The sequence below is a fragment of the Micromonospora sp. LOL_021 genome, assembly GCF_048060215.1.
Classification (GTDB): domain Bacteria; phylum Actinomycetota; class Actinomycetes; order Mycobacteriales; family Micromonosporaceae; genus Micromonospora_E.
In genome coordinates, this window is record NZ_JBHMIN010000040.1 from 1 (window position 1) to 57,353 (window position 57,353).

Annotated in this window: 51 protein-coding genes (1 of these 51 running past the window's edge); 11 read left to right on the forward strand and 40 right to left on the reverse strand. The window is 71.7% G+C overall.

What is annotated here, in order from left to right:
* The 5 genes from ACFHWT_RS22585 to fdxA form a co-directional block, all read right to left on the reverse strand.
* The coding region (locus ACFHWT_RS22585; RefSeq protein ID WP_416596659.1) for an aldolase/citrate lyase family protein at nucleotides 1-507 on the reverse strand (507 nt) is incomplete at its 3' end.
* Nucleotides 508-516: 9 nt separating this feature from the next.
* Entirely contained in the window at nucleotides 517-1,704 is a 1,188-nt protein-coding gene (locus ACFHWT_RS22590; protein ID WP_416596660.1) for a hypothetical protein, read from the reverse strand.
* Nucleotides 1,704-2,612 carry a fumarylacetoacetate hydrolase family protein gene (locus tag ACFHWT_RS22595; RefSeq protein WP_416596661.1) on the reverse strand — a complete coding sequence of 303 codons (909 nt, stop codon included), beginning with the start codon at nucleotides 2,610-2,612 and terminating at the stop codon, nucleotides 1,704-1,706. The genes ACFHWT_RS22590 and ACFHWT_RS22595 overlap by 1 nt, the downstream gene beginning before the upstream one ends.
* Complete coding sequence (locus ACFHWT_RS22600; RefSeq protein ID WP_416596662.1) at nucleotides 2,609-3,589, reverse strand: NAD(P)/FAD-dependent oxidoreductase; 981 nt, start codon at nucleotides 3,587-3,589, stop codon at nucleotides 2,609-2,611. The genes ACFHWT_RS22595 and ACFHWT_RS22600 overlap by 4 nt, the downstream gene beginning before the upstream one ends.
* On the reverse strand, nucleotides 3,586-3,900 hold the full coding sequence (gene fdxA, locus ACFHWT_RS22605; RefSeq protein WP_416596663.1) for a ferredoxin: 315 nt from the start codon (nucleotides 3,898-3,900) through the stop codon (nucleotides 3,586-3,588). Before fdxA ends, ACFHWT_RS22600 begins: the two co-directional genes overlap by 4 nt.
* Nucleotides 3,901-4,075: 175 nt before the next feature.
* Between fdxA and ACFHWT_RS22610 the strand changes: the two genes are divergently transcribed.
* Nucleotides 4,076-5,416, forward strand: a complete 1,341-nt coding sequence (locus ACFHWT_RS22610) for a hypothetical protein (protein WP_416596664.1) — start codon at nucleotides 4,076-4,078, stop codon at nucleotides 5,414-5,416.
* Nucleotides 5,417-5,516: 100 nt separating this feature from the next.
* Nucleotides 5,517-6,407 (forward strand): IclR family transcriptional regulator, encoded by an 891-nt coding sequence (locus tag ACFHWT_RS22615; protein ID WP_416596665.1) that lies wholly within the window; start codon nucleotides 5,517-5,519, stop codon nucleotides 6,405-6,407.
* On the opposite strand, the gene ACFHWT_RS22620 is transcribed toward ACFHWT_RS22615, so the two are convergent.
* From ACFHWT_RS22620 to ACFHWT_RS22630, 3 genes are read right to left on the reverse strand one after another with little or no spacing between them, the layout of a single operon-like run.
* The gene (locus tag ACFHWT_RS22620) at nucleotides 6,404-7,183 is read right to left on the reverse strand and encodes an IclR family transcriptional regulator (protein ID WP_416596666.1); all 780 of its coding nucleotides are present in this window, start codon (nucleotides 7,181-7,183) and stop codon (nucleotides 6,404-6,406) included. The two genes, ACFHWT_RS22615 and ACFHWT_RS22620, sit on opposite strands and share 4 nt — an antisense overlap.
* Before the next feature lie 54 nt (nucleotides 7,184-7,237).
* Nucleotides 7,238-7,648, reverse strand: coding sequence for a nuclear transport factor 2 family protein (locus ACFHWT_RS22625; protein WP_416596667.1), 411 nt, complete (start codon nucleotides 7,646-7,648; stop codon nucleotides 7,238-7,240).
* Entirely contained in the window at nucleotides 7,636-8,085 is a 450-nt protein-coding gene (locus tag ACFHWT_RS22630) for a VOC family protein (RefSeq protein ID WP_278170800.1), read from the reverse strand. The genes ACFHWT_RS22625 and ACFHWT_RS22630 overlap by 13 nt, the downstream gene beginning before the upstream one ends.
* A gap of 167 nt (nucleotides 8,086-8,252) precedes the next feature.
* On the opposite strand from ACFHWT_RS22630, the gene ACFHWT_RS22635 reads away from it, so the two are divergent.
* On the forward strand, nucleotides 8,253-9,281 hold the full coding sequence (locus ACFHWT_RS22635; protein ID WP_416596668.1) for an aldo/keto reductase: 1,029 nt from the start codon (nucleotides 8,253-8,255) through the stop codon (nucleotides 9,279-9,281).
* Nucleotides 9,282-9,301: 20 nt separating this feature from the next.
* On the opposite strand, the gene ACFHWT_RS22640 is transcribed toward ACFHWT_RS22635, so the two are convergent.
* Nucleotides 9,302-10,339: a sodium:calcium antiporter gene (locus ACFHWT_RS22640; protein ID WP_416596669.1), complete on the reverse strand. Its 1,038-nt coding sequence runs from the start codon at nucleotides 10,337-10,339 to the stop codon at nucleotides 9,302-9,304.
* A gap of 174 nt (nucleotides 10,340-10,513) precedes the next feature.
* Here ACFHWT_RS22640 and ACFHWT_RS22645 point away from each other — a divergent pair, with 174 nt between their 5' ends.
* Complete coding sequence (locus tag ACFHWT_RS22645) at nucleotides 10,514-11,032, forward strand: DUF421 domain-containing protein (RefSeq protein ID WP_416596670.1); 519 nt, start codon at nucleotides 10,514-10,516, stop codon at nucleotides 11,030-11,032.
* Between the two features lie 40 nt (nucleotides 11,033-11,072).
* Here ACFHWT_RS22645 and ACFHWT_RS22650 read toward each other — a convergent pair whose 3' ends face one another.
* From ACFHWT_RS22650 to ACFHWT_RS22685, 8 genes are all read right to left on the reverse strand, one after another.
* Nucleotides 11,073-11,987, reverse strand: a complete 915-nt coding sequence (locus ACFHWT_RS22650; protein ID WP_282231874.1) for an ABC transporter permease — start codon at nucleotides 11,985-11,987, stop codon at nucleotides 11,073-11,075.
* Nucleotides 11,984-13,297, reverse strand: a complete 1,314-nt coding sequence (locus tag ACFHWT_RS22655) for an ABC transporter permease (protein ID WP_416596671.1) — start codon at nucleotides 13,295-13,297, stop codon at nucleotides 11,984-11,986. Before ACFHWT_RS22655 ends, ACFHWT_RS22650 begins: the two co-directional genes overlap by 4 nt.
* A complete protein-coding gene (locus tag ACFHWT_RS22660; RefSeq protein WP_416596672.1) occupies nucleotides 13,297-14,925 on the reverse strand; it encodes an ABC transporter ATP-binding protein in 1,629 nt (542 codons plus the stop codon). The genes ACFHWT_RS22655 and ACFHWT_RS22660 overlap by 1 nt, the downstream gene beginning before the upstream one ends.
* A gap of 50 nt (nucleotides 14,926-14,975) precedes the next feature.
* Nucleotides 14,976-16,043: a BMP family ABC transporter substrate-binding protein gene (locus tag ACFHWT_RS22665; protein ID WP_416596673.1), complete on the reverse strand. Its 1,068-nt coding sequence runs from the start codon at nucleotides 16,041-16,043 to the stop codon at nucleotides 14,976-14,978.
* A 23-nt stretch (nucleotides 16,044-16,066) separates the two neighbouring features.
* The gene (locus ACFHWT_RS22670) at nucleotides 16,067-17,542 is read right to left on the reverse strand and encodes an amidohydrolase family protein (protein ID WP_416596674.1); all 1,476 of its coding nucleotides are present in this window, start codon (nucleotides 17,540-17,542) and stop codon (nucleotides 16,067-16,069) included.
* Entirely contained in the window at nucleotides 17,539-18,558 is a 1,020-nt protein-coding gene (locus tag ACFHWT_RS22675; protein ID WP_416596675.1) for a zinc-binding dehydrogenase, read from the reverse strand. Before ACFHWT_RS22675 ends, ACFHWT_RS22670 begins: the two co-directional genes overlap by 4 nt.
* Nucleotides 18,559-18,748: 190 nt before the next feature.
* A complete protein-coding gene (locus tag ACFHWT_RS22680; RefSeq protein WP_416596676.1) occupies nucleotides 18,749-19,933 on the reverse strand; it encodes a PucR family transcriptional regulator in 1,185 nt (394 codons plus the stop codon).
* Nucleotides 19,930-21,399: an aldehyde dehydrogenase family protein gene (locus tag ACFHWT_RS22685; protein WP_416596677.1), complete on the reverse strand. Its 1,470-nt coding sequence runs from the start codon at nucleotides 21,397-21,399 to the stop codon at nucleotides 19,930-19,932. Before ACFHWT_RS22685 ends, ACFHWT_RS22680 begins: the two co-directional genes overlap by 4 nt.
* Before the next feature lie 75 nt (nucleotides 21,400-21,474).
* On the opposite strand from ACFHWT_RS22685, the gene ACFHWT_RS22690 reads away from it, so the two are divergent.
* Nucleotides 21,475-22,557, forward strand: a complete 1,083-nt coding sequence (locus ACFHWT_RS22690) for an NAD(P)-dependent alcohol dehydrogenase (protein WP_416596678.1) — start codon at nucleotides 21,475-21,477, stop codon at nucleotides 22,555-22,557.
* Between the two features lie 125 nt (nucleotides 22,558-22,682).
* Complete coding sequence (locus ACFHWT_RS22695) at nucleotides 22,683-24,929, forward strand: cytochrome P450 (protein WP_416596679.1); 2,247 nt, start codon at nucleotides 22,683-22,685, stop codon at nucleotides 24,927-24,929.
* 142 nt (nucleotides 24,930-25,071) lie between these two features.
* On the opposite strand, the gene ACFHWT_RS22700 is transcribed toward ACFHWT_RS22695, so the two are convergent.
* The 3 genes from ACFHWT_RS22700 to ACFHWT_RS22710 all read right to left on the reverse strand — a co-directional run bounded on the left by ACFHWT_RS22700 (nucleotide 25,072) and on the right by ACFHWT_RS22710 (nucleotide 27,158).
* On the reverse strand, nucleotides 25,072-26,142 hold the full coding sequence (locus tag ACFHWT_RS22700) for a TauD/TfdA family dioxygenase (protein WP_416596680.1): 1,071 nt from the start codon (nucleotides 26,140-26,142) through the stop codon (nucleotides 25,072-25,074).
* A 168-nt stretch (nucleotides 26,143-26,310) separates the two neighbouring features.
* Nucleotides 26,311-26,436, reverse strand: coding sequence for a hypothetical protein (locus ACFHWT_RS22705; RefSeq protein ID WP_255554102.1), 126 nt, complete (start codon nucleotides 26,434-26,436; stop codon nucleotides 26,311-26,313).
* Between the two features lie 119 nt (nucleotides 26,437-26,555).
* Nucleotides 26,556-27,158: a TetR/AcrR family transcriptional regulator gene (locus ACFHWT_RS22710; protein ID WP_416596681.1), complete on the reverse strand. Its 603-nt coding sequence runs from the start codon at nucleotides 27,156-27,158 to the stop codon at nucleotides 26,556-26,558.
* Nucleotides 27,159-27,263: 105 nt separating this feature from the next.
* Here ACFHWT_RS22710 and ACFHWT_RS22715 point away from each other — a divergent pair, with 105 nt between their 5' ends.
* From ACFHWT_RS22715 to ACFHWT_RS22730, 4 genes are all read left to right on the forward strand, one after another.
* Nucleotides 27,264-28,256, forward strand: a complete 993-nt coding sequence (locus tag ACFHWT_RS22715; protein WP_416596682.1) for an alpha/beta fold hydrolase — start codon at nucleotides 27,264-27,266, stop codon at nucleotides 28,254-28,256.
* Between the two features lie 335 nt (nucleotides 28,257-28,591).
* Nucleotides 28,592-28,783 (forward strand): hypothetical protein, encoded by a 192-nt coding sequence (locus ACFHWT_RS22720; protein WP_278170824.1) that lies wholly within the window; start codon nucleotides 28,592-28,594, stop codon nucleotides 28,781-28,783.
* Nucleotides 28,764-29,738, forward strand: a complete 975-nt coding sequence (locus tag ACFHWT_RS22725; protein ID WP_416596683.1) for a hypothetical protein — start codon at nucleotides 28,764-28,766, stop codon at nucleotides 29,736-29,738. The genes ACFHWT_RS22720 and ACFHWT_RS22725 overlap by 20 nt, the downstream gene beginning before the upstream one ends.
* Before the next feature lie 73 nt (nucleotides 29,739-29,811).
* The gene (locus ACFHWT_RS22730; protein ID WP_416596684.1) at nucleotides 29,812-29,979 is read left to right on the forward strand and encodes an antitoxin VbhA family protein; all 168 of its coding nucleotides are present in this window, start codon (nucleotides 29,812-29,814) and stop codon (nucleotides 29,977-29,979) included.
* Between the two features lie 8 nt (nucleotides 29,980-29,987).
* Here the strand turns inward: ACFHWT_RS22730 and ACFHWT_RS22735 are convergent, their stop codons facing one another.
* From ACFHWT_RS22735 to ACFHWT_RS22800, 14 genes are all read right to left on the reverse strand, one after another.
* Nucleotides 29,988-31,610 (reverse strand): amidohydrolase, encoded by a 1,623-nt coding sequence (locus ACFHWT_RS22735; protein WP_416596685.1) that lies wholly within the window; start codon nucleotides 31,608-31,610, stop codon nucleotides 29,988-29,990.
* Nucleotides 31,607-33,613, reverse strand: a complete 2,007-nt coding sequence (locus ACFHWT_RS22740) for an FAD-dependent oxidoreductase (protein WP_416596686.1) — start codon at nucleotides 33,611-33,613, stop codon at nucleotides 31,607-31,609. The genes ACFHWT_RS22735 and ACFHWT_RS22740 overlap by 4 nt, the downstream gene beginning before the upstream one ends.
* Entirely contained in the window at nucleotides 33,613-35,130 is a 1,518-nt protein-coding gene (locus ACFHWT_RS22745; RefSeq protein WP_416596687.1) for a gamma-glutamyltransferase, read from the reverse strand. The genes ACFHWT_RS22740 and ACFHWT_RS22745 overlap by 1 nt, the downstream gene beginning before the upstream one ends.
* Nucleotides 35,131-35,149: 19 nt before the next feature.
* A complete protein-coding gene (locus tag ACFHWT_RS22750; protein WP_416596688.1) occupies nucleotides 35,150-35,782 on the reverse strand; it encodes a cyclase family protein in 633 nt (210 codons plus the stop codon).
* A 47-nt stretch (nucleotides 35,783-35,829) separates the two neighbouring features.
* Nucleotides 35,830-36,642, reverse strand: a complete 813-nt coding sequence (locus ACFHWT_RS22755) for a creatininase family protein (protein WP_199757680.1) — start codon at nucleotides 36,640-36,642, stop codon at nucleotides 35,830-35,832.
* 62 nt (nucleotides 36,643-36,704) lie between these two features.
* On the reverse strand, nucleotides 36,705-37,160 hold the full coding sequence (locus tag ACFHWT_RS22760) for a hypothetical protein (protein ID WP_416596689.1): 456 nt from the start codon (nucleotides 37,158-37,160) through the stop codon (nucleotides 36,705-36,707).
* Nucleotides 37,157-37,921 carry an amidohydrolase family protein gene (locus ACFHWT_RS22765; protein WP_278170838.1) on the reverse strand — a complete coding sequence of 255 codons (765 nt, stop codon included), beginning with the start codon at nucleotides 37,919-37,921 and terminating at the stop codon, nucleotides 37,157-37,159. Before ACFHWT_RS22765 ends, ACFHWT_RS22760 begins: the two co-directional genes overlap by 4 nt.
* The gene (locus ACFHWT_RS22770; RefSeq protein ID WP_416596690.1) at nucleotides 37,918-38,925 is read right to left on the reverse strand and encodes an ABC transporter ATP-binding protein; all 1,008 of its coding nucleotides are present in this window, start codon (nucleotides 38,923-38,925) and stop codon (nucleotides 37,918-37,920) included. Before ACFHWT_RS22770 ends, ACFHWT_RS22765 begins: the two co-directional genes overlap by 4 nt.
* A complete protein-coding gene (locus ACFHWT_RS22775) occupies nucleotides 38,922-39,965 on the reverse strand; it encodes an ABC transporter ATP-binding protein (protein WP_416596691.1) in 1,044 nt (347 codons plus the stop codon). Before ACFHWT_RS22775 ends, ACFHWT_RS22770 begins: the two co-directional genes overlap by 4 nt.
* Nucleotides 39,962-40,654 carry an alpha/beta fold hydrolase gene (locus tag ACFHWT_RS22780; RefSeq protein ID WP_416596692.1) on the reverse strand — a complete coding sequence of 231 codons (693 nt, stop codon included), beginning with the start codon at nucleotides 40,652-40,654 and terminating at the stop codon, nucleotides 39,962-39,964. Before ACFHWT_RS22780 ends, ACFHWT_RS22775 begins: the two co-directional genes overlap by 4 nt.
* Before the next feature lie 7 nt (nucleotides 40,655-40,661).
* Nucleotides 40,662-41,714, reverse strand: a complete 1,053-nt coding sequence (locus ACFHWT_RS22785) for an ABC transporter permease (protein WP_416596693.1) — start codon at nucleotides 41,712-41,714, stop codon at nucleotides 40,662-40,664.
* Nucleotides 41,711-42,580, reverse strand: a complete 870-nt coding sequence (locus ACFHWT_RS22790) for an ABC transporter permease (protein WP_416596694.1) — start codon at nucleotides 42,578-42,580, stop codon at nucleotides 41,711-41,713. The genes ACFHWT_RS22785 and ACFHWT_RS22790 overlap by 4 nt, the downstream gene beginning before the upstream one ends.
* Before the next feature lie 30 nt (nucleotides 42,581-42,610).
* Nucleotides 42,611-44,257: an ABC transporter substrate-binding protein gene (locus tag ACFHWT_RS22795; protein WP_416596695.1), complete on the reverse strand. Its 1,647-nt coding sequence runs from the start codon at nucleotides 44,255-44,257 to the stop codon at nucleotides 42,611-42,613.
* Nucleotides 44,258-44,438: 181 nt separating this feature from the next.
* A complete protein-coding gene (locus tag ACFHWT_RS22800; RefSeq protein WP_416596696.1) occupies nucleotides 44,439-46,451 on the reverse strand; it encodes a primary-amine oxidase in 2,013 nt (670 codons plus the stop codon).
* 308 nt (nucleotides 46,452-46,759) lie between these two features.
* Here ACFHWT_RS22800 and ACFHWT_RS22805 point away from each other — a divergent pair, with 308 nt between their 5' ends.
* Nucleotides 46,760-47,515, forward strand: a complete 756-nt coding sequence (locus ACFHWT_RS22805; protein ID WP_416596697.1) for a GntR family transcriptional regulator — start codon at nucleotides 46,760-46,762, stop codon at nucleotides 47,513-47,515.
* On the opposite strand, the gene ACFHWT_RS22810 is transcribed toward ACFHWT_RS22805, so the two are convergent.
* The 6 genes from ACFHWT_RS22810 to ACFHWT_RS22835 all read right to left on the reverse strand — a co-directional run.
* Entirely contained in the window at nucleotides 47,451-50,027 is a 2,577-nt protein-coding gene (locus ACFHWT_RS22810; RefSeq protein WP_416596698.1) for an FAD-dependent oxidoreductase, read from the reverse strand. The two genes, ACFHWT_RS22805 and ACFHWT_RS22810, sit on opposite strands and share 65 nt — an antisense overlap.
* 72 nt (nucleotides 50,028-50,099) lie before the next feature.
* Complete coding sequence (locus tag ACFHWT_RS22815) at nucleotides 50,100-51,554, reverse strand: aldehyde dehydrogenase family protein (RefSeq protein ID WP_416596699.1); 1,455 nt, start codon at nucleotides 51,552-51,554, stop codon at nucleotides 50,100-50,102.
* Nucleotides 51,555-51,566: 12 nt separating this feature from the next.
* Nucleotides 51,567-53,099 carry a glutamine synthetase family protein gene (locus ACFHWT_RS22820; RefSeq protein ID WP_416596700.1) on the reverse strand — a complete coding sequence of 511 codons (1,533 nt, stop codon included), beginning with the start codon at nucleotides 53,097-53,099 and terminating at the stop codon, nucleotides 51,567-51,569.
* Nucleotides 53,092-54,429 (reverse strand): Rieske 2Fe-2S domain-containing protein, encoded by a 1,338-nt coding sequence (locus ACFHWT_RS22825; RefSeq protein WP_416596701.1) that lies wholly within the window; start codon nucleotides 54,427-54,429, stop codon nucleotides 53,092-53,094. Before ACFHWT_RS22825 ends, ACFHWT_RS22820 begins: the two co-directional genes overlap by 8 nt.
* Nucleotides 54,430-54,685: 256 nt before the next feature.
* Complete coding sequence (locus tag ACFHWT_RS22830) at nucleotides 54,686-56,947, reverse strand: tetratricopeptide repeat protein (RefSeq protein WP_416596702.1); 2,262 nt, start codon at nucleotides 56,945-56,947, stop codon at nucleotides 54,686-54,688.
* 98 nt (nucleotides 56,948-57,045) lie between these two features.
* A protein-coding gene (locus ACFHWT_RS22835; protein WP_416596703.1) for a TetR-like C-terminal domain-containing protein crosses the window boundary here: on the reverse strand, nucleotides 57,046-57,353 show its 3' portion. The gene runs 13 nt beyond the window's last position; the window shows 308 of its 321 coding nt (coding positions 14-321); its start codon lies beyond the right edge, outside the window; its stop codon occupies nucleotides 57,046-57,048.

The following is a 57,353-nucleotide window of genomic DNA, read 5'->3' on the forward strand; positions in this document are numbered from 1 at the left end:
TCCGCGCTGCCGGCCCAGCACCGCCGCCAGCGAGCTGGCCCGCTGCGCCCACAGGGTCGGGAGAACGTCGGCGGCCAGGTAGGCGTCCAACCCGGCGGACCCGTAGCCGGCGGCGGGGTGGGCGAGGCTGATGCTGCGCCGACCGGCCGGCGCGTACCGGACGGCGGCCTGCAGTGCGGCGAGCTGCGCGCGGGCGCGGACGGTGGACAGCTGCACCCCGGCGGCTCCGGCCTCGAGCAGCCGGTTGACCTGCGCCGGGTCGACCGCCGCCAGCCGGACCAGGGCCGGCAGGCCGAGCAGCGCGGCGTGCCGCAGCTGCCCGGCGGCGGTCCGCTCGTCCAACCCGGAATGCTCCAGGTCGACCACGACGAAGTCGAGGCCGGCCTGGGCGGCCAGCTCGACCGCGTCGGTGCCGGGCAGTTTGAGAAACGTGCCGACCACCCGCCGGCCGCGCCGCAGCCGCTCGCGCAGCGCGGCCCGGCCGGTGTGCACCCCGGTGCGCGTCACGGTCGGTCCTCAGCCGGCCCGGCCGGCGGCACCGGCCTGGTCGGTGGGCAGGCCGCGCCACGGTACGGTCGGCACCCGCTCGCCGGCCAGCAGCACCACCTCCGGCTCCAGCCGGGGCGCGGTGATCTGGTTGCCGGCCGCGTCGGGCAGCACCGCCTCGTCGGCGTCGGCGAGCACGGTGACGTGCGCCGGACCGCCTTCGACGAGGCTGCCGTAGCCCTCGGCGTCCAGGCCGGTCAGCCGGGCCGGGGCGCTGGTCACCCGGGGCACGATCTGCTCCATCGTCATGCCCAGCGCCCGCAGTTTGGCCATGCTGGTGACCAGGTCGAACACCGGGCCGTGCCAGTTGCGGGCCGAGGTGTCCGAGGTGATCACGTCGGGGTAGAAGCCCTGCGCGATCGCCGGTTCGGCCACCTTGAAGCTGAGGTTGCTCTTGCCGTGCGCCGACTCGAACAGCACGCCACGCTCACGGGCGGCGTACACCTCGGGCAGCACGGTGCCGTCGGCCAGAATGCCGTACGGTTTGCCGGTGTAGCAGTGCGCGACGACGTCGCCGGGGCGCAGCATCTCCAGCACGGCCGGCAACGGCTCCGGGGTCTCCCCGATGTGGATCATCAGCGGCAGGCCGGCGTCGGCGGACAGCTCCAGGGAACGCTTGAGCAGCGGCCGCCAGTTGTGCCCGACGACGTCCTCGGAGAGCCGGATCTTGAAGCCGCGGACCCGGTGCGGGTTGGCGGCGGCGACCGCGAGGGCGTCCTCGGGGACCAGCGTGTCCGGGTTCATCAGCTCGCCGAACCGGAAGTCGATCAGCCCGAGCACGCTGACGTTGAGGAAGTTGACCAGCCGCAGCTTCGCCGGGGCGGCGACGTACCGCTCGAAGGCGGCGAAGGTGGAGGCACCGACGGTGCCGGCGTCGCAGGCTGCGACGACGCCCCGGTGCAGGTGCGCCTCGTCCGGCGGGGCACCGACCTTGGACACCTCGGCGAAGATGTGGGTGTGTCCCTCGACCAGGCCGGGCAGCACGTACCGGCCGGCGCAGTCGATCACCTCGCGGGCGTTGGCGGCCAGGCCGGGGGCGATCCGGGCGATCCGGTCGCCGGTCACCGCGACGTCGGCGACCTGGCTGGCGCCGGTGGCGGAGTCGAACACCTCGCCACCGGCCAGCACCAGGTCGTACCGGGGAGCATTCTCAGTCATCAGTCAGCGGACTTTCTGTGCGAAGGAGAGGACGACGGCGCCACCGTGTCGAGAGTTCCGTCGGGGGTTTCGGCGCAGAACCGGGTGCGCAGTGGCAGTACCCCGCCGACCGAGACCTCGACCAGGTCGCCGGGGCACAGGAAGCAGCCCCGGTCCTGGCCGGTGCCGGCCGGGGTGCCGGTGAGCACCACGTCGCCGGGTTCCAGCACCACGTACCGGGTGATCCAGGCGAGCAGCTGCGGCACCGGGAAGATCAGGTCGGCGCTGGTGGCCTGCTGGCGTACCTCGCCGTTGACGGTGGTCCGCACCTCGATGGCGTCGCGGTCGGCGACGGCGGCGATGTCCAGCACCGACGTGCCCAGCGCGCCGAAACCGGGGAAGCTCTTGGCCAGCGTCGGGTTGGCCGAGGCGGCCATCACGTCCCGGGCGGTCAGGTCGTTGGCGGCGGTGATCGCCGCGACGTGCGACCAGGCATGCTCGGCCGGCGTACGGTGCATCCGGGCCCCGATGACCAGCGCGATCTCGCCTTCGTAGTCGGGTTGAGCGCTGATCGAGCTGGGCAGCGCCACGGTGGCGTCCGGGCCGGATCCGGCGCTGGCCGACTTGAGGTAGAGCACCGGTTCGCTGGGGACGGCCCGACCGGCGGCCCGTGCCTTGCAGTGGTAGTTGAGGCCGACCCCCCACACCGCCCGGGTGCTGCCCAGCGGGGCGACCAGCTCGGCGGTGACGCTGTCCAGCGGCAGTCGTTCGCGGGCCGGCGCGTCGGCGGCCGGGGTCAGGCCGGCGCCGGCCCGCAGCAGCTCGGCGACGTCGCGGTACGGCAGGTCGAGCAGTTCGGCGGTGCCGTCGCCGCAGATCCGGGCCAGACCGCGCCGGGTGGCGAGCAGTTGCAGTCCGGGGGCGCTCACGCGGCGTCCGAGGAGTGGCCGGGCACGGTGCTCAGCGCCGGGTTGACCAGCGGTGCCAGGTTGTTGACGGCGGCGGCGGCCTCACCGAAGCCGACCGAGATCAGCCGTACCTTGCCGGGGTAGTCGGTGACGTCACCGGCGGCGTATACCCGGGGCAGGTTGGTCCGCATCGACCGGTCGACGGTGATGTGCCGTTTGGTCATCTCCAGCCCCCACTGCTGCATCGGGCCGAGGTCGGCGATGAAGCCGAGAGCGGCCACCACCGCCTGGGCAGGCAGTTCCTCGCGCCCGTCGCCGCGTACCTCGCTGATCGTCACCGAGGTCAGCTGCGGGTCGCCGGCGATGCCGCTGACCTCGTACGGGGTGACCACCCGCACGGTCGACGCGTGCAGCTGCTCGACGCTGCGTTCGTGGGCGCGGAACTGCGGCCGGCGGTGCACCAGGGTGACGTTGGCGGCGTACGGCTCCAGGGCGAGTGCCCAGTCGACGGCGGAGTCGCCGCCGCCGACCACGACGACCTGCTGGCCGGCGAGTTCCTCCAGCCGGGGCACGAAGTAGCGCAGCCCACGGCCGAGGTAGTCGCTGCCGACCGGCAGTTCGCGCGGGGTGAAGGTGCCGATCCCGGCGGTCAGCAGGACCGCCTTGGCGCGCACCCGGCTGCCGGAGTCGGTGCCGATCAGCACGTGGTCGGCGGCGTTGGTCAGCTCCACGGCGCTCTCACCCAGCAGGAAGGTGGGTTTGGCGGTGGCGGCCTGGGTGAGCAGGTCGTCGACGAGCTGTTGACCTTTGATCGCCGGCAGGCCGGCGATGTCGTAGATGTCCTTCTCCGGGTAGAGGGCAGCGATCTGTCCGCCCGGTTCGGGCAGCGAGTCGATGATCGCCACGGTCATCCCACGGAAGCCGGCGTAGTAGGCGGCGTACAGGCCGGCCGGGCCGGCGCCGATGATGGCCAGGTCGACATCGTGTTCGGCGGTCATGAGCCGGCGCTCCCGGCGACGGCCGGGTGGTCGCGACCGACCCGGCCGATCTTGCGGGCACCGCCGGGGGCGCCGAGTTCGCTGAAGAACTCGGCGTTGATCGGGCCGAAGTGTGCCTGGTCGGCCGGCAGGTCGTCCAGGTGGAAGATCGAGGTGACCGGGCAGACCGGTTCGCACCGGCCGCACTCGACGCACTCGTCGGGGTTGATGTACATCATCCGGTCGCCCTCGTAGATGCAGTCCACGGGGCATTCCTCGACGCAGGAGCGGTCCTGTACGTCCACGCATTCGTCGGTGACCACGTAGGTCATCGGTCCTCCCGCATCAGTGGGCCTCTTCGCCGTCCTGCTCGCGCCTCGCGCCTCTGCGACCTGCGGTTATCTGGTTGGACAGCGGCGTCGTTGATGTGACGTCACGCTAGAGACCCCACCCTGGCTATGTCAACATGCGAGACGTCATCTTGGACGGGAGTGATGGGATGAGGCGATGAGCGAGGACCGGATCGTCGACGCCCTGACGGTGCTGGCCGCTGGGCCGACCCCGTACGGACAGGAGTTGGCCACCGCCGAACGACTGGCCGGCTGGGGCGGCGCCCGCTGGCCGGAGCTGGCCTGGCGGGTCGACCGGCTGCCAGCGACCGCCGAGCTGCCGCGCAGCGCCAACCTCGTGGTCACCGCCGGCCACGACGACGCACCGGAGCTGCTGATCTGCTCCCACCTCGACACATCCCTCACCGGTGACCCGGACTTCGACGAGCCGGTGACCGGCTCGTCCGGTCCAGCGGGTGGACTGCGCCGCTCGCTCGGGCCGGACGGTGACGCCCTGGTAGACGGCCTCGGCCTCGGGGTCGCCCGGGCCGCCGCCGCGACCGCGCTGGTCGGTTTCGTCGCCGCCGCCGAGGCGCTGCGGGCGGCCGACCGGCCGCACCGGCTGACCCTGCTGCTGGCCGCCACCGGAACCCACCGGTACCACCTGTCGCATCCGCCAGATGGTCCCGGTGGGTCGCGACGGCGCGCTGGTGCCGGCGGAGTGACCCGGCAGCAGCCCGGCGGTGTCGCCCGGCACCTGGACCGGCACCCGGCACCCGCCGCGGCGGTGCTGGCCAAGACCAGTCCGCCGGGCGTGCTGACCGCCGAACCGGGCGCCCTCTACCTGCGGGTACGGCTCACCAGCCGGTTCCATCCGGTGCTGGCCCGCGAGCAGGCGGTGCCGCCCGGCGGTCTGATCACCCATCTCGGCGTGGTGATCGAGGCGCTGGAGGATTTCCGGCGGCGGCACCTGGCCGCTCGGGCCGATCCGACCGCTGCGGTCGGCGCCGAGGTCGGCATCGGTGCGGTACGCGCCGGGCAGCCGGCCAAGCCGGATCTGCTGCCGGGCCGGGTGGACCTGCACCTGTACCTGGTGACGGTGCCCGGTGACGATCCGGCGCAGCTCCGCGACGAGGTGCAGGCCACTGTCTCCGCCGCGACCGCCGGTACCCCGCTGGCCGACTGCCCGGTCGCGGTGGACGGGCAACTGGTGCACCCGGCCGCGGCGACGGCACCGGACGCGCCGATCGCCCGGCACGCGCGCGACGCCTGGGCGGCGGCGTACGGTGAACAGCCACGGCCGGTCCTCGGCTGGACCGGTTCCACCGACGGGGTGGTGCTGCGCGGTCGGGGCGTGCCGACGGTACGGCTGGGACCGCCCGGCCGGGGCACCGATCCCGCCGATCCCCGACGGGACCGGTACGCGCTGGCCGATCTGCGGATGTTCGCCGGCATTTATGCGGACATCGCGGTACGGCACACCGGCACCATCGACAGCACAGGGTACCGTATGGCATGATGCTGTCTCACTTTCCGTACGCGTTCCGGCCGCCCGCACCCACCCCGTCCGGTGCGCACGCCCCGCCGCTTCCGCCCAGGAAGCCAGATAAGGAAGCCAGATGGCGGACGACAGCTCTCCCGCCGAGGTGAGCCCCCCGGTGCTCGCCGAACCGAGCACCCCGGCGATCCAGACCGTGCAGCGTGCCGCGGTGATTCTCAACGCGTTCACCGCCGCCCGACCCCGGCTGAGCCTCAACGAGCTCACCGCCAGCCTCGGCACCAGCAAGGCCACCGCGCACCGCTACACCAAGGCGCTGCGGGAGAGCAACCTGCTGCGCTACGACGAACGCGAGGGCCTCTACTCCCTCGGCCCACAGATCCTCACCCTGTCCGCCGCCGCCCGCGCCGCCATGCCGGTGATCAGCATCGCCGGCCCGCACATGCAGCAGCTGGTCCGCGAGGTCGACGAGACCGTGGTGCTCAGCGTCTGGGACGGCGACACGGCGGTGGTGGTCCGCGCCGACGACAACACCGACCGGGTGATCCGGGTCAGCGTCCGCACCGGGTCCCGGCTGTCGCGTACCGAGTCCGCCCAGGGCCGGGTGTTCTGCGCGTTCCTGCCGGCGGATGACGTCCCCGGGCTGGCCGCCGACCTGGCGGCCTCGGCCGAGCTGCGCCACGAGGTCGACAAGATCCGCCGTACCGGCATCTCCGCCAACACGCCGTCGGTCAACGGGGTACGCAGCATCGCCGCGCCGATCTTCCGGGGCCAGACGCTGATCGCCGCCATGGCGATTGTCGGCACCACCACGTCGGTGCCGGAGGGCACCGACAGTCCGCTGGCCGCCGCCCTGCAGCGCGCCGCCGCCGTGGTCACCGCCGAACTGGGCAGCGTCGCCGGTAACGGCCACCAGCCGCCGGGCGACCCCGGGTCCAACGGCCACCACCAGGATGGCAACGGGCGGACCAGCCACCAGCCGGGTGGCAACGGACGGACCAGCCGGCGTTAACCGGCGATCGCCCCCAGCGTCTCGGACAACTCCCCCGCGACCTGCCGCAGCTGGTCAGCCGCTGCAGTCTGCGCCGCTCCGGCCAGCGCCACGCTGGTGCCGAGCACCGCGAGCGCAGCGACCACCTGGGTGCGTTCGAACACCGGGGCGGCGATCACCCGTACCCCGAAATCCTCCGGTGAGTTGACCGCGACGCCGTCGCGGCGGACCTGCGCGACCACCTCCCGCAGCGCGGCGGACAGTCGCAACTGCCGGGCCACCACCGGATACTCGGCGGGCGGCAGGTACGCGCAGAACACCCGACCCTGGGCCGAGCGGGCCAGGTCCAACGGCGAGCCGGTACGCACGCTGAGCCGGACGTCACCGCTGGTGTTGTCCATGCACCGGACCACCGTCGGTGCCTCGCCGTTCCAGATGCTCAGCACCGAGGTCTGGTTGGTGTCGCGGGTCAGCCGGTCGAGGTAGGGCTCGGCGACGGTGACGATCGGCAGTGCGGCACGGGCAGCCGCCTCCATCGCCAGGATCTGCGGCCCCAACGTGTAGGTGGCGGTGGCGAGGTCGAACCGCAGCAGGTTGGCGGCGCGCAGCGCCCGTGCGTACCGGTGCGCGGTGGCCCGGCTGATCGCCAGGTCGGCGGTCAACTCGGCGAGGGTGAGCCGGGGCCGTTCCACGGTGAACGCCCGCAGAATCGTCGCGGCGCGCTGCACCGTCTGGATGGCCGGCCCGTCGCCGGTCACCTCGCTCGCCTCACCTGCCGCCCGACCCGTGACCACCACGACGCCACTCTACCGAGCACCCGCCGACGTGCGGGATCAGCCAGCCGGCGGGGATCAGCCGGCGGCGGCGATCTGCCGGTGCACCTCGGCACTGTCCCAGTAGTCGACCCGGCGGGCGATCAGCCCGTCGGCGTCCACCTGGAAGCGGAACATGCCCCGGATGCGTACCGGCGCGCGGCCGGCCGACACCAGCCGAAACGACATCCGGTACGCCACCGCCGCCCGGTCGCCCTCGACCAGCAGATCCTCGACCTCGTAGTGCAGGTCGGCGAACTCGGCAAGGAAGCCGTCCAGCCGGGCGCGGTACGCGGCCCGGCCGGTGACGGTGCGGCCCAGCGCCGCAGTGTGCTCGTTGACGAACCCGGGACTGACGCAGCCGGCGACCGCGTCGGCGTCCCGGGCGTTGAGCGCGGCCAGGTACCGCTGCACCGCGTCGCGGGTGCGTCCGCCGGTCAGCTCCCCCACAGCCGCCGTACGGTGTCGAACACCTGCTGGTCGTGGGAGATCTCGATGACGTTGCCGTCCGGGTCCTTCAACGCGCAGATGTAGCCGACCGGCGGCGGCATCTGCCGCGGCTCCCAGTGCAGGCAGCCCATCTCCCGGGCCCGCTCGGCGATCTCGTCGACGTCGGACCGGTTCGGCACCTCGATGCCGATGTGCGCGAACGGGTGCAGCAGCCCCAGTTGGCCGCCCTTGTCCTTGTTGAACGAGACCAGCACCAGCACGAACGGTGTCTCGACCTGCTTGTCGTTCGACAGCCAGACGCTCTCGCCGTCGGCGTCGGCGAACCGTTCGACCACCACCAGCGGGGTGAGCGAGGTGTAGAACGAGATGGCCTTGTCGAGGTCGCCGGTGGGCAGTGCCACGTGCGTCCATCGGGCGTGGGTCAGGCCGGTCGCCACAGGAACCTCCAGTTGCCAAATTGTCTGTTGCAGCGCGTCTACCAGGCTATTCGGCACCGTAGCCGGGATCCATGTGCCGGGGACACAAACCCGGCGATCGGCATTCGAGCCGCGGCAACGGTGCCGCCGTCGGCGGTCGGGTGACAGGCTGGCGGCGGGAGGTCGTGATGCAGTACCGCAGACTCGGCGGCACCGGCGTCGAGGTGAGCACACTCTGCCTCGGCGCGATGATGTTCGGTGCCTGGGGCAACACCGACGAGCAGGAATGCCGACGGATCGTCGGCGAGGCACTCGACGCCGGAATCAACGTCGTGGACACCGCCGACGTGTACGCGCACGGCGAGTCCGAGCAGATCCTCGGCCGGGCGCTACGGGGTCGCCGCGACGACGTCGTGCTGGCCACCAAGTTCCACGAGCCGATGGGGGACGACCGCAACCGACGCGGCAACTCGCGGCGGTGGATCCGGCAGGCGGTCGAAGCGAGTCTGCGCCGGCTCGGCACCGACCGGATCGACCTCTACCAGATGCACCGGCCGGACCCGGGCACCGACGTCGACGAGACCCTCGGTGCGCTGTCCGACCTGGTCCGCGAGGGCAAGGTGCTGATGGTCGGCTCGTCGGCGTTCCCCGCCGAGGAGATCGTCGAGGCGCAGTGGGCCGCCCAGCGACGGCAGCGGGAGCGGTTCACCACCGAACAGCTGCCGTACTCGATCATGGCGCGGGGGGTGGAGGCCGGGGTCCTGCCGACCTGCCAGCGGCACCGACTCGGGGTGCTCGCCTTCAGCCCGCTCAACGGCGGCTGGCTGACCGGCAAGTACCGCTCCGCCGAGGTCCCCGCCGACTCACGGGCCGGACGCAACGCCGACCACTTCGACTTCCGCGACGCCGCCGCCCGGCAGCGCAAACTCGACGTCGTCGGCGAGTTGGAGAAGCTGGCCGCGCAGGCCGGGCTGAGCCTGATCGAGCTGGCCCTCGGTTTCGTGCTGAGCCACCCGGCGGTGACCACCGCCATCGTCGGCCCGCGCACCCTGCCCCAGCTGCGCAGTCAGCTCGGTGCCGGGGAGCTGACCGGGCTGCCCGCCGCAGTGCTGGACCGCATCGACGAGCTGGTGCCGCCAGGACACAACGTCAACCCGGCCGACGCCGGCTACCGGCCGCCGGCACTCACCGACCCGGCGTCGCGTCGCCGCGGCTGACGCCCGCCGGGGCAGTCCGGTCAGGCGGCGCGGACCAGCAGCAACACCACCGTGACCAGGTAGACCACCGGAATGGCGACGCCCTCGAAGCCGACACCCCGGCGTTCGCGCAGGATCAGACCGGCGGCGAGCGTCACGGTGAGCAGCGTGGTCGACCCGGCGAGGAGCAGACCGGCGGAGGCCGCGTCGGTATAGACCGACCCCGGCCGGTACGCCGCGTCGGCGAGGAAGATCATCAGTGAGTCGAACGCGTTGCCGCCGAGGATGTTGCCGATTCCCAGGGTCAACGCCCCAATCCGGACCGCCGCGATCAGGGTGACCAGCTCCGGCAACGACGTGATCGCGGTGGTGACGGTGAAACCGACGAAGCCGCTGGGCAGGCCGGTCGCCGCGATCACCCCCAGGCCGCCCTGCCCGATGAGGTAGCCGGTGCCGCCGACGACGGCGGCGAGCGCGGCCAGCCGCCACCACAGCCGGCGGGTGCTGGGCGCACCGTCGGCGTCGCCGTCGGGGTCGTCCGGGACGTCCTGCCGGGTGTCCGAGGTCTGCTCGGCCCGCCACATCGGGTTCTGGCGCAGCCGGCGGACCAGGTGCAGCCCATACAGGTAAAGGACCGGGATCAGCAGGCTCGCCGGATGCACCCAGCCGAGGGTCAGGCCGGGCGTGGCGTAGGCGACGATCGGCAGGCAGAGCAGCGCCACCAGCACCAGCGCCTGCATGATGTTCTCCAGCGAGGCGGCCGCGTGTTCGATGTTCGACCGCCGGTAGAGCAGATCGGCGATGGCCAGCCAGACCGTCTGTACGGCGATGCCGCCGATCGGGTTGGCGATGGCGAACTGTGCGTCGCCCTGCCAGGCACCGATCGTGGTGGTGGCGATCCCGGGTAGCGAGGTGACCGCGCCGAGCAGCAGCGCTCCGGCGATGGCCTCGCCCATCCCGGTCCGGTCGGCGAGGGTGTCGGCGGTCGCCGCCAGCGACTTGCCGGCGAAGACGATCACCAGCAGGGCGACCGCGAGCGCCGCGATACTCGGTGCCAGCGGCCAGGTCGAGCCGGTCACCGCCGCCCACCGTCGCCGCTTCGTGGATGATCCGGCGGCGGTGGGCACAGCCGAGCCGTCCTCGTCCGTTCAGGTCCCATGACCGCCCTCGCTACCCGATCACCGCCACGGCGAATCATCCGCTCGTCAGCCGGTCGCCGGATAGCTGGGAACCGTCGCGGGTATCCGAGCAGGATGTTACTCGACAACCCAGATGACCTGTGGCGAGTCACCGCTGTCGGTGTCCTGACCTACGTCCTTCTCGTCGGCGTACTCAGAGCGTCCGGCAAACGGACCCTGGCGAAGCTGAACGCCTTCGACCTGGTCGTCACGGTCGCGCTCGGCTCCACTCTGGCGACCATCCTGCTCTCCGGCGACGTCTCGTTCGCCGAAGGCGCGGCGGCGCTGGTCCTGTTGGTGGCTCTCCAGTTCGCCGCGACCTGGCTGTCCGTACGGTGGGCTCCGCTCCGGTCCGCACTGAAGTCCACTCCGACGCTGCTGCTCCACGACGGTGAACTGCTCACCGCGTCGATGCGCCGCCAACGAATCACCGACAACGAGATCCGGCAGGCGGTCCGGGCACAGGGTGTCGGGGACATCGCCCAGGTGGCCGCCGTGGTGCTGGAAACCGATGGTTCGTTCAGCGTGATCACGCGTGAGCGAATAGGCGACGGTACCGCTCTGAGCGACGTCACACGAGGAGCGGTGCGCTGAGCCCGGCGGTGACGCCGGGTCGCCGGTAGTCAGTCGCCAACTAGGTGGTGCCGCGCTGGAACGGTTTGGCCAGCGCTCTCGGTTCTCGATGCTGGGTGGCGAAGACCAGCATGGCCAGCAGCGCCAGCAGGTACGGCGCAGCGATGAGCAACTGCGAGTTGATGGTCACCCCGAGCGCCGGCAGCGCCAGCCGCATCGCGTCGGCAAGGCCGAACACCGCGCAGCCGACCATGGTCCGACCGAGCCGCCAGGCGCCGAAGATCACCGCAGCGATCACCAGGTAGCCACGGCCAGCGGTCATGTTCTGGTTGAACGAGCCGACCTCACCCACCGCCAGGTAGGCACCGCCGAGCCCGGCGAGCAGGCCGCAGAACAGCAGCGCCTGCCGGCGCCGGTGGTTGACCCGGATCCCGCTGACGTCGGCGGCCTGCGGGTTCTCCCCGACCGCCCGTAGCTCCAGGCCCCACCGGCTGCGTTCTACCAGCCACCAGGTCAGCGGTATCGCGATCAGCAGCAGGTACGCCGGCCAGCGCTGCACGAACAGCATCGGCCCGATGATCGGGATGTCGCGCAGCACCGGGATGTCCACCCGCCACACCTGATGCCCGGTGAAGCTGCTGATGGTGATCAGGTAGCTGGTCAGGCCGAGCACCAGCGCGTTGAGCACCAGGCCGACGACGAACGTGTTGATCTGGGCCCGGTGCGACAGGTTGGCGTGCAGCACGGCGACCAGCACGCCGACGAGTGCGCCGGCGGCCAGACCGATGGTGGCGCTGCCGGTGGCGCTGGCCACCGCGACCGAGCCGAACGCCGCGCCGAGCATCATGCCCTCGACCGAGATGTTCAGCGTGCCGGCGCGTTGCGCCACGTACTCGCCGCAGGCGGCGAAGGCCAACGGGATGGTCAGCCGCGCCCCACTGGACAAAATGGTGGCGATGTTGTCGGCGGCGCTCATGCCGGCCTGCCTTCCATGGTGGTCTTCTCGCTTCCGGTCGGCCCGCTACCGGTCGCGCCGCTTCCGGTCTCCCTGCTTCCGGTCGCCTCCGGGACGTCGATCGCCGGCACCTCGGTGCCGGGTGCCGCCGGCTCCCCCGTCGACGGGGTCGGGGTCGGCAGGCCACCGGTCGGCTGCGGAGTACCGGCCGGTTCACCGCCGGCCCGCCGCCGGCGCAGCAGGGCGATCACCGCAGGCGGCGCCACGAACGCCAGCACCAGCAGCGCCTTGACCACGTCGACCAGGAACGACGGCACCCCGGTGGCGGCCAGGAAGCTGGAACCGGCGCGCAGCACGCCGAACAGCACCGCCACCGGGATGGCCAGCAGCGGATTGTTCCGGCCGACCAGGGCGACCAGCAGGCCGTCCCAGCCGAGGTTCAACGACATCCCCGGCTGCAGCCGGTGGCTGCCGATCGGGCTGGTCAGCAGCAGCGCGCCGGCCAGACCGGCGAAGGCTCCCGAGATGGCCAGCGCCATCCCACCGAGGGCTCCGACCCGGACCCCGGCGTGCTGGGCGGTGACCGGGTTGAGCCCGAGCATCTTGAGCCGGAACCCCCACCGGGTCCGGGTCATCGCCAGGCTGATCGCCACCGCGATCAGGACGGCCAGGATCAGCCCTCCGTTGACCTGCAGGTTCGGGTACTCACCGAGGGAGGCGAGCCGGGCGTTCTCCGGCAGCGGGTTGGACTGCGGAGAGACCACCCCGGTGCCCAGCCGCGACTCCTGCAGCAGCCACGGGGTGTTGACCGCGAACGCCACCAGCTGCTGGGCCAGGAAGGTCATCAGCAGCGTGCTGACCACCACGTTGACCCCGCGGAAGCGGTACATCAACGCGCTCAGCCCGGCCCAACCGCCGGCGGCGAGCAGCGCGGCGAGCAGCACGACGACCAGCAGCAGCGGCCCGGGCAGGGCGAGTCGCAGGCCGACCCAGGCACCGGCCAGCGCCCCGATCAGCACCTGGCCCTCCTGGCCGATGTTGAAGAAGCCGGACCGGGCGCTGACGCAGGCGCCGACCGCGACCAGCAGCAGCGGCGCGACGTAGAGCAGCGAGTTGCTCCAGGCCCGCGGACTGGCCATGCTGCCCTGGTAGAGCGCCTGCACCGAGGCGCTCGGCGAGCCGCCGGTGACCGCGATCAGCAACGCGGACAGGCCGAGGGCGACGGCGACCGTGACCACCGTCGCCGCAGTGACCTGCCAGCCGCCGGGGCCGGGGGTGAGCCGGGCCAGCAGCCGTCGGCCGGCCGGGTCCGCACCGGTCAACGTGGCCATCACTGGCTCACCCCGCCGACCAGCATCCCGAGGCGTTCCGCGGTGGCCTCGGCCGGGTCGAGCACCCCGACGATCCGGCCCGAGGAGATCACCGCCACCCGGTCGGACAGGGCCATCACCTCTTCGAGTTCGGTGGAGATCAGCAAAACCGCCACCCCTTCCGCGGCGGCCTGCCGCAGCCGCACGTACATGTCTTCGATCGCGCCGACGTCCAGCCCGTGGGTGGGCTGGGCGGCGATCAGCACCCTCGGTCCGGCGGACAGTTCCCGGGCCAGCACCACCCGCTGCTGGTTGCCGCCGGAGAGGCTGCGCACCGGGGTGTCCGGGGACGGGGCGATGATGTTGAACTCGGTCATCCGCTGCCGGGCGATCTGCTGGATCCGCCGCCGGCTGAGCACCCCGCCGGAGCCGGAGACCCGGGCCAGCGACTTCATCACCAGGTTCTCGGCGATCGTCATGTCCAGCACGACGCCGGAGCGGTGCCGGTCCTCGGGCACGATGCCGAGTCCGGCGGTGTGCAGCGCGCCGGCCCGGTCGAGGTCGACCGGCTCGCCGCCGATCTCGACGGTGCCGGAGTCGGGCACCAGCAGCCCGGAGAGCAGGTCGCCGAGGGTGGCCTGACCGTTGCCTTCGACGCCGTACAGGCCGACGATCTCCCCCGGTGCGACGTCGAGGTTGAGCGCGTCGAGGATCCGCAGCTCGCCGAGGAGCACGGTGAGGTCGCGCAGTCGCAGCACCGGCGGGGAACCTGCCGTCGCCGGCTCGGCAGGTCTGTCGGCGGGTTGCCCCGCCGGCCGGTCATCTGCTGGCTGGTCCCCTGCCGGTTGGTCGCCGGTGCGTTCGACCGGCAGCATGCCCAGCGCGGCGCTCTCCGCTCGCAGCGACACCTCCCGGCCGACCATCTGCCGGGCCAGCAACTGGGGGGTGGTCCGCGCGGTCGGCCCGTGGAACACCACCGCGCCCCGGCGCAGTACGGTGACCTGGTCGGTGGCCGCGATGATCTCGGCCAGCTTGTGACTGATCAGGATGACCGCCCGGTTCTCCGCCTGCACCACGCGGCGCAGCACGGTGAACAGCTCAGCCGACTCGGCCTGGGTGAGCACCGACGTCGGTTCGTCGAGGATCAGCACCGACGGGTCGCGGCGCAGACACTTGATCAACTCGACCCGTTGCCGTTCCCCGGCGGAGAGCCGGTCCACCCGGGCCATCGGGTCGATCGGCAGGCCGTACCGCTCGGCGACCTGCTCGACCTGGGCGCAGGCCGCGCCTTTGTCGACCCGGCCGCTGTCGCCCATGATCACGTTCTCCCAGACGGTGAGCGGGTCGATCAGGCTGAAGTGCTGGTGCACCATGCCCAGCCCCAGATCGGCCGCTCGCTGCGGGGTGTCGATCTCCACCAGCTCGCCGTCGCGCAGGATGTTGCCGGCGTCCCGGTGCACCAGCCCGAGCAGGATCTTCATCAGAGTCGACTTGCCGGCCCCGTTCTCGCCGAGGAGGCCGTGGATCTCGCCGGGTCGTACGGCGAGATCCACGGCGTCGCAGGCGACGACCGGACCGTAGCGCTTGCTCACTCCGCGCAGGGTGAGCGCCGGCGCCGTGTGGCCGTCGGTGTGCACAGTCCGTTCCACCTCGATAGTCGGGTCAGGCAGCGGATTCCGAAGTACGGGGCGGTGGCGGGTCAGCCGCCGAGCCGCTCCACCTCGGCGGCGGTGTCGATGTTGCCCTCGGCCACGTCGGTGACGAAGGCGTCCATCCGCTCGGTCTGCTCCGCCGTCGGGTCGCAGATCTTGATCGCCGGGTACGGGTCGACCCCGATCTGCCACACCTTGGTGGTGCCCATCTCCAGCTCGCCCTCGGCGAACAGGGTCAGCGCGGCGGCGAAGTAGGCACCCGGGTCGAAGATGACCGAGATGTCGAACTCCGGCTCGGTCGAGTCGCACCGGTCGGTGCCCGGGGTCAGGGTGATCGCGTTGCCCTCGTTGGCCAGCTCGGTGGCGGCGTCGGTGGCCCCACCGAGGTACGGGTACACCACGCCGACGCCCTGGTCGATCTGCGCCTGTACGGCCTCCCGGGCCTTGGCGGAATCGTTGAAGTCACCGGTGTAGGTGATCACCAGCTCGGCCTCGGGGACCACCATCCGGATACCGGCCTTGAAGGCCCGGGCGGCGTTGATCGCGAAGTCGACCTCCATGCCGGTGACGAAGCCGGCCTTGGTGTCGCCGTTCTCCTCCATCAGCAGACCGGTGGCGTACCCGGCGGCGAGCATGCTCTGGTTCGGATCGTCGCTGGAGATGACGATCTCCGGGGTCTGCGGGATGTTCTCCGACGACGGCACGTACCAGGCGACGTTCTCGCAGGCCGGCTCCTCGGAGGCCGGGATGGCGTCCTTGAGCTCGGAGGCGCCCAGCGCCACCATGTCGACGCCCTGCTGGCACAGCGCCCGGGCCGAGCTGAGCGCCTCGGTCGGTGGCACTGAGCCCCGCTTGATGACCTCCCAGCCCTGCTCGTTGGCGAACCGCTCGGCTTCGGCGACGAAGCTCTCGTAGTAGCCGTTGTCGTTGATGTCGCCGGGGCTGAGCACCCCGATCAGCACCTTGCCGTCGCCGTTGACGTCCGGCTGGCCGGCGATGACGGTGCCGCCGCCCTCGGAGCCGGCGGGGTCCGGCGCGGTGGCGTCGTTGTCCGCGCAGCCGACCAGCGCGAGGCTGACGGCGCCGGCGAGCAGCGCCGCCGCACCCTTTCGCATCCTTATTGTCACAGCTGTTCCTTTCACCTTGGGGGCGTCGCGCCGGCCGGTCCGGTCCGGTGCGCGCGGTACTCGGTCGCCGGCACGGCAGGCCAGCGATGGGGGATGTCGATGCCGGCCCGGCGGAGCAGGTCCGCGCCGCGCGACGCGACCTCGACCCGCAGGGCGTCGACATCGACGGTGGTGATCCGACGGTCCCGGACCACCGGCCGGCCGTCGACCAGTACGTCCCGCACGGTGTGGCTGGCCGCGCCCCAGACAAGCTGGGTGGCCAGGTCCCCGCGCGGGGTCCACGCGATGGTGCGGGTGTCCAGTACGACCAGGTCGGCGGCTTTGCCGACCTCGATCGAACCGGTCAGCTGCCCCAGCCCGACGGCGTCGGCGCCGTCGACGGTGGCCAGGGCGAAGATCTCGTCGGCGGGCAACGGCTCGGCCGCGCCGCGGTCGCGGTCCAGCCCGGCGAACAGCCGGGCGGCCCGCCACACGTCCGGGGTGTCACCGGCGTTGTGCGAGTCGCAGCCCAATGCCAGTCGGCCGCCAGCACGCCGCAGCTCGGTGTGCCGGCCTGCCCGGGTGAAGCCCTGGCCGAGCCGCAGGTAGGCACCGGGGCAGGAGGCGACGGCCGCCCCGCTGCCGGCGAGCACGTCGAGTTCGTCGTCGTCGAGCCAGACGGCGTGGCCGAGCAGCAGGCGGGGGGCGAGCACGCCGAGGTCACGCAGGTGCAGCACCGGACGGGGGCGGCCGGCGACGGCGTACCCGGCCGGGTCCTCGGCGCTGGGCGACAGGTGCCAGGTCATCGGTACGTCAAGCCGCTCGGCCAGCTCGGCCGCACCGGTGAACAGTTCGTCGCTGACCAGGTCGTGGCCGACCAGGGTTACCCATCCGGTGACCAGCCGGTCACCGGCCAGCGCGGTGACCGTCTCGGCCTGCGCGGCGAGGGTGTCGGCGGCCGGCATCGCGTACGGGGCGTCGACGGCGTCCCAGCCCCAGCGGCCGACCCGGCCCCGGATGCCGGCGGCGCGCAGCCCGGCGGCGACCCGCAGCGGATGCGCCACGGTGCCCGGCTCGAGCAGGGTGGTCACGCCGTAGCTGAGCGCCTCGACGGCGGTCAGGGTGGCGGACAGTTCGTCGTCGTCGCCGGTGACGGCGGCGTGCAGCGGCACGATCCAGTCGAAGATCGCCTGCTGGGCGGGGACGTCGTCGGGGATGCCGCTGCGGATCAGTGGATCGGCGGTGGTGTGCTGGTGGGCGTTGACCAGGCCGGGGACGACCAGGCAGCCGGCCGCGTCGAGCTCCGGGGTCTGCGGGTACGCGACCCGCAGCGCACCGGTCGGGCCGATGTCGGCGATCCGGCCGTCGACCACCGCGATCGCGCCGCCGGTGACCACCTCCCGGCCGGGGGCCATGGTGACGATGTCGGCGTCGACGACTAGCAGGTCGGCGCGGGCGGGGCCGGGTCCGGAGGCGGCGGTCGGGGCCGCGGGCGTCGGCGTGGTCATGGCCGGATCAGGATCTTGCCGACGAGGTCGCCGGACTCCAGCCGGGCGTACGCCGCGGGCAGGTCGGCGAGCGGGTACTCGGCGCCCCGGACCACCCGCAGCCCGCCGGCGAAGTAGGCGTCGAGCATCGCGGCGAAGTCGGTCGGGGCGTACGCGCCGGCGCCGAGCAGCCGCAGGCCCTGGTGGTAGACCTGGGCCAGCGACAGGCTGACCTGGTCGCCGCTGGTGTTGCCGAGCAGCACCAGCCGGCCGCCGGTGCGCAGGCTGGCCAGGGAGCTGTCCCAGGTGGCCGCACCGACGTGGTCCAGGACCAGGTCGGCGCCGTGCCCGCCGGTGTGTTCCCGGACCCCGGCGGCGGTCCGGTCGTCCAGGTCGAGCACCACGTCGGCGCCGAGTTCGGTGGCGGCGGCCCGTTTGGCCGCGCTGCGGGCCACCGCGATCACCCAGGCGCCGCTGGCGCGGGCGAGCTGGATGGCGGCGATGCTGACCGCGCTGGTGGCTGCCTGGATCACCACGGATTCGCCGGAGCGCAGGGTGCCGACCCGGTGCAGGGCGTGCCAGGCGACGCTCCAGGCGGTGGGCAGTGCGGCGGCGTCGGCGAGGTCGACGTGGTCGGGGACCCGGTGGGCGACGGCGGCCGGTACGGCGACGTACTCGGCGAAGCCGCCGGGACGGTTGCCGCCGACGACGCGCAGCGTGGCGCAGTAGCCGGGGTTGCCGCCGACGCAGGCGGGGCAGTGCCCGCAGCCGATGGTGGGGTCGAGCACCACCCGGTCGCCGGTGCGCAGCGTGCCGACCTCGGCGCCGGTGGCGACCACCTGTCCGGCGACGTCCATGCCGGCGACGTGCGGCAGCGTGAAGCCGGGGAGCAGGCCGGGCCCGCGCAGCTGGAGCAGGTCGAGACGGTTCAGCGCGGCGGCGCGGACGGCGACGACGACGTCGGCCGGGCCGGGCTCGGGGTCCGGCAGGGCGCGCGGCCGTACGACTTCGGGGCCACCGAAGTCGGTCTGAACCATCGCTCGCACCCTGGCCTCCACTGGTCTACAAAACAATATGCCGTCTTGCATTGTGATTAGCGCTGCTTAGCGACGTACTTTGCCTGCGCTCCGGCGGCCTGTCAACGCCTCGACCGAAACTGGCTCAGCTACGTAACGTGCCCGTGATCCAGGCCGGCGCAATCGGGCGGAAGTCGCCATCGACCTGCGGTTATCCGCCGTCGGCGGCGACGATCAGCAGCTCCCGCGCGACCAGCGCGGTACGCAGCACCGCAGCGGCCGACGGATGCAACGGATCCACGCCCAGCAGCCGCTTGATCAGCCCCACCCGGTAGCCGACGGAGTTACGGTGCAGATGCAGTTGTTCACTCACAGCTTGCCTGCTTCCCCCGGTCGCCAACCAGTGGTCCAGGGTGCGGAGCAGGTCGTCGCGCTGCGCGATGGGCCCCAGGTGCCGGTCCACGTACCAGCGCAGCCGGTCTGGCGGCACGGCCAGCAGCAGTTGCGCCAGACCGGCCCGCTCGAACGGCAGCTCGGCCGGCTCCGCCGCCGCGGGACTGTTGCGCAGCTGCAGCCGCAGCAGCAGCCGGGCGTCCCGGAACGAGTCCGGGGTCGCGGTCGGGCCGGTCACCGACCGGCCGCCGGCCACCCGGACCTGGCCGGCACCGACGATCTGTTCCAACCGGCCGCGCAGCCGGGCCACCTCCCGCTCGGCGTCGCCCTGCAGCAGGGTCCAGCCCAGCCGCCCGTCGGCCAGCACCGGCCGGTCCAGCCAGGTCAACGCGGAGGCCCACCGGCGGCGCTGGGTGCCGGTGTAGCCGAGCGCCACCGCCGCATGCGGCTGGTCCAGCCGCCACCGGTACGCCGCAGCGGCCCGCACCAGGTCCGCCTGACCGGCCGGTGACCGGTCACCGGTGCCGTCGCGCAGCGCCCGCAGCAGCCCGTCGGCACCCACCGGTGCCGGCGGGTGCGGCGGCTCCCGGCGTACCGCCTCGATGAGCAACGCGGTGACCGCGGCCCGGGCGTAGTCGAGCTGGCCGGTCCCGACCGGCTCGGCCAGCAGCAGGACACCGAGCCGGCGGCTGCCGGACCCGACCGGCACCGACCGGCCGAGCCAGCCGTCGGCGCAGCGCACCCGGTCGCCACGCAGCGCGCCCGGGTCGACGACGACGCTGTCGCTGGTGGTGTCGCTGGTGGCCAGCAGTTCGCCGGTCTCGGCGACCAGCCGGCAGGCACACCCGGTGGCCTCGGCCAGCCGGGCCAGCAGCACCGGCCAGCCGGCACCGCCGAACGCGAGGTCGGTCAGCCACTGGGCGAACTGGGCCGGCGTCGGTTCGGCGGCCACGGCCAGCCGGGGCCGGGCGGCCGGCACCGGACGGTCGGCCGCCCCGGTCACGTCGGCGATCGATCGAGCAGCCGGACCGCGACGGCCTTCTCCTGGGTGTACTCGCGCAGTGCCGCGTACCCGCCGCCCCGGCTGAACCCGCTCTCCTTCTGCATGTTGAACGGGAACCCGATCACCCCGGCGTCGTGGAACTGGTTGACCGCCACCTGGCCGCTGCGGGCCTGGCCAGCCACCCGCAACGCCCGGGACACGTCGGAGGTCCAGACGCAGCTGAGCAGGCCGAAGTCGGTGCCGTTCATGATCGACACCGCTTCCTCGGTGGTCCGGAACCCCTGCACGGCCAGGACCGGGCCGAAGATCTCCTCGCGGGCCAGCCGCATCGTCTCGTCGACGCCGTCGAACACGGTCGGGGCCACGTACCAGCCGTCGCCGAACGCGGCCGTGGCCGACTCCCCGCCGGTGACCAGCCGCGCCCCGGCGCCCGGCGCCTCGGCCAGGAACCCCCGGACCCGTTCGTACTGGGCCTGGCTGACCAGCGGGCCCATGTCCAGGTCCTGCTCCCACGACCCGACCCGGATCTCGGCCATCGCGGCGGCCACCCGCTCGACCACCTCGGCCCGGATCGACTCCTCGACCACCAGCCGGGAGCCGGCGTAGCAGTTCTGGCCGGCGTTCTCGGTGATCGAGGCGACGATCGCCGGGACGGCGGTGTCCAGATCCGCGTCGGCGAAGACCACGTTCGGCGACTTGCCGCCGAGTTCGAGCTTCACCGGGACGAGGTGCTCGGCGGCGGCGCGCATCACCGCCCGGCCGGTGACGGTCGAGCCGACGAAGCTGATGTGGTCGACATCCGGATGGCCGGTGAGCGCCACGCCGGCCTCCGGGCCGAGCCCGGTCACCACGTTGAGCACCCCGGGCGGCAGGCCGGCCCGGCGGGCCAGCTCAGCCAGGGCGAACGGGGCGAGCGGGGCGATCTCGGACGGTTTGAGCACCACGGTGTTGCCGGCGGCCAGCGCCGGGGCGACGTTCGCGGCGGTGAGCACGGCCGGCACGTTCCACGGGATCACCACCGCGCAGACGCCGTACGGCTCCGGGCGGGTGTAACCGAAGTAGTCAGGGGTACGGGTGGGCAGGGTGACCCCGGTCAGCTTGTCGGCCGCGCCGGCGAAGTAGTCGACGATGCCCTGCGCGATGTAGATGTTGAGCCGCCCGCCGGAACGGGGTTTGCCCACGTCACGGGCCTCATGGGCGGCAAGCTCCTCGACGTGGGCGGCGATCAGGTCGGCCCACCGGCGCAGCGCGGCGCCGCGTTCGCTCGGCGAGGTCGCGGCCCAGTCGGGGGCGGCCCGACGGGCGGCGGCGACCGCGCGGTCCACGTCGACGGCGCGGGCCAGGGCGACCGGCTGGATGCTCCGCCGGGTCGCCGGGTCGAGCACCGGAAGTTCGCCACCGTCGGCGGCCGCCTCCCAGGCACCGTCGATCAGCTGGCGGGCAGCGGGAATGTCCAGGTCAGCCATGGTGGAATCCTTGACCCTCCATGTTCCGCATGTCAAGATGCAGTCTCGCTTTGTGAGTACACCGGGAGGATTTGCGTGCGGGTCACGGCGGCGGTACTGGACAACGCGGGTGCACCGTTCACCCTGCAGGAGCTCGACCTGGCCGAACCCGGCCCGGACGAGGTGCTGGTACGCGTACACAGCGTCGGTATCTGCGGCACCGACCTGGAGTTCGCCAACTTCTTCCCCACCCCGGCGGTGCTCGGCCACGAGGGTGCCGGCGTGGTCGAGCAGGTCGGCGAGCGGGTCACTGGGGTCTCGGCCGGCGATCACGTGGCGATGAGCTTCACCTCGTGCGGCAACTGCCCGCTCTGTCTGACCGGCAGCCCGGCGTACTGCCGCAGCTTCGACGCGGTCAACTTCGCCGGCCGCCGCCCGGACGGCAGCAGCGCGCTGTCCCGCGACGGCGAGCCGGTCAACGGACACTTTCTCGGCCAGTCGTCGTTCGCCAGCCACGTGGTCGCCCCGGCCCGCGCCGTGGTGCCGATCAGCAAGGAGATCGACCTGCGGCTGGTCGGGCCGTTCGGCTGCGGCTTCGGCACCGGAGCCGGCGCGGTGCTCAACGTGCTCCGCCCACCGGTCGGGTCGTCGATCGTCGTCTTCGGTGCCGGCTCGGTCGGCGTGGCGGCGATCCTGGCCGCCCGGATCGCCGGCTGCACCACGATCGCCGCGGTCGACGTCAACGCCGACAAGCTGGACACCGCCCGCCTGCTCGGCGCCACCCACGGCGTCGACTCGCGCACCGGGGACGCGAAGGAACTGCTCGCCGCGATCGCCCCGTACGGCTTCGACTTCGCGATCGACGCCACCGGACGCGAGGAGGTGCTGCGGACCGCGGTCGAGTCACTCGGCCCGCTGGGTCGGTGCGGCGTCGTCGGGGTCGGCCCCAGCGAACGGATGAGCTTCGACTGGCGCAGCATCCTCAACGGGCGCACCGTCACCGGGATCATCGGCGGCGACAGCCTGCCCCAGGTGTTCCTGCCGAAGCTGCTGGACCTGCACACCGCCGGCCGGTTCCCGGTGGACCGGCTGCTCAGCTACTACCCGTTCGAGCAGATCAAAGAGGCGGTGGCGGCGGTACGCTCCGGCACCGTCGGCAAGGCCGTCCTGACGCTCTGACCCGACCGTGTCCCACTGCGAAACGTTGTCTCGCCATGTGAGTGGGATTACCCTCGGCTCCAGACACCCAGTGGCGCGGCTGGGAAACACCGCGCGGCAGTCAGCACATGTGGAGCTCGCCCGCCATGACTGAATCTCGTATCGCGGGTCCGTCCGACCCGCAGTCCGCGGCACCGTTCGACCACCACTCCGCCGAGTGCAACGCCGACCCGGTCGGCTACTACCGGGCGTACCGCGACAAATGCCCGGTCGGCCGGACCGACGCACACGGCGGCTTCGTCTACACAACCCGGTACGCCGACGTGGTCCGCGTCGCCCGCGACGACGACACCTTCTCCTCGGCCCGCGCCACCGCCGGCGGCGACGGCACCGCCATCGTCATCCCCCGCGGACCCGGCCTGGAGCAGTACCCGATCGAGCTGGACCCGCCGGCCGCCGGCGACTACCGCGACCTGATCAACCCGCTGCTCACCCAGGACGCGGTCGCGAAACTCGCCCCGATGATCGCCCGGCACACCACCCGGATCATCGACGACTTCGTCACCGAAGGCTCGGTCGACTTCGTCCGCGACCTGACCAACCCGCTGCCGGCCGCCGTCACCCTGGACTGGCTCGGCTTCCCCGAGGCGGAATGGCCCAAGCTGGCCAAGCCGATCCACGACATCTTCGCCGCCCTGCCCGGCAGCGAACGTGCCATCCGGGGCGGCCAGGGCCTGGCGTACATGGACGAACGGATCCGGGAGCTGATCCACGCGCGGCGCGCCGAGCCGGCCGACGACGCGGTCAGCTACCTGGTCGCCCAGCGCCGACCCGACGGCGAACTGTTCGGCGTCGACGAGCTGGTCTCCGTCATCGGTTTGCTGATCGCCGGCGGGGTGGACACCACCACCTCGTTGACCGGCTCCACCCTAGTGCACCTGAGCCGCAACCCGGAGCAGCGGCAACGGCTGATCGACTCACCCGACCTGCTCGACGGCGCCACCGAGGAGTTCCTGCGGGTCTTCGCGCCGTCCCAGTCGATGGCCCGTACCGCGCGCGCCGACGCCGAGGTCGGCGGCTGCCCGGTCAGCGCCGGCGAACGGATCTTGATCCCCTGGGTCGCCGCCAACCACGACCCGGCGGTCTTCCCCGAGCCGGAGCAGGTCCGGCTGGACCGCGACGCCACCCGGCACCTCAGCTTCGGCATCGGCAGCCACCGGTGTGCCGGCGCCCACCTGGCCCGACTGATGTTCCGCGAAATGATCACCCAGGTGCTGACCCGGCTGCCGGACTACCGGGTCATCGAAGACGGTCTCGTCGGCTACCCCACCAAGGGGAACCAAACCGGCTGGGACGCCATCCCGGCCGTGTTCACCCCCGGTCGCCGCGCCGCCGACGCGCCGACCGGGGGTGCCCCGGCGCTCACCCGCCCGGGCGGGGACCGGGAGCTGGTCGTCGCGGCGGTCACCCGGGCCGCCGACGAGGTGCTGGAGGTACGGCTGGCCGCCGCCGACGGCGCACCGCTGCCGGCCTGGGCGCCCGGCGCCCACCTGGAGGTACGGCTGCCGTCCGGCCGGGTCCGGCAGTACTCGCTCTGCGGCGACCCGGCCGACGCCGGCGGCTACCGGATCGGTGTGCTGCGGGAGACCTCCGGGCGCGGCGGCTCTGTCGAGCTGCACACCGTCGCCGCCGCCGGCGCGACCCTGACGGTACGCGGCCCGCGTAACCACTTCCCGCTGGTCGACGCCGACGAATACCTGTTCCTGGCCGGCGGCATCGGGATCACCCCGATCCTCGCCATGGTCCGGGAGGCCGTCCGACGCGATACGCCGTACCGGGTGGTCTACGGCGGCCGCAGCCGCGCCTCGATGGCCTTCGCCGACGAACTGGCCGCCCTCGCCGGGGACCGGGCCGTTCTGCTGCCACAGGACGAGGCAGGGCTGCCCGACCTGGCCGGGCTGATCGGTGGCGTCGGCGACGGCGCGGCCGTCTACTGCTGCGGACCCGGCGCTATGATCAACGCAGTGGAGCAGGTGTGCGCCGACGCCGGCCGCACCGGGCAGCTGCACGTGGAGCGCTTCGCCGCCGGCGACGACCTTGAGGTGGCGTTCGACCCGGCGGCCAACACCGAGTTCGACGTCCAGTTGGCCCGCACCGGGGTCACCCTGCGGGTACCGAAGGACAAGCGGATGATCGAGGTGCTGCGCGAGGCCGTGCCCGGCCTGACCTACGACTGTGAGAAGGGCTACTGCGGGGCGTGTGAGACCCGGGTGCTGGCCGGTACGCCGGAACACCGCGACTCGCTGCTCACCGAGGACGAACGGGCCGCCGGCCGCAGCATGATGATCTGCGTCGGCCGGTGCAGCTCCGACCGCCTGGTGCTCGACCTCTGACCCGACCGTACGACGAAGGGCGGGACCGGATCCCCGGTCCCGCCCTTCGCGCTGTGTTGCCGCATGTTCAGGTGAAATGCGGGCGGCCCGCTGCGCTACGACTTTGGAGCGCGGCGGGCCGTCCACGTACCAGCAAGTGAGGTCAGTTACCCCACTCGATGTTCACCTCGGCCGCCTCGGCGATCTTGAACCGGCCACCTGGCACCACGGCCACCGCGCTGCGGTCGGTGACGACGTTCTTGCCGAAGCCGTCGACCAGCGGGCGGCCGACGTCGCGCTTGAGCCACAGCCGCAGCAGGTGGCGGCGACGCTCCGGCTCCGGGTAGTCGACGTAGCCGGTCCGCGAGTGCAGGGCGGCGTAGTTCAGCAGCCACTGCACGTCGCCGGGCTGGAAGTCCATGTCCAGCGCCAGGCCCGGCTCCTGGGCAATCTCGTCGTAAAGGTGCAGCAGCTCGATCTGGGCCTCGGTGAGCCGGGGCACCTCCGGGTAGTCCTGCGCCGAGAAGATCATCGAACTGCCGGCGTAGGTGCTGAAGACGCCGTCGACGTAGCTGCAGATCGGCGACAGGTAGGTCTTCGCCGGGGCGTCGTGGTCCTGCTTGTACCAGTCCCAGTGCCACGGCTCGAACAGCAGCGGCGCCAGGTCCGGCCGGCGGCGCAGGATCTCGTTGTAGATGGTGGTGCCGCTGACCAGGCTGCTCGACCCGCCGTCCTTGGCCGCCCGCAGGCACATCAGCGCGACGACGTCGGAGCTGTCGGAGTGGAACGGCAGCCGGTCACGCACCCGCGACGGCAGCGCCGACGGGTCGTCGAGGGTCTTGTTGGAGGTGGCGATGACGTGGTCGAGCACGTCACCCATCTGGTTCTGCCCCATCGGTACGCCGAGGTGCAGCCCCATCAGGAAGAAGATCGCACCGGCGAGGGTGTCGCCGTACTCCTCGGTGCGCAGCCCGCGCACCAGGATGAAGCCGCGGCCCGAGTCCATCTGCTGGGCGCATTCGGCGTTGAGGCCGGCGCAGACCGGCAGCGGGTAGTCGGCGGCGGTGACCGTACGCAGGTCGGGGTCGTCGGCGACGAACTTGCGCCCGACGGTCTCCAGCTCGGTCCGCTCGGCGTCACTGAGGTGGTAGATCCATTCGGTGGACTTGCTCAGCTCGTCGCCGCGCCAGGCGGACGGGCCGGAGATCGGGGCCAGGTCGATTGCGGTCGTCATGATGATGCGCTCCGAGGGTCGTCGGTTCTGATGGAAGAGTCGGCCGGTGTCCCGGGTGCGACGCGTGGCGGCGTGCGCGGACCGGTTCGGTCAGGACAGGGGTGCCGTGCCCGCCGTGTCGCCCGGCGTGTCAGGTGCCGGGGTGCGACAGACGGGCGTACTCGAAAATCAGAACGGGGTCTGCGGGTCCCCGGCAGCGGTCCCGGGGCGCATGCCCTCGCGCGGCGGGTGGACCCGCAGCGGCTCCTCGTAACCGCGCACCAGCAATCCAGAGCCTTGCGGAACTCGGATCATGGCGTTCTCCTGCGGCTGGGTGGTCGTGTCCGCCAGCCTAGGCCAGCACAAGTCGACCGTCAACAGAGACGCCGTCTCGCAATACGATCATTCTCGGGGGCTCTCGGTAGGGGTACCGACTAACGGAGCGCTCGGTCGAGCAGGTTGACAAGCGTGTCGGCGGCCCCGGCCGCGTCGAAGCCGGGGTCGGCGAGGCGCTGCGCCACGATCGCGTCGATCGCCCCGTTGACGATGACGGCCGTACCACGGGAATCGACGTCGGCGCGGTAGTCGCCGGCCGCCATCGCCGCGTCGATCAACCCCGCGACCGCCGCCCGGCGACCCTCGTCGTCCGGGCTGTCGGTGATCCCGGCGTCGGCGGTGATCGCCTCGATGATCATGCGAGCGTGATCAGGACGGGCGTCGAGGTGGCCGACCAGCGCCCGGATGTACGCGTACAGCGCGGCAGCACCCGACTGGTCGGCGACGGCCGCGCCGACCGCAGTGGTGAGCGCGTCGATCACCGTCTGGTAGGCGGCCCGGAGCACGGCGTCCTTGGTCGGGAAGTGGTAGAGCACGGCCGCCTTGGAGACCTCGGCGGCCTCGGCGATCCGGGCCAGCGAGGCCCCTCGGTACCCGTGCTCGGCAACGAGATCGATGGTCACCTGGACGAACTGCGCCCGCCGCGCCCGCTCGGTGATCGTCAGCGGCTTGCCTGCCAGGTCCGGGCCGGTCGATGACATGAGTCCGAGCCTACCTGTCGGGAAGAAATTCTACTGCGTGGTTAGACTTCTGACCGTATGGTAGATCGACGACAGCGCGGAGCGCACGCCCGGAAAGGAGCCCAGATGCGCCGCCTACTCCCCCGCCTGCGCCGCCGACGCTGGCTTGTCGTCGGCATCGCCGCCCTGATCACCACCATCGCGCTACTGACCGGCTGCCTCGCTGTCCGCACCCCCGCGCCGGTCGGCCACTTCACCTCGGCCGCCGCCGCAGACCGCTTTCTCGCCGCGTACGACCGGGCCATGGCGGACCTGCCGAGCGCCGACCGGACCTTGGACGTACGGACCAGCTACGGCGTGGTGCGGCTCTACCACTTCGCCGGCGCCGAGCCGGACGCCGATCCGCTGCTGCTGTTGCCGGGTCGAGCCGCGGCCTCGCCGGTCTGGGCCGACAACCTGCCCGCACTGCTGCGACTGCGCAGCGTCTACACCATCGACCTGCTCGGCGAGCCGGGGATGAGCATCCAGCAGCGGCCAATCGAGACCCCCACCGACCACGCCCAGTGGCTGCACGAGGTGCTGATCGAGTTGCCGGAGCCGGCCATCCACCTGGTCGGACTCTCAATCGGCGGTTGGACCGCGATGAACCTGGCGGTGCACCGACCGGAGAAGATCACCAGTGTCACCCTGCTCGATCCGGTCCTGGTCTTCGCCGACCTGTCCTGGCAGGCGATCCTCCGATCGATTCCGGCCAGCGTCCGCTGGTTTCCCAGGTCCTGGCGCGACGACTTCGCCAGTTGGACCGCCAACGACGCGCCCGTCGAGGACGTACCGGTCGCCCGGATGATCGAGGCCGGCATGCAGACGTACGCGCTGAAGCTCTCCGCACCGCACCGGGTCACGCCTGAGGATCTGTCCGGGGTAGGGACACCGACGCTGGCGCTGCTCGCCGGCGAATCCCGGATGCACGACACGGCCGAAGCGGCCGAGGTCGCCGAGCGGGCACTACCCGAGGCGACGGTGATCGTCTACCCGGACGCCTCGCACGCAATCAACGGCGAGTACCCGGACCGGATCGCCGCCGACATTGCAACCTTCCTCGCAGCGTCCGGCCCTTAGCCGCCCAGGCTCGGCCCTGGAGCCACCCGCACGAAGGATTCGTGCTCACCACCAGCAAAAACGTTGATCAGATAAGTAGTGAATTCGGAAGCATTCTCACGATAGCCGCCAAGCAGCGGACGACTCTGGAAAGACACCGAACCGACCGGCTTGGATAGCCCAGTCGGAGGAGTCAGCGCTGGTCACGACATGATCATTTCTGTTGCCGTACCGCACATCAACTCAGATCGTTTCATCTGGCGTGTCAGGTAGGTTACGACGGGTAGCGCAGATGGGTGGATGCATCTAAGATGAGCCATGCCCAACCAGACGATGATCAACTCTGGGAGGTCACAATGACTGCCGCCAACCTTCCCGGGCCAACTGTCACCGAACTCAATGCCTCCGAGTGGAAGCAAGCAGTCCAGGAGGCGTTGGATAAACTGCATATCACATACCAACAACTCGCCGAGATGGCGAGGGCACGGCAGTTCGATTCGCTGGAAGCACAAAAGCTGTGGATCTCCATTGGCGAATTCGACAAATAAGGCGCTCATCGAGCAGTCCCGACAGTTTGCCGAGAACCTGCGGATACTTCTCAACAACACAGTCTGCGACTCAGCGACGATCGCAGCCAGGATCGCACCCGATCAACACCATGCGATCGTCGGCACCCAACTAACCGGCATCACCACCCAACCGGTCAGGATGAGGTCGGCCGCAGCGTCCCCCATCTGGCTCGACGTTATGTGCCGACTCAATCTCGACGAGGACGAAAGCACGTTTCTGACCGTCCAGGCCTCGGTATGCAGCCTGCTGGTAGGCGACGAGAAAATCGAGTTGCTACACTACGACTACGAACGAAACAAGGCCCGTTACACGGAAGCACATATCCAGGTCAACGCACGCCACGAGGCATTCGAACGCCACCTTGCCGAGACCCGAAAAAAGGGGATAAACGGGCTGAATAAGATTCACCTCCCAGTTGGTGGACGCCGGTTCCGCCCCGCCCTGGAAGACCTTCTTGAGTGTCTTATCGTCGAAGATCTCGTGGCACCGAGGAACGCCTGGGAGACTACCCTCAACCAGAGCCGGGACCGGTACCGTCGCAAACAAGCAGCCGCCGCGGTCCGGCGCGATCCCACATGCGCTGTTGAGGAACTCGAACGGCTTGGCTACCAGGTCAGCTCACCGGGCGACGCCAACCGTCGGACGCTGCTGGACCGGCTGGTGCGGCCACGACAGCGCGGCGATGTTCCCGATGGAGAGCGTCAGAAGCCCCCGAAATTCCCGCCGCAGACGCTGAATGCGTTCCGGCAGCGTCCAGGAAGGTACGCCACACAATCGCCAGGGCGATGCCGTCTGCTACGAGATCGCGGTCGGCGTCGCGGCGGTGGTCGACATGGCCGTCGCCGCCGCCAGCACCACGGCGGCGTGACAGCCGCCGGGACATGGTCAGCGGCGGTCCAGGTCGGCGCGGCCTTACCGACGGTAAGTGTGTAAACAATCGGGCACACTCGGGAAGTGCTGGTTGAGACGTTGTCGGTTCGCGAACCCGTGAGCAACTACCCGCGAGATGGCTGCCGAGCGTACCCGGTCGTTTATGCAGGCAGCAGCCTCGGTAAGGGCTGAAGGGTTGACGGCGAGCGCCCACGTCGAGACTGTCATGGAGCGGTGGACTGGCGGCGAGATCAGCACTGAGCAGATGCGTAATCTCGTCCGGTGGCTCTATGGCGCGGCGTGACCGTCGATTCATACCTCGGCGTACCGGACCTCGCCGGCCACCACAGTGGCCAGTACGGTACCGGCGAGCAGCGCGTCGGTGTCCGGGGTGAGTGGATCGACGTCGAGCACGGTCAGGTCCGCCGGCTCGCCGACCCGCAGCACCCCGCTGCCCCAGCCGGCCCGCCGATTGCCGGCCACCTCGGCAGCGCCGGTGGTGAACAGCGCCAGCGCCTCAGACGCGGTGACCGCCTGGTCCGGCCCGAGCGGCTCGTCGCGGCCCCGGACCCGGCGGGTGCGGGCCTGCCAGATGCCGTGCAGCACCGACATCGGCGGCCCCGGCCCGTCCGAGCCCCCACCGACCGTCACCCCGGCGTCCAACCAGGACCGAAGCGGGTTCGCGGCGGCAGCCGCCGGCTCACCGAGCCGGTCGATCAGGTTGAGCCCGAACGCCCACTGCAGCGCCGGATGCGCCGACACCGGCACACCGAGCCGACGGGCGGTCGCCATCGCCTGCGGCCCAGGGCCGAGGTAGGCGTGGATCAGGTGGAAACCCAGTCCAGCGATCGGCGTACCGGCCACGACCTCGGCGAAGACCGACAGGGTGAGGTCGATCGCGGCGTCGCCGACGGCGTGCACGCCGACGCCCCGCCCGTACGCCGCCGCCGACGCGCAGTGCGCCCGCACCGTGTCGGTGCGCAGGCTCTGGTTGCCGTGGTAGCCGTCGCTGCCCGGCCACGGTGCCGACAGCAGCGCGGTGCCGAGCGAGCCGCCGCCGTCGAGGAACAGCTTCGTCGGCCCGGCGCGCAGCAGGCCGGGCGCGGCCCGGTCAAGATCACAATCATCGAGGGTACGTCGAAGCTGCGCGTCGTCGACGTCGTCACCGCCCAACGGCATCGCGACGGTACGCAGCCGCAGCGCACCTGCCCGCCCGGCCGACGCGTACGCGGCCAGTTCTGCGGCCGGCACCGCCGGGTCGACGGCGGTGGTGATGCCATGGGCGAGCAACTCCGCCTGCCCGGCGGTGATCCAGTCGATCCTCGTCTGCTGGTCCGGCTTCGGAACCACCGCGCGGACCAGGGCGACCGCCGGATGTTCGACGAGCAGCCCGGTCGGGGTGCCGTCGGCGTACCGGTCGATCCGCCCGCCGGGCGGGTCCGGGGTGGCGGCGGTGATCCCAGCCAGCCGCAGCGCGGTCAGGTTGGCGATGCCGTCGTGGCCCTTGCGGTCCAGCAATACCGGCCGACCAGGGGCGGCGGCCTCCAACTCGGCGGCGCTGGGTAGCCGGCGTTCGGCCAGGTCACCGGGGTCGAACCCGGCGTCGGCCTCGATCCACCGGCGGGTGGGATGCCGGCGGGCGTACCCGCTGATCCGGTCGCAGATGTCGCGGACGCTGACCGCGTCGTCCAGCCCGACCCGGGCGGCAGCCCGGCCGGCCCAGATCAGATGGACGTGGCTGTCGACGAAGCCGGGCAGCACCACCCCGCCGGGCGGGGCGAACTCCGGCGTACCGGTGGGGACGGCGGCGCGGGCGAGGCGCAGGTCCCCGACGGCGACGATCCGACCGTCGCGCACGGCCACCGCCTCGGCCCGTGGGCCGGCCGGGTCCATCGTCTGCACGTCGCCGATGACGAGCAGGTCACCGCCGGTCACCGGGCCACCTGCCGGAAAGCGAGGGCCTCGTGCAGGGTACGGGCGGCCCGTGCCCCAGCGTGCACCGCGTCGTGCAGCCGCCCCGGGCGCAACGCGTCGCCGCAGCGCAGCACCGGCCGGCCGGCGGCCACTTCAGCGGCAGCCTCGTACAGGTCATGGTGGGGTTCGCGACCGACCGCCGCGACGATCAGCCCGGCCCGCAGCACCGTCCCGTCCACCTGTACCTCCTGGTCGTCGATGACCCTGGCCCGGTGACCGAGCACGGTCCGCACCCCGACCGAGGCGAGCAGGTCGGTCCAGGTCGGTGGGTCGTCGGGGGGTTCGTCGTCGAGCACCCGGGTGGTGTCGCCGAGCAGCGTGACGTCAGCACCCCGGCGAGCCAGCGCGGCGGCCGTGCTGGTGCCCGTTCGGCCGGCGCCGATCACCAGCACCGGGCCGTCGGCGGGCAGCGGCACCAGGCCGCGCAGCACGTCGAGTGCGGGCACCGCGCCGGGCAGCGACCGCGCCACGCCGCCGGTGGCGACCAGCAGCCCGGTCCAACCTCCGCCCAGGTCCGTCGGGTGCAGCGGGGCGTCGACCACCTCGACGGCGCTGGCCGCGAGCCGGTCGGTCAACCAGCGCAGGTACGGGGTGAAGCTGTCGTGCACCCCGCTGTCCACCGCGTCCCGCAGGGCACCGCCGGGCCGGCCGCCGGTGTACAGCCGGACCCGGTGTCCGTGCCCGGCGAGCCGGTGTGCGGCTTCCAGTCCGGCGGGACCGGCCCCGGCGACGAGCACCGGCGCGTCCGGTCGCACCTGACCGGACGGGACGGCGGCCGACGGCGCAAGGCCGGACGATGCTCGGGCCGACGGCACCGGGCCGGACGGCGCTGAGGCCGACGGCAGGCTCAGCGATGGGTTGACGGTGCAGGCGACCGGCCGGCCAACCAGGGCGGCACGGGCGTGGCAGCCGTCGTTGCCGCGTACGCAGGGGCGGATCCGCTCGGCGGCGCCGGCGAGCGCCTTCTCCGCCCAGTCCGGGTCGGCGAGGAACGCCCGGCCGAGCGCGACCAGGTCGGCGGTGCCGTCGCGGAGCAGCGTGGCGGCCTGCGCCGGTTCGGTGATCCCGCCGCAGGCGATGGTGGGCAGCCCTGCGGTCCGCAGGGTCCGGGCCGATCGCCAGACGGCGCCCGGTGGCACGGCGGCCGGCGGCACCTGGCGTACCCGCGTGGCGTGGTTGCCGGACGACACGTGTACCGCGTCGACCTGGCCGGTGGCGGCCAGGGCCGCGACCAGCCCGGTGGTCTCGGCCAGATCCTGCCCACCAGGTTCGTGGTCGCGGTCGGACAGCCGTACGGTGAGCGCCACCTCGGCCGGCAGCGCGGCCCGGCAGCGGGCGACGACCTCCAGCAGGACGCGACGTCGCCGGGCCGGATCGCCACCGTAGTCGTCGTCGCGCCGGTTGGTGTGTGGGGAGAGGAACCCGGCGAGCAGGTAGCCGTTGGCCGCCTGGATCTCCACCACCTGGAAGCCGGCCTGGGCCGCGCGGCGGGCGGCCCGGCCGAACCCGTCGACGACCACGGCGATCTCGTCGACGGTGATGGCGCGGGGCCGCAGCCCGAGTCGGCGTTCGATGGCGGGCCAGGGCACCGCCGACGCGGCAAGCGCCTCCCCCGGCAGGGTGCGCTGCCGCCCGGCGTGGGCGATCTGCAGCCCGGCCGCGCGACCGTCGGCCCGGATCCGCTCGGCGACCGTGGCCAACGCGGCGGCGTGGTCATCGCTGGCGATGCCGAGATGGCCGGGGAAGCCAAGGGCGGCCCCGTCGTCGATCGCGGTGAACTCGACGATGGTCAACGCGCTTCCCCGGCCGACCCGCGCATAGTGGTCCCGGTGCCACGGCTGGGCGTAGCCGCCGGCGTCGGCCGCACCGGTCGAGGTTGGCCCCTTGACGATCCGGGAGCGCAGCGTGACCGGCCCGAGCCGGTACGGGTCGGCGAGCAGTGCGGCCGCCTCGGCGGGGTCCATCAGTGGCCCCGCAGCACCCGGGCGGCGCCGTCGGCGCGGGGGTCGCTGGCCGCGTCGAGGCCGGCCGGGGTGAGCCGGGCCAGTTGGACGTGCCCGGCGTCGTCATGGCGCTGCGGCAACTGCACCACCCGCAGGTTGAGATCGGTGGCGGCGGCCCGCAGCGCGTCGGCGGCCGGGGTGTCGGGTTCGAGCAGCAGGCTGGGCCGGTCCTGTCCCACGTCGCGGGCACCGATCACCCAGCGGGAGCGGGCCAGCAGGCCGGCCGGGTCGGCGATGGTCAGCGCGTCGGCGGCGACCTGGGCCAGGATCCACGGCTGGGCCCGGCCGCCCTGGCAGCCGAGCGCGACGACCCGGTCCGGGCCGGTGGCGATCGCCGGGCAGAGGGTGTGCGGTGGGCGGGCACCGGGGCGCAGCCGGCCGGGGTGGGCCGGGTCGAGGCTGAACACCGACCCCCGGTTGTGCAGCACCAGGCCGGTGCCGGGTTCGCAGATGCCGGCGCCGAACGTCTGGAAGACGCTCTGGATCAGGGTGACGGCGGTGCCGTCGCGGCCGACAGCGGTGACCGCGACGGTGTCGCCGGCCGGTTTCGGGCCGGCTGGCAGGGTCGGCCTGGTCGCGACGCCGGTACGCAGCAGCAGGCCGTCGAGGTCGATCGGACCGGTCCGGGGATCACCGAGCAGGGTGTCGCGGCGCTGTTCGGCAGTCCGGGCGGTGGCCAGCGCGGCAGCGGCGTTGGCGTTGGCGTTGGCGAGCATGGCCAGCAGGGTGGCGCCCTGGCTGGGCGGCGGCGCGACCGACCAGGTCACCTCGAAGCCGGCGGCGGCGTACCGCAGTGGATCGGTGATCTCGGCGGCGTGCCCGGCAAGGTCGGCGGTGGTCAGCGGGCTGCCGAGGGCGGCCAGCCCGGCAGCCAGCGCCTCGGCGAGTTCACCCTGGTAGTAGTCGCGCCAGTCGGCACCGATGGTGCCGAGGGTGCGGGCCAGCGCCGGCTGGCGCAGCACCGCCCCGGCCGGCAGCGGCGTACCGTCGCCGTCGAGCAGCAGCGCGGCCAGGCCGGGATCGGCGCGGACCACGTCGAGCCTGCGCAGGATCGCCGCGGCCAGCCCAGGGCTGACCGGCACGCCGCCGGCGGCCAACTCGACGGCGGGTGCCAGCACCCGGGCCAGCGGCAGCCGGCCGCCGAGGTCGGCGAGCGCGGCCCAGCCGGCGACGACACCGGGCACGGTGACCGTCAGCGGACCGCCGGGTGGCATCCGGTCGGCGGCTGCGCGCAGCGCGGCGACGTCGACGTCGGCGGCCGCCGCGCCGACCGACAGCACCGCCCGGATCCGGTCGTCGGGAGTGCGGACCAGGGCGATCAGGTCACCGCCGGCCGAGCACTGGTGCGGGTAGGCGACGGTGAGCGCGGCGGCGGCGGCGAGGGCGGCGTCAACGACGCCACCGCCGGCCGCCACCACGTCGGCGGCGGCGTCCAACGCGGACGGATGCGGTGCGGCGAACGCGATCTCGATCGACATGCGGATCAGTCTCGCCGGGTCAGTCGCGCTGAATCAGAATGGTACGGGCGAACGCCCCGTCGGCGCCGACCAGTTTCGTCGGCAGGCAGATCAGTTCGTACTCCCCCGGTGGTACGGCGTCCAGGTCGGCGTTCTCCAGGATGATCACGCCGGAGCCGAGCAGCGCGTGGTGGGCGTCCCAGGTGTCGGTACGCCGATGGCTCTCGATGGTCAGATAGTCGATGCCGATCAGCGCGACCTGCTGGTCGATCAGCCAGCGGGCGGCCTCCGGGGAGAGCCCGACCCAGGATTCGGCGCGTTCGGTCTCGCGCAACGGGCCGGCCGAGTTGCTGGTCTTGAGCAGTACCCGGGTGGCACCGGCGACGCCGGCGGCGACCAGGTCGGCGATGGTCACGTCCCCGTCGACGGCGGTCAGGTCGGCGACCACGGCTGGTCCGACCAGGGTCTCCAGCGCCACCTCGTCGATCGGGGTGGCGCCGTCGACGAAGTGCGCCGGTGCGTCGACGTGGGTGCCGGTGTGCGCGCCGAGCCGCCACCGGGTGACGTTGGAGGCGTCCCCGTTGGCCAGCGACTCGACGATCTCCACCTCGGGTTTGCGGCCCCAGTGCAGCATCTTCGGGTGGATCGGCAGGGTGATGTCGTAGATCTTCACGCGGAGTGCTCCTTCGCGGCGCCGGTCGGGGCCGGTGGGCGGGACGGTCAGGGCCGGTGGGTGGGGTCGGGCCAGGGTTCGCGCACGGCGGCGGCGACAGCCCGGGCGGTGGTGGCCACACAGCGGTCGAACTCGGCCCGGCCGTGCTCGGCGGTGGCGTCGGCGACGTCGCGGCCCCACACGCCGGTGTCGCTGACCTGATCCATCCGGTAGTCCCAGAACGAGTCGACGTCGCGGTGCGAGGTGGCCTTGTCCATCCGGACCAGGTCCGGGTGCAGGTGCAGCATCACCGAGGTCTCGAAGTAGTTGGCGTGCATCAGCCCGCGCCCGTGGTAGACGTGGCCGTCGACCTCCGGTCCGGGGTACATGGTCACGTAGGCCAACGCCCGTACCCGTGAGTCGCGGTGGCGTACCCGTAGCTTCTCGGCGGAGACGTCGAGCGAGCCGTTGTTCCAGATGTGCCCGTTGAGCAGGATGAACTGCCGGACGCCGCTGGCGTGCAGCGAGTCGATGACGTCCTCGACGACGGCGATCAGGGTCTCCGGGCGCAGCGCGATGGTGCCGGCGAAGTCACCGTGCGAGGCGGAGACGCCGTACCCGATGGGGGGCACCACCGGCACGCCGGTGAGTGCGGAGACGTCGCGGGCGACCGCGTCGCAGATCAGCGTGTCGACGGCGAGCGGCAGGTGCGGGCCATGCTGTTCGGTGGCGCCGACCGGAATGATCACCGCGTCGACGGTGGTCGCCGTGTGGCCGGCCTCCGGCCAGGTCAGCTCGGCCCAGGCGACCGGCGTGCCGGGGCCGCCGAGCTCGGCGGCGAGTGCCGCCCGGTCAAGGTCGGTGCGGGACGGTTCGGACACGGTGTTCCTCTCTCGGTACATGGACTGAGTCGGGCGCGGCGCGGCACGTGGACGGGGCCGGGTCACCAGGCCCGGCGGGTCTTCTCCGGCAGCAGGTCGATGGCCTCCATCGCGGTGACGGCGCCGTCGACGGTGGTGATCCAGACCCGGGCCTGCGGGCTGTAGTCGCTGATCAGCTCGCGGCACACCCCACATGGGGCGATGACCCGGAACCGGCCGGCCGGCTTGATCTGCACCGAGACCACGCTGTCGACGGTGAGCGGTGTTTCGGCGGGCAACGCGGCGCGGGCCGCGCCGAGGGCGACACCTTCGGCACAGATCGAGCTGCGCCGGCAGGACCCTTCCAGGTGTACGCCGGTGTGGACGGCGCCGTCCGGGGTGCGCAGCGCGGTGGCGACCTCGTGTCGGCCGGCGACCCAGACCTTCGACAGCAGCCGCTGGGCGACGTCGAGCAGCTCGACCTCGCCCGGAGTCATCCCGGCCGGTGCCGGCACCGGAGCGACATCCTCGGTGATCATGCGGTGATCCCGAGCAGCCTGGCCATGTTGCCGCCCTCGACGAGTGCCCGGTCCGCGGCGTCCGGGATCGCCTTGGCGATCTTCATCCGTTCCAGGTCGAAGTCGGATCCGGGCCACTCGCTGCCCAGCAGGATCTGCTCCGGACCGAGCCGGGCGTACGCCCGCTTGACGTCGCTGATCAGGGTGGCTGAGGTCTCCAGGTAGATGTGCGGGTTCCGTTCGGCGACGATGATCGCCTCGGGGACGTTCCAGACCGCTCCCATGTGGGCGATGATCGTCGGCACCTGCGGGTGGCCCTTGGCGATCTCCTCGATCGCCAGCGGCGCGCAGAACGCGTCGTCGAGGGCGTTGATCAGCACCATCAGGCCGTGTTCGGCGCAGGCGGCGAAGACCGGGTCGAGCAGTCCGTGGTCGGCGACGTGGTAGCCGTGCAGGCTGGGGTGCAGTTTGAGCCCTTTGAGGCCGGCGTCGGCGATCCGGGCGATCTCGTCGAGCGCGTCGTCGTCGGCCGGGCGGACCTGCCCGAAGCCGAACAGCCGGTCCGGGTGGGCTTTGGCCAGGCCGATGATGAAGTCGTTCTCGATCCGCTGGGCCAGGGAGCAGACCATCGCCATGTCGACCCCGGCGGCGTCCATCCGGTCCAGGATCCGCCGCGGGTCGAACGGCGTGTACGGCGGCGGTGCCTGGCCGGGACGGGCGCCGGTGAGGTAGTCGGACCGGCCCCGCACGTCCTGGGTGGTGTTGTACGCGTCGATGATCACTGTGCTGTGCCTCCGGTGGTGACGGTCGATGGTGCCGGGATGTCCTGCGGCACCAGGGGCAGGTGGCAACGGACCGTGCGGCCCGGTTGGATCGGTCGCAGCGCCGGCGCTTCGGCGCGGCAGCGGTCGACGGCGTACCGGCAGCGGGTGTGGAACTGACATCCGGCCGGTGGGTGGGCGGGGTCGGGCAGTTCGCCGGCGAGCACGATCCGTTCCCGGTCGGACTCCCGGTCCAAGGTGGGCACGGCGGACAGCAGCGCCTCGCTGTACGGGTGTGCCGGCCCGCCGAAGAAGGTGTCCCGGTCGGCGACCTCAATGATCTGGCCGAGGTACATGACGGCGATCCGGTCGGCGATGTGCCGCACCACGCCCAGGTCGTGCGAGATGAACAGCATGGTCAGCCCGCGTTCCCGGGTCAGGTCGGCGAGCAGGTTCACCACCTGGGCCTGGATGGAGACGTCGAGCGCGGAGACCGGCTCGTCGGCGACGATGAACCGGGGGGACGGTGCGAGCGCTCGGGCGATGCCGATGCGCTGCCGCTGGCCGCCGGAGAACTCGTGCGGCCGACGTCGGCCGGCGTCGCGGCCGAGCCCGACGAGGTCGAGCAGTTCGTCGACGGCCCGGCTGGCGTCGGCCCGGCTGGCCCCCCGGCCGCGCAGCAGCGGCTCGGCGACGCTGTCGGCGATCCGCCGCCGCGGGTTGAGCGAGCTGAACGGGTCCTGGAAGACCATCTGCAGGTCGGCGCGGATCTGCCGGAACACGGTCCCGCGCAGGCCGGTGATCTCCCGGCCGAGCAGTCGGATGCTGCCGGCGGTGGGTTCGGTGATCCGCAGGATGGCCCGGCCGAGGGTCGACTTGCCGCACCCGGACTCGCCGACCAAGCCGAGGGTCTCACCCTCGCTGATCTCCAGATCGACGTCGCGCACGGCACGGACCGGATCACCGCCGCGCCCCGGGTACTCCACCCGCAGGCCGGTCAGTTGGATCAGTGGCACGCTGGTCACGGTCGACCTCCGACCGCTGCCGGGGTGCGGGCGGTGTGCCGGGCCGACGCGTCGAGCAGGCACGCGTCGACGTGGCCGGGTCCGCCGTACCGGTTGACAAGCCCGGGCGGCGACGTGTCGCAGTCGGCGTGGGCGAACGCGCAGCGCGGGGCGAAGCCGCAGCCGGGCGGTCGGTCGACCCCGGTAAGCGGGCTGCCGGGGATGGCCGGCAGCCGGTCGGCGACCGGCCCGTCGACCCGGGGCACCGAGTCCAGCAGCCCCATCGTGTACGGGTGCTGCGGCGAGTAGAGCACCTGGTCGCGGGTGCCCTGCTCGACGATGCGGCCGCCGTACATGACGGCGACCCGGTCGGCGACCTCGGCGACCACCCCGAGGTCGTGGGTGATCAGGACGATGGAGGTGCCGTGCTCGGCCTGTAGCCGTTTGAGGGTGGCCAGCACCTGGGCCTGGATGGTGACGTCCAGGGCGGTGGTGGGCTCGTCGGCGATCAGCACGGTCGGGTCGTTCGCCAGCCCGATCGCGATCATGACGCGTTGCCGCATGCCGCCGGAGAGCTGGTGCGGGTAGGCGCGGGCGTTGCGGGCCGGATTGGCGATGCCGACGTCGGCGAGCAGCTCCTCGGCCCGCTGCCAGGCCCGCGCCCGGCTGATCCGTTGATGGGTACGGATCATCTCGGCGACCTGGGCCCCGGCCCGCTGCAACGGGTTGAGCGCGGCCAGCGCGTCCTGGAAGACCACCGAGATGTCCCGGCCCCGGACCCGGCGCAGGTCGGCCTCGCTGGCGGTGGTCAGGTCCCGCCCGTCGAACTCCACCCGGCCGGTGATGTGGGTGCCGGGTGCCCGGTTGAGCCCGACCAGGCTCATCGCCAGGGCGGACTTGCCGGAGCCGGACTCGCCGACCAGGGCGAGGATCTCACCGGTGTGCAGGTCGAGGTCGACACCGGCGACGGCCGGCAACCGGCCGGCCGGCACGTCGAACTCGACCCGCAGCCGCCGGACAGTGAGCACGGGCTGGTGGTCGGTCACCGGGGCGGAGGTCACCGGGGCGCTCCGGTGATGCTGGCGACGGCCTGCTCGATCAGGTCGACGACGGCGCGGGGCCGCACACGGGGGGTGAAGTGGCTGCCGCCGACCTCGGAAACGGTGGCGCCGGCCCGGGTGGCCATGTCCCGTTGGGTGTCCGGTCGCAGCGTCTTGTCCTCGGCGGCGACCAGGTACCAGGACGGCTTGTCGCGCCAGGCCGGCACCCCGGTGGGCTGCGCGAAGATCGCGTCGGCGCTGGGGCGCGAGTCGGCGTCGAAGTTGTCCCGCTCGGCTTCCGGCACGTCCCAGCCGATCTCCGCCCAGTACTCGGGGCTGTGCTCCGAGGCCCACTCACCGTTCGGACCACGTCGCATGTGCCGGCTGACCTCGGCGGGCGGGTAGCGGCCGATGATGTCCTGGATCGACTCGCCCTCGTCGGGGGCGAAGGCACAGATGTAGACGAGCCCGGCGACCCGCTCGTCCCGACCGACGTTGGTGATCACTACACCGCCGTAGGAGTGGCCGACCAGCAGCACCGGGGCGGTGCAGTCGGCAAGCACGGCGGTGGTGTTGGCGACGTCCTCGACGAGCGAGTTCATCGGATTGGTGACCAGGTGTACCCGGTGTCCGGCGGCGCGCAGCAACGGTGCCACCTGGGCCCAGGTGCTCGGGGTGCCGCCGGCACCGTGCACCAGCACGATATCCATGATGGACTCATCCTTTCCGTAGGCGCGGGTCCAGGACCAGGTAGAACAGATCGACTGCGGCGTTGACCAGCACGAAGAGCAGCGCGATCGCCAGCGCGGCGCCCTGCACCACCGGATAGTCGCGTTGCAGCACCGAGCTGACCAGCAGGTTGCCGACGCCGGGGTACGAGAAGACGGTCTCGGTGATCACCGAGCCGCCGAGCAGCGAACCGAACTGCAGACCGAGCACGGTCACGATGGGCAGGCCGGCGTTGCGCAGCACGTGCCGGCGCAGGATGGTCCGCTCCCGCAGCCCTTTCATCCGGGCGGTCCGCACGAAGTCGTCGCTGAGCACCTCCAGCACCGAGGCCCGCACGATCCGGGTGATGAAGCCGGCCATCGCCAACGCGAGGGTGGTCGCCGGCAGGATCAGGTACTGCAGCCACGGCCCGACCAGTTCGGGCCGGTCCTGCAGGATCGCGTCGAGCAGTACGAAGTTGGTGGTGGGCTGGTAGTCGAGCTGGCTGGGCAGCCGACCGATCACCGGCATCCAGCGCAGCCACACGCCGAAGACCACGATGCTCAGTACGCCGAGGGCGAACCAGGGCAGCGAGAAACTGACCGTGGCGATGGACCGGGTGGCGGTGTCCACCCAGGTGTCCTTGCGCAGCGCGGCGATCACCCCGGTGACGACCCCGATCAGGATGGCGATCAGCATCGCCGCGACGGTCAGTTCGATCGTCGCCGGCAGCGCGCCGCCGAGCAGGTCCAGCACGCTGTTGCCGCCGTAGAAGGAACGCCCGAGATCCAGCCCGAACAGATCGCCGAGGTAGCGCAGGTACTGCTCCCAGATCGGCCGGTCCAGGCCGAGTGCTTCGTTGATCCGGGCCTCGTTGTCCGAGATCTGCTCAGCGCTGAGCCCTTGGGTGCCGGTGGCCGCGAGGGTGGACGACGGCGAGCCGGGCAGTTGCCTGATGGCGAGGAACACCAGGGATGCCAGGACGAACAGCACCACCGGCACGCTGGCCAGCCGGCGTACCGTGAGCATCGGCAGCGACCTGCCGCGCAGCAGCCGGATCATCGACGGCTCCTCGGGTCCAGCGCGTCACGCAGGTCGTCACCGACGAAGTTGCTGGCGACCACGAAGATCAGCGTCAACGCCGCGGGCAGCACCGCCATGCGAGGTGCCGAGTAGATGAACTCCTGCCCGGCCTGCACCATGTAGCCCCAGTCCGGGGTGGGCGGCTGAATGCCCAGGCCCAGGTAGGACAGGCCGGCGGCGAATCCGGCGGCCACCGACAGGGTCATCACGACCTGGGCGAGCAGCGGGCCGGCGATGTTCGGCAGGATTTCCTGGATCATGATCCGGGGCGACCGGGTGCCGCCGAGCCGGGCGGCGAGCACGTAGTCGCGGGCGGCCTCCCGGGCGGTCAACGCCCGGGCCAGCCGGGCCAGGCCGGGTGACAGCGCGACCCCGACCCCGACCACCAGACTGCGTACGCCGGGCCCGCTGGCCGCCACCACCAGGATGATCAACAGCATCGACGGGAAGGCCAGCCCGATGTCGGTGACCCGCATCAGGATCTGCTCACCCCAGCCGCCGAGATAGCCGGCGAGCATCCCGACGGTGGTGCCGATGACTGCGGCGAGGACAGTGGCGAGGAACGCGACCAGCAGCAGCGGTTGGGCGCCGTACACCAGCCGGGCCAGGAAGTCACGGCCGAGATCGTCGGTGCCGAGCGGGTGCCCGGCGGTGCCGAACCCGGCGAGGGTGACGTTGGACTGCCGCTCCGGGTCGGCGCCGATCATCAGCGGCCCGATGGTCGCCATCAGCACGAAACCGACGACCACCAGCCAGGAGACGGTGGCCAGCCAGGACCGGGCGATGGAGCGCCGCGCGTAGGCGGCTCTCCATCGCCCGACCGGCCGCGCCCCGGCGACCGTCACCGGTCCCCCGGACGGGCCGTGCGGATCGGATCAGACACTGGCGTTCTCCATGAAGCAGCGGTGGTTGCCGAGCGCGGCGACGTTGGCGCCCTCGACGTTGGCGCCGGTCACCACCGGGTTCGCCGAGTAGCAGAGCATGGACAGCACCATGTACTGCTCGGCGAACCGGCGTTGGATGTCGGTGTACGCGGCGGTGCGCTCGGGACCGTTGGGCAGGTTCTTCGCGGCGGCCAGGTCGTCAGCGAACGCCTCGGAGCCGGGCAGCGTGTTGAACCCGGAGGTGAAGTCGCCGTACACCCCGGAGGGCAGGCCCATCGCCCCGATCATGTTGTCCGGGTCCGGGATGTAGGAGTTGCGCTCCCAGATCATCAGCTCGTGGAACTCGTCGTCCGGGTCGAGCAGCCGGCTGAAGTAGGTCGCCGGGTCGACCGAGTCGGTGACGACGGTCAGCCCGATGTCGGTGAGGTTCTGCGCGACGATCTGCGCCGCCCGCGGGTGCCAGGAGTCGCTGGCCGCCATCAGCGCCACCTGCCGGCCGCTGGCGCCGGCCGACTCGATCAGCTGCCGGGCCTCGTCCGGATCGAACCGGCTCAGGTCGGCCAGGCTCGGGTCGTAGCCGTCCTGCGACGGTGGGATCGTGTAGCCGTCGGGTGGCGCGCCGATTCCGAAGAACGCCTGGGCGATGATCGCCTCGCGGTCGATCGCCAGGTTGATCGCCTGGCGCACCTCCAGCTCCGGGATCCGCCGGGCGTCGATCATCATCATCGCGTCGAAGCTGTACGGCGTCTCGTGGAAGGTCACCGCGTCGTCGGCCTTGAGCTGCTCAACCGCCGAGTACGGGGTGAACTGGGTGGCGGACAGGTCGCCGCTGAGCAGCGAGCTGACGATGGTCGAGGGGTCCTGGACCTGTTGCATCACCAGCCGGTCGACCTTGGGCCGGCCGGTGCGGTAGTCCTCGAACGCGGTCAGCACCACCTGCTGCCCGGCGGTGGCCGAGGAGAACTGGAACGGGCCGGTGCCGATCAGGTTCTTGCCGATGTCGGCGCCGTACTCGGCGAGTGCGGCGGAGGAGATGATCCGGCCACCGATGTCGGAGAGCCGGTTGAGCACGGTGGCGTCCGGACTGTTCAGCACCATCACCACGGTGTACTCGTCCGGCGCGTCCAGCGAGGCGACGTTGGCACCGAGGCTGCGCAGCGGCCGGGACGACCCCTCGGGCAGGGTCGGGTCGTCCTCGTTGAACTGCCGACCGAGGCTGGCCAGCACGTCCGCAGAGGTGAAGGTGGTGCCGTCGTGGAAGGTGACGCCCTGGCGGAGGGTGAAGGTGTAGGTCAGCCCGTCGTCGGAGATTTCCCAGCTCTCAGCCAGGTCGGCCTGCGGCTCGTTGGTCTCGAAGGAGATGAAGGTCAGCCCACGGCAGATGCAGTCGACCGCCATCCAGTCACCGAGTGAGGTGTAGAAGGCCGGGTCGTGGACGGCGCTGGTGGCGTCGATGCCGAGCGTGAGGGTGCCGCCGCTGCTGGTGCCGTCGTCGCCGTCTTCGCTGCCGTCGGAGGCGACGCCACAGGCGGCGAGCAGGCTGCTGGCGCCGAAGCCGAGGCCGAGCAGACCGGTGCCACGCAGCATCGCGCGACGGGTTATCAGGTGCTGCGGGAGGTTGCGGGGATCGTCCGACATAGTGCGCTCCTCGGCAGGGTATGGGACGAAGATGGATGAAATTTCATTTGGATTGGATCCAAAACCATCATCTGCGGTACCCAATTCGGGTCCGTATCGCGATTGTGAACGTCTGGTGTCGGGATGTCGAAAATGGACAGGGTCCCCCGTGGCCGGCGCGGTGGCCGACGTACCGGCCGGGTCAGTCGGCCGGCACCATGTCTGTTCCGGTGGAGCAGCAGGCACTGCCCGCACCACGGGCGGCGGCCGGATCCGGCACGTCCATCGCCGGATTGCGGTCGAAAAAGCCGTCCGGTTCGAGGATCATGTGGATCGCGTCCACCGGCATCACCGGCCACTGCTCGGGGCGCGGGAAATGGTGGGTGCCGAGCACCGGCCACAGCACCAGCTCCGCACCGTCGATCGACCGGTCCTGGCGCTGCCAGACCTGCACACCGTCGTCGCCCGGCTCGGCGTGGTTGGGGTAACGGCCACCGAGGAACTGCTCCTGCGGATCGTACGGGGTGGCCCACAGGTGCTGGTGGATGAACGGTGCCCGGCGGGCCATCACCGAGTCCGGCCGGGCGAACGACCGGGTGGTGTTCGGCAGCAGCAGCCGGTAGGCCGTCGGTTCACCGTACCGGTTGGTCCGGGTGGTGCTCTCCACCCGCCAGCGGCGGGCCGACGACGGATCGGTGCGGCGCGCCGCCTGCGACTCACGCAGCAGCGGGGTACGCACGTTGCGTACCGCGTTGCCGTACGGGTCGAGCGCCGGGTCGGTCTCGCCCTCGGCGTGCTCCTCGACCAGCCGGTTGCGCGGTCCGTCCACCGCCATGTCCAGGCGTAGCCCGAAGTAGTGCTGGTGGGTCGGCGTCTGCACGTTCGGTGCGACGACCCGGCCGTAGCGCACCTCGTCGCCGTCGGCGATGCCGGAGGCGGAGAGCATCCCGGTCAGCTTCACCTCCAGCTCGATCCGGCCGTCCTGGTAGAGCGACCAGTAGAAGCCGTAGTCGTAGTTGGCCACGGTCTGGAAGTTGGAGATCACCAGCCGACGCGAGCGGCGCACCTGGCTGACTCCACGCCGCAGATCGTTGTGCTTCCAGAGGATGCTGTGGTCCTCCTCGTGCATGCAGATCGCGTTCGGGATGGTCACCGGGTCACCGTCGCCACCCAGATAGGCGGTGTCGAAGTAGTAGATGACGCCCAGGCAGTCGCAGCCGAGGGCGAGCGAGTTGGTCAACGGCCCGGCACCGTACTCGCCCCAGTCGAAGAAGTTCTTGCGGTACTGGGTGGAGTTGGGGTCGAGGTACGGCACGTACATCTCGTTGCAGGCAGCCCGCTTGACCACCGGGCGACCCTGGAACTCCAGGTCGTACAGGACCAGGCCCTCGCGGTGGGTGAAGCCGACCCGCAGCTGCCAGCCTTGCCAGCTGACCTGCCAGCCGTCGACGTCGAAACTCGGACCGTCGGGCTGCACGACGTCCAACGGCCGCAGCCCGGGCCGGGTCGGCCAGGCATCGGCCTCCAGTGGGCCGGCCTCGTCCGAGATCGGCACCACGCCGTGGTCCTCGACCTCCAGGACCTCCATGGTCGCCATATCGATGATCGGCACCACGCCCTGCACCGGGCGCACGTAGCCGTTGTCGCCCTCGTCGACGCGGTGCCAGACGGTGCCCCAGGTGAGCCGCCGGTCGGCGTACCGCTTCGGCTCGAAGCCGCCCATCGACTCGGCGTCGACCATCACCAGGGAGACGTCGTGGATGCCCCGCTTGGCGAGCACTTCGCGGAACAGCGGGCTCTGCCGACAGGCCTGGGCGGCCGCGCGAGCCTCCTCCGAGGTGATGCCGGGCCGACGCGGGTCGAGTGGACGCCAGTCCAGGCAGCGGTCCGTGGTGTCCTCGCCTTCAGCGTGGTTTGCCGCCGCGCCGTCGTCCCGGCTCCCGGCGGCCAGCGCGACGTCGATCTCCCAGGCGGTGCCGGCGGCGTGGTCCATGGCCACCAGTCCGAGTCGGACCTCCCCGGCCGCGGCCGTGCCGGCCAGGACGGCCCGGGCGTGTGCCTCGTCCAGCGTGGCCCCCCAGAACCGGGTCCGCTCGCCGAGCCGACCGGCGGCGCGGGCGGCGGCGACGGCCCGGGCGATCTCCGCCGGGCTGGGTGGGTCGAGCGGATGGTTGCGGTGGTTGCGCCCGTCCGGGCTGGGGTGGCACGCGCTCACGATTGCTCCTGTCGCCGTCGCGGGAGTCGTTCCGATGCGGTCCGGCTCGTCTGGGGTCGGTCTGCGTCGCGTCGTGGTGGCTGCGGCGGGCCGGTGCTTCCTAAGAACTCCCTGGCCAAGGTAGTCTCGGATACTACCGCAGGATCTTTGGATCCAAAACCGGGATCCAAAGCGAAATGTACGGGACCCGCAGGGTCGCCGACCGGCTTGCTATCGTGACACCCACATCGCACCACTGTGGAAACGATGGCGGCCGGGCCGGCACCCGGCCGGCTGCGCCGCACACCGAACAGACAGGGGCACCGGGCATGCCAGCCAGCTCGACGGAAACCACCAGCAGTGCCCTCGTCGACGCCACCGCGGCCAAGATCCGCGCCAAGATCATGTCTGGGGAGATCCCGATCGGCGCCCAACTGCGCCAGGCCGAGCTGGCCAAGCTGCTCGGAGTCAGCCGCACCCCGGTCCGGGAGGCGCTGCGGCAACTGCAGACCGGCGGGCTGATCGAGGTGGTGCCGCACCGGGGCGCGGTGGTCCGGGTGCCGGCGCCGTGGGAGGTCCGGGAAGCCTACGAGGTCCGTGCGGAGCTGGAGGCGCTGGCCTGCGAACGGGCGGTCAGCCGGATCACCGACGACGTCCTGCACGAACTGCGGGAGGCCAACTCGCTGCTGCGGCGTACCGAGCAGGCCGCCCGGGGCAGCATCCCGCAGCGACGGGTCGAGGACGACCCGGGGGTGGCCCGCGCCCGGGTGGCCCTGGCCGGCTCCACCAACGCCGCCAACGACCGGTTCCACACCCTCATCCACCAGGTGGCCGGCAACGACTGGCTGGCCAGGGTGATCAAGGAGATCAATGAGGCGTTCCCGCGCAACGTCTCGGCGCTGGTGCTGCAGGACAATCCGCGGCACCGCGACGACAACTTCCACGAGCACGAACGGATCATCGCCGCGCTCACCGCAGAGGACGGCGAACGTGCTCGGCGTGAGATGCAGGCCCATGTGATCAGCGCCGGTGAGCAGTTGGCTCGCTGGTACGAGCGGCGATCGGCGACGGTGTTTCGGGGTTGACCCGGTCGGCGGCCCAGTCCCCGGGTGGCACCCCGTCGACCCCCATCGCCGCCGGAGCCAGAAACTCCAGATCCGGCCGGGGCACCCCGGTCGCCAGGTCGGCCAGCGCGGCGCCGATCGCCGGGCCGAACTTGAACCCGTGACCGGAACAGGCCGCCGCGATCAACGCCTGCGGATGCGCCGGCAGCGCCCCGACCGCGAACCGGTTGCCCGGCGCCATGGTGTAACGGCAGGCCAGCTCGGCGGTGACCGGGCCGTCGGCGGCCGGCAGGAAACGACGGGCGACGGAGAGCAGCTCGGCGCGCTCGGCGGCGGTCACCGGCCCGGGCGGTCGGTTCAGGTCGTCGACCGGGCCGTGGTCGAACCCCACCTTGACGGCGTCCGGACCGTGCGCCGGGATGCCGTAGAGCAGACCGACGCCGGGGACCTCGACCGAGAACGGGCCGAGCGCCGGCGGGGCCAGCAGCGCCGGGGTGGACGAGCCGATGTGGATGTTGACGATCCGCACGGTGGTCAGCCGGCCGGCGAGCTCCGGCACCAGGTCGGCGGTCCACGGCCCGGCACAGATGACCAGCCGGTCGGCGAGAACGTCACCGGAGTCGGTGTGCACCCGGACCCCGGCACCGTCCGGATGCCAGCCGGTCACCCGGCAGCCGTCGCGGCGGTCCACTCCGGCGGCCCGGCCGAGCGCGGCCAGCGCGTCCATCGCGGCGGCGGCGTCGATCACGCCGGCCGCCGGATCGTGTACGGCCACCATGTCAGCGCCGAGCACCAGCCCCGGCGCGATGCCGGCGGCCTGATTGGCGTCGACCAGGACACAGTCCGGCCCGCGCAGGGTGCTGCTGGTCCGGGCCGGTCGCGCGTACAGGCCGCCGACGGTGCTGACCAGCCGGCGGCCGGCCGCCTGCTCCAGCTCGCGCCAACCGGTGTACGCGCGGTTTACCAGGTCGTCCCAGACCGGCGACGGGTAGGCGCGGCGGATCATCCGGGTCCGACCGTGGGACGACCCTTCGGTGTGCCCGGCCGGCAGCCGGTCGAGCTGGATCACCCGGACGCCGCGCGCGGCGAGTGCCCAGGCAGCGCTGCGACCGTGGACGCCGGCACCGACGACGATCACCTCGGCTCGGCGTTCGGCACCGGTCAGCAACGTGGGAGCCGGGGCCGGCGCGGCAGTCGTCGCCGGGGGCACAGCCGACGGCGGAGGCGCAGCCTCCGAAACAGCCGGTACGGACGGTGGGGTCGGCACGGGTGGTGGGGTCGGTACGCCGGTGGCCGTCGGGCGGGCCAGTCGGGCCAGCAGCGCGTCCACCTCGGTGTCGTCGTTGTAAACGTGCACGGAGGCGCGGACCACCGCCGGCAGGCCGCGTCGGCCCAGGTCCCACTGGCCGTGGCTGGCCGGTACGGCGACCAGGTGCAGGCCGGCGGCGCGCAGCGTGCGTACCGTCGTGGTCGGCTCCTCGCCGTCGCGGACGAAGGTGACGATGCCGCCGCCGGCCGCCGGCGGGTCGACCACGGTCACTCCGGGAAGCTCGGCCAGCCCGGTCCGCAGCCGGGCGGCCAGCCCGCTGACGTACGCCGAGATGGCGTCGACGCCGAGGGCGAGCGCCTCGGTCAGCGCGGTGCCCAGGCCGAGCCGCAATGCGTGCGACGCCTCCCAGGTTTCGTACCGCCGGGCGCCGGGCAGCAGATCGTACTCCTCGTCGCCGGTCCACCGGGCACCCCGGACGTCCGGGGTCAACGGCCGGGCACGCTCGCGCAGCGCCGGACCCAGGTAGAGCAGCCCGGTGCCGCGCGGTCCACGCAGGAACTTGCGGCCGGTGGCGACCAGGATGTCGGCGTGCATCACGCCGACGTCGACGGGCAGTTGGCCGACCGACTGGGTGGCGTCGACCAGCAGCGGCACGCCGGCCGCGGCGACCCGGGCGCCGATCTGCGCGACCGGTTCGATCAGCGCCGACGAGGTCGGTACGTGGGCGACGGTGACCAGCGCGGCCGGCTGCCGCAGTGCCTGCTCCAACTGGTCCAGGTCGACGCCGCCCGAGCCGTCGGTGGGCAGCACCTCGACGCTGATGCCCCGGGTGCGGCGCAGCTCGAGCAGGTGCAGTGCGGAGCTGACGTAGCTGGACGCGGAGGCGAGGATCCGGTCGCCGGGGCCGAGACGCAGCGCGTCGATCGCCCGGTGCCATGCGACGGTGGCACTCTCCACCAGAGCCACGTCCTCCCCGGTCGCGCCGATCAGCCGGCCGGCCAGGTGGTACACGTCGGCGGTCCGCTCGGCTGCGGCCTCGGCCGCCTCGTAGCCGCCGAGCCGCGATTCGAGCCGCAGGTGGTCGATGACCGTGTCGAGGACGGCGAGGCTGGGCAGTGCGGCGCCGGCGGCGTTGAGGTGGTGGGCCAGGGTCGCGCCGGGAGTGGCGGCCCGCAGTGCCACCGAGTCCAGCGGCACGGGCGACGGGTCGGCGGGCTCCGCGCCCGCGCCCGCCGGCCCGTTCTGGGATGCAGAGTCTGTCAAGGTGGATCCCATCGGTGATCGGGGCGGTGCCCGGTCCGGCGAGGTGCCACCGACCGGACCGGGCACCGCCGGTCAAAGCGCGACGACGACGCCCTTGCGCTCGCAGTACGAATGCAGGGCGTCGTCGCCCAGGTCCCGGCCCAGACCGGAGTCCCCGACTCCGCCGAAGGACAGCGCCGGGTCGAAGATGTTGTACGTGTTAACCCAGACCGTGCCGACCCGCAGCGCGGCGGCCATCCGGTGGGCCCGGGACAGGTCCCGGGTCCACACCCCGGCGGCCAGCCCGTACGACGTGTCGTTGCCGATCTCGACCGCCTCGTCCTCGTCGTCGAAGGCGATCACCCCGGTAACCGGACCGAAGATCTCCTCCCGGGCGATCACCATGTCGTTGCGTACCCCGGTGAACAGGGTCGGCTCGACGAAGTAGCCCGGCCGGTCCGGCACCCCGCCGCCGACCGCGACCGTGGCGCCCTCCCGGATGCCGGTCTCGATGTACGACAGCACCTGCTGGCGCTGCTCCTCGGAGACCAACGGACCGACGGTCACCCCGCCGTCCAGTCCGTTGCCCAGCGGCACCCGGCGGGTCGCCGCGGCCAGCCGCTCGGTCATCTCGTCCAGGATCGACCGCTGCACCAGCAACCGGCTGCCGGCGGTGCACATCTGCCCGGAATGGCCGAACGACGCCCGCATCGCGGTCAGCACTGCGGCGTCCAGGTCGGCGTCGGCGAAGACGATGTTCGGGCTCTTGCCACCCAGTTCCAACGTGAGCCGCTTCGTCGTCGCCGCCGCACCGGCCATCACCAGCCGGCCCACCTCGGTGGAGCCGGTGAACGACACCTTCGCCACCTGGGGGTGGGCGACCAGCGCCGCGCCGACCTCGCCGTCGCCGGTGAGCACGTTGAACACCCCCGGTGGTACGCCGGCCTCGGCGGCCAGCGCGGCCACCCGCAACATGGTCAGCGGGGTCTGCTCGGCCGGCTTGACCACCACCGGGCAGCCGGCGGCCAACGCCGGGGCGATCTTGAAGCAGCCGGTCATGATCGGAAAGTTCCACGGCAGGATCAGCGCCGCGACGCCGGCCGGTTCCAGCACCGTGTAGACGTGGTGGCTACCGCCGTCGATCGGCACCACGGTGCCGGTCAGCCGGCTGGTCGCCCCGGCGAAGTGCCGGAAGGCCCGGGCGGCGGCGCCGGTGTCGGCTCGGGAGCGTTCGATCGGCTTGCCGTTGTCCCGGGTCTCCAGCACCGCCAACTCCTCGAGGTGCGCCTCGATCAGGTCGGCGAGCCGGTGCAGCACCCGGGTGCGCTCCAGCGGGGCCAGTCCGCTCCACCGCCGGTCGGCGTAGGCCCGGGTGGCGGCGGCCACCGCCGCGTCCACGTCGTCGGCGGTGGCCTGGGCGACCCGGCTGATCACCGCACCGGTGGACGGGTCACGCACCTCGATCAGCGCGCGCCCGCCCGGGGCGATCCACTCGCCGTCGACGTGGAACGGCTCCAGGTCGGCCAGTGAGGCGACAGACGACGTCATCGGGCAGCTCCCTCAGATCAGGTCGAAGTACTCGCGCTGCTCCCAGTCGGAGACGTGCGCGAGGTAGCGGGCGAACTCGCGGCGCTTGAGCGTCGCGTACCAGGAGATCACCGGGGCGCCGAGCGCGGCGGTGAACGCCGGATCGGCCTCCAGCGCGGTCAGCGCCTCGGCGAGCGAGGCCGGCAGCCGGGGCGCGTCGGCGGCGTACGGGTCCTGCACCGCCGGCGGCGGTGCGAGCCGCCGGTCGATCCCGTCCAGGCCGCTGACCAGCTGTGACGCGATGTAGAGGTACGGGTTGGCGGCCGGCTCGCCGCACCGGTTCTCCAGCCGTACGCCGGTGTCGGAGCCGGCACCGACGGCTCGGACCATGGCCCCTTTGTTGTCGACCCCCCAGGCCACCCGGTCCGGGGCGAGCGAGAACGGCAGGTAACGCTTGTAGCCGTTGACCGTCGGGGTGGCGAACGCGGCCGCCGCACCGGCGTGCTCCAGCAGACCGGCGAGGTAGTGCCCGGCGACCGAGGAGAGCGCCTCCCCCGGCGTGACCGGGTCGAACGCCGCCGCGCCGGTGGCCAGCTCACGCAGCGACTGGTGCAGGTGCCAGCCGGTGGACGCGGTCTGGGCACCGGCCGGACGGGACATGAACGTGGCATGGTAGCCGTGCCGGCGGCAGAGCTGGCGGATCGCCGAGCGGGCCAGCAGCACCTGGTCGGCGGCGACCGCCGCGTCCCCGGCGGTCATGGTGATCTCGAACTGGCTCGGCCCGAACTCCAGCTCCAGGGAACGCAGCGGCAGGTCGAGCCGGGTCAGCCCGTGGTGCAGCAGTTGGACCACCTCGTCGGCGCGGTCCAGCCCGTCCTCGTGCAGCAGTTGCGCGCCCCGGCTCAGCGGCCGGGTGCCGCTGGGCTGACCGGGCGCACCCGGCCGACCCACCTGGTCGTCGTCGAAGCCGCCGTCGGTGGGACCGTCGGCGGCGAAGACGTGGAACTCCAGCTCGGCGCCGACGGTCAACGCGTACCCGGCGGCGGCCAGCCGGTCGAGCTGCCCGCGCAGCAGGCCACGGGTGCAGAACGGCACCGCGGCACCGTCGGGGAACCGCAGGTCGCACAGCACCCAGCCGGTCCGTGGCGCCCACGGCAGCACCCGGAACGTGGTCGGGTCGGGCACCAGCACGATGTCCCCGGCACCGGCGAACCCGCTCACCCCGACGCCGGTGTCGGCGGCGAAGACCGGAAAGACCGACGCGCCGGACGGGTCCTTGAGCAGCAGCGACGACGGCGCGGTCACGCCGGACCGCAGTGCCGTGGCAGCCGCTTCGCGGGTCAACGTCTTGCCGCGCAGCACGCCGTGCTGGTCGGCGAAGGTGAACCGGATCAGCTCGATCCCGAGCTCGTCGACGACCCGGCGCAGCTGGCCGGCGGCGGCGTACTGGGCGTCGGTCCACAGTTGATGACGGTCGATGAAGCCGCCCCGGTCGGCGGCGAGCATCGGCACGGCGCGGCGGCCGTCCCCACCGTCGGCGACGGGCCGTTCGTCGAGGCTACGCATCGCCGGCCGCCGACCGCGCCGGGGCGCCGGCCCACGGTGAGCCGGCCCGCCGCTGCGCCTCGCGTTCGCGCCAGGTCTGCTCCCAGCCGTCGGTCGGGGCCACGGTGTCGACGGCGAGCGGACCGGTCAGCTCGGCAGCTGCGGCCTCGTCGGCCGGGCGGGCCGGGACCGGGCTGCCGGCCTCAAAGGCGTCAATGGCGCGCAGCAGCAGCCGGCGGTTCGCGGTGACCGCCCGGTCGGAGACGCCGAGGCGCTCCACGGTGCGGTCCTGGATCGGGCCCATGCTCTCCACTGCCCACTGGTCGTGGACGTTGATGTCCAGGCCCATCCCGGTGTAGGTCAGGTCCCGCTGCTCGGCCGGGTCGAAGCCCCAGTTGTTGGCCCGGTTGCGCAGCGGCCGGTAGTCCGGCAGGGAGACCTCGTCGAGCCGCTGGGCGAGCAGGGTCTGCTTGTCGGTCGGCTCGGCGAAGTCGTAGAAGATCATGTACCAGTAGTGGTGGTAGTCGTCGATCGGCACGTGCCACTGGCAGAAGACCTTGTCGTTGCCGAACGGGACCACGAACGCGTTGGGGAAGACCAGGTTCGTGATGCGTACGTGGCGGATCTCGTCGGTGAGCTGGCGCAGCGCGTACACCCGCAGGCCGTGCTCGGCCTGCTCAACCTCGATGTCCGGCCGGTAGGCGTCGCCGACCAGCTTGGACAGCTTCTGCCCGGTGCCGGCGACCTCCTCGCTGAACTGCTGGCCGTAGACGTCGCGCGGATCCTCGTCGATGAACCGGTGCAGGAACGAGACGTGGCTGGGGTCGATGCCGCCCTCGACGCCCTGCAGCCAGTTGCACTCCCACAGTCCTTTGAAGGCGAAGGTGTACTCGTCGGGGGCCTGGAAGCAGTCATAGTGCGGCATCGGCGGCGGGTCGCCCTCGCCGAGGTAGGCGAAGATGATCCCGTTGCGCTCGACGCACGGGTAGCTGGGGATGCGCACCTTGCTGGCGAAGGTGCTGTGCGGCGGCTCGGCCGGCTGCTCCAGGCAGCGCCCGTCCGGCCCGTACAGCCAGCCGTGGTAGAGGCAGCGCAGCCCGCCGTCCTCGTGCCGGCCGTACGCCAGGTCGACGCCCCGGTGCGCACAGAACCGCCCGACCAGCGCCCAGCCACCGTCGGCCTGCTGGAACAGCACCAGGTCCTCGCCGAGCAACCGGACGGGTTTGACCGGCCGCTGCGGGTCCAGCTCCGACACCAGCGCCGCCGGTTGCCAGTACGCGCGCATCAGCCGACCGAGCGGCGTGCCCGGCCCGGAGCGGGTGATCAGCTCGTTCTCCTCGCGCCGCAGCATGGCACCCCTCCCAGCTAGGCATCCGATCCAGCGTGCATTGGATCCAATCCTGGCACAGATGTCGGCAGAGCGATAGATGCAGCATCCCCCTGTTTCCGCCGATGATCAGCGCTCCGCCCCGTCGTACCGCGACGTCACTCACGCCGGCGGCGACCGCCGCTCCGGCGCGCTGGACACCCGACGCCTCGGCCAGCATCCCGGCATCGAGCGCAGTACCCCACGCACGACAGCGCACTGCGTGCTGCGGCGGAGTTCCTCACCGAAAGAAGCTTGGTGACAGTTGTCGGAGAGTGTCCTGGGTAGCCGGATGACTGACGCCGAGCGCTCGCGACTGGTCGTCAAGGAGCCGTTCCAACTCCTTTTTGGCTGCCCGGCGCTTACCCTGTCCCCGCAGCGCGAGAGCAAGCCAGTAGCGTGGCCGGACGTCCAGGGTCTCTGGGTGCTCCAGGTTAAGCATCCGGGTACGGGCTGCGATGAGCTCGCGGAGCAGGAACTCCGCATCGGCGTATCGCCCATGCAGCACGAACGCTTCAGCCAGTGAATGGCGCGCGTCCCATGTCTCGACGTGACCTTCACCCAGTACTCGCGCACGCACCTCGATGACGTGGTGGTACGCGGCCTCGGCCTCCGCCAACCGAGCCTGGCTGGCGATCGCCCACGCGAGACAGCAGAGCGTATGCAGCGTATCGGGATGCTCGTCACCGAGAACCCGGATGCGAACCTCGCGGACGGCACGCAACTCGGCTTCTGCGGCCGGCCAGTCACCCAGCTTGCCGCGTGCCCAGGCGAGCTTGTGCCGGGTATCGAGAGTATCCGGGTGGTCGACCCCCAGTGTTCGATTTCGAGCAATCAACACCGGTCTCAACTCCTCGGCCGCTTCGTCCCACCGCCCATTCCTACCGATGGCCCAGGCACGTTCATGGCGCAACCGCAGACAGGCCTCATCGTCCGCACTCAGCCGGGCCGCAAAGGAGAGTGCCTCGTCCGCGAGTTTTTCACCCTTTGTTTCGTGACCGCTCCAGACGAGGAAGGCAGCAACATGTGCGGCGGCCTCTAATAGCCGCCTCAGGTACTCATCGTCAAGATGCCGCGCTGTGGTTGCAAGTAACTCCCGCACGTGCGGAGCCAATTGCTCGAACCACGACCATTCCCGGTTGTCATCAAACCGCAGAGAATTAACCCCGGAATGAATCAAGTTCACTGCGGTTCGCCGAATCTCGTCAGTCCCGGATCCCGGCGATTCCTGGCCGACCTCGTCGAGAAGCGTACGGTTCGTCTCTGCGACGACCGGGTGCACCACCAGCGCCTGACTCGACTCCGGATCACCGCCGACACCTGTTGAACACTCGTCTACAAGGCAGAGCTCAGCGAGCCCTCGGAGCGTCTGGCTCACCTCGACGGCATTCACTTCAGCGACGCGCATCGGCCTGCCGACCCGCAGAGACTCGATCGGCCGCAGCCGGAGCAGGTCAACTGGTATCGGCACTCCAGCTGCATACCGGGACAGAAGCCGCAACATGTCCCGAGCCTGCGGCACGCCCTCATCGGTCAGCAGATCCAGTGACAACTCCCAGGTCCGCGCTACGACCACCCGTTCGTAATCACCGTAAAGCTTGTCCCGGTCGAGTGCACCCACGGCACCCGTCCTGTCAAGTTCTCGGGTGAAGGCCTTGAAAGATTGCCATCGGGCGAACCTGGAACTGATGTTCGCGCCAGCCAGGCGCAAGGCCAGCGGCAGGTGCCCGAGCCTGTCGGCCAGCAGGTCAGCGTCTTCCCTCGAACCCGCATCAGGTGCCGCGTCGATCAGCACGTCAACCGCGTCGGATGCAGTCAACAGATCGATCTGCCGCACATCTACGATTCGGCCCCATCGGCGCCGACTGCGACATCTGCTGGTTACCAGCACCAACCCTCTCTTGCTGGATCGCAACCACCCCGGCTCATCGGCAACGCCGCCTAATAGCAGGCACGGGTCGTCGACATTGTCGAACACGAGCAGCCAACCCGGATCAGCCCGTTCCAGAAGATCCCATAGCCGATCCTTTGCAGCCCCTGTGCCGGCTCGAATCGCCGCCACGTCAACATCGTTCGCCCCGAGAACCCGGGCCAGGCTGACTAATCCATCGCTGAGGCTCCGTGCATCATGTGCCCGCACCCACCATGCCGAATTATTGCGTTGGTTCTCAGTCGCCCACCGGAACGTTTCCAGCGCGACTGTCGATTTACCCACACCCCCTGGTCCGGCCAGGACCTGCACCCGACCCGGCGGCCGCCGTAGCCAACTACGCAACGACCGCAGCACTTCGCTACGGCCGCGCACCCTGACAGGCAAACTGCCGATCGGTGCCGCCAGCGAGGCACCCGGCGACGCGGCCCAGTCCGGTCCGGGCTCGACGAGCTCTCTAGCCGACGATCGCGTCCGTTTCCGAATCAGCGAGGTCACCAGAATCCCGACCGGGACGACGCCGATGGCTGCGGAGATCCATGATACGCGTTCGAGGAACGGATCTACGTCCACCAGTTTCCCATCGAGAGTCGTCGACTACCATCGTGCGACCACTATGCCAGCCCATCGCAACACCGCTGGTTACGTCACTGCCTCCGGATGGTGCGCCGTCACAGCGCCAGAACTTCGTCCACCTCGGCGGCGAAAAGTTGCGCCGGGTCAATGCCCATCCCGTCGAAGTGGCCGGCGAGTTCCAGCGAGAGCACCCCGTGTAGCCGGGTCCAGAACGCCAATGCTCGCCGCATCGCAGCTGGTGGAGCCGGATGCTCGCCGGCCCACTGCCGATGGTCGGCCAGATGGGCCTCCAGCGGAGTCGCCATACCGTCGGACGGGACCGCGGCGCTGGCATCGAGCAGGACCGCCATGATCTCGGCGGCGATCCCGGTGATTTCATCGGGTGCGTGGTACCCCGGCACCG

Coding starts and splice junctions, on each gene's coding strand:
- ACFHWT_RS22590 (WP_416596660.1), bottom strand. CDS start 1,704: ATGACTGAGAATGCTCCCCGGTACGACCTGGTGCTGGCCGGTGGCGAG.
- ACFHWT_RS22600 (WP_416596662.1), bottom strand. CDS start 3,589: ATGACCGCCGAACACGATGTCGACCTGGCCATCATCGGCGCCGGCCCG.
- fdxA (WP_416596663.1), bottom strand. CDS start 3,900: ATGACCTACGTGGTCACCGACGAATGCGTGGACGTACAGGACCGCTCC.
- ACFHWT_RS22610 (WP_416596664.1), top strand. CDS start 4,076: ATGAGCGAGGACCGGATCGTCGACGCCCTGACGGTGCTGGCCGCTGGG.
- ACFHWT_RS22615 (WP_416596665.1), top strand. CDS start 5,517: ATGGCGGACGACAGCTCTCCCGCCGAGGTGAGCCCCCCGGTGCTCGCC.
- ACFHWT_RS22635 (WP_416596668.1), top strand. CDS start 8,253: ATGCAGTACCGCAGACTCGGCGGCACCGGCGTCGAGGTGAGCACACTC.
- ACFHWT_RS22645 (WP_416596670.1), top strand. CDS start 10,514: ATGTTACTCGACAACCCAGATGACCTGTGGCGAGTCACCGCTGTCGGT.
- ACFHWT_RS22650 (WP_282231874.1), bottom strand. CDS start 11,987: ATGAGCGCCGCCGACAACATCGCCACCATTTTGTCCAGTGGGGCGCGG.
- ACFHWT_RS22655 (WP_416596671.1), bottom strand. CDS start 13,297: ATGGCCACGTTGACCGGTGCGGACCCGGCCGGCCGACGGCTGCTGGCC.
- ACFHWT_RS22665 (WP_416596673.1), bottom strand. CDS start 16,043: ATGCGAAAGGGTGCGGCGGCGCTGCTCGCCGGCGCCGTCAGCCTCGCG.
- ACFHWT_RS22670 (WP_416596674.1), bottom strand. CDS start 17,542: ATGACCACGCCGACGCCCGCGGCCCCGACCGCCGCCTCCGGACCCGGC.
- ACFHWT_RS22675 (WP_416596675.1), bottom strand. CDS start 18,558: ATGGTTCAGACCGACTTCGGTGGCCCCGAAGTCGTACGGCCGCGCGCC.
- ACFHWT_RS22685 (WP_416596677.1), bottom strand. CDS start 21,399: ATGGCTGACCTGGACATTCCCGCTGCCCGCCAGCTGATCGACGGTGCC.
- ACFHWT_RS22695 (WP_416596679.1), top strand. CDS start 22,683: ATGACTGAATCTCGTATCGCGGGTCCGTCCGACCCGCAGTCCGCGGCA.
- ACFHWT_RS22700 (WP_416596680.1), bottom strand. CDS start 26,142: ATGACGACCGCAATCGACCTGGCCCCGATCTCCGGCCCGTCCGCCTGG.
- ACFHWT_RS22705 (WP_255554102.1), bottom strand. CDS start 26,436: ATGATCCGAGTTCCGCAAGGCTCTGGATTGCTGGTGCGCGGTTACGAG.
- ACFHWT_RS22710 (WP_416596681.1), bottom strand. CDS start 27,158: ATGTCATCGACCGGCCCGGACCTGGCAGGCAAGCCGCTGACGATCACC.
- ACFHWT_RS22715 (WP_416596682.1), top strand. CDS start 27,264: ATGCGCCGCCTACTCCCCCGCCTGCGCCGCCGACGCTGGCTTGTCGTC.
- ACFHWT_RS22720 (WP_278170824.1), top strand. CDS start 28,592: ATGACTGCCGCCAACCTTCCCGGGCCAACTGTCACCGAACTCAATGCC.
- ACFHWT_RS22730 (WP_416596684.1), top strand. CDS start 29,812: ATGGCTGCCGAGCGTACCCGGTCGTTTATGCAGGCAGCAGCCTCGGTA.
- ACFHWT_RS22740 (WP_416596686.1), bottom strand. CDS start 33,613: ATGGACCCCGCCGAGGCGGCCGCACTGCTCGCCGACCCGTACCGGCTC.
- ACFHWT_RS22745 (WP_416596687.1), bottom strand. CDS start 35,130: ATGTCGATCGAGATCGCGTTCGCCGCACCGCATCCGTCCGCGTTGGAC.
- ACFHWT_RS22760 (WP_416596689.1), bottom strand. CDS start 37,160: ATGATCACCGAGGATGTCGCTCCGGTGCCGGCACCGGCCGGGATGACT.
- ACFHWT_RS22780 (WP_416596692.1), bottom strand. CDS start 40,654: ATGGATATCGTGCTGGTGCACGGTGCCGGCGGCACCCCGAGCACCTGG.
- ACFHWT_RS22785 (WP_416596693.1), bottom strand. CDS start 41,714: ATGATCCGGCTGCTGCGCGGCAGGTCGCTGCCGATGCTCACGGTACGC.
- ACFHWT_RS22795 (WP_416596695.1), bottom strand. CDS start 44,257: ATGTCGGACGATCCCCGCAACCTCCCGCAGCACCTGATAACCCGTCGC.
- ACFHWT_RS22805 (WP_416596697.1), top strand. CDS start 46,760: ATGCCAGCCAGCTCGACGGAAACCACCAGCAGTGCCCTCGTCGACGCC.
- ACFHWT_RS22815 (WP_416596699.1), bottom strand. CDS start 51,554: ATGACGTCGTCTGTCGCCTCACTGGCCGACCTGGAGCCGTTCCACGTC.
- ACFHWT_RS22820 (WP_416596700.1), bottom strand. CDS start 53,099: ATGCGTAGCCTCGACGAACGGCCCGTCGCCGACGGTGGGGACGGCCGC.
- ACFHWT_RS22825 (WP_416596701.1), bottom strand. CDS start 54,429: ATGCTGCGGCGCGAGGAGAACGAGCTGATCACCCGCTCCGGGCCGGGC.